We start from the raw sequence: 54,322 nt of genomic DNA, 5'->3' as shown, positions 1-54,322 counted from the left end.
CGCGCTCCGGGAGACGGGAGTTGCACGACCGCGATTTCCGAGCCGAGGCCCTGCACCTGTTTCTTCAATCGTGCCAGCTGCTCGAACCGGTGGGCAAGAGCAGGGTCCGTGGCCAGGCGGTCCCTCATCAGCCGTTGCGCATCCGGTGACAATTCGCCGTCCACATAGGCATTCAGTGCCTCAAGATCGCGATCGATATCGTTCATGCTTTTCTTGCGTTTCCTGAAAAGGGGACGACACGCGGCGCCTCATCGGCCAGCAGCTTTCCCAGCGCCTCGCGTGCGCGGCTGATCCGGCTCATCACCGTACCGCGCGGAACGTTCAGCAGGTCGGCGGCCTCCTGGTAGCTGAATCCGGAAATATCGACCAGCGCCAGCACTTCCCGATGGTCGTGCGAAAGGCGCTCGAATGCCTGCCGGAGCGCGAATGTTTCCACCGTCACGCTTTCGAGCGAAACGGGCATGCCCAACATCATGTCGCATAGTGTTTCATTGGCCTGCGAACGTCGCTGATCGGCGCGGATCTGGTCTATCCAGAGGTTGCGCATGATGGTGAAGAGCCAGGCACGGAAGGCGGGTTCCGCAACAGGACGATCACGGGCGCTGGCCGCGCGCACCAGGCAATCCTGCAGCAGATCCCGCGCACGGTCGTGGTCGCGGGCAATGGCGACCGCATAGCCGTAGAGCCGTTGCTGATGGCGCGTGATGCGCTCCTCAAAGCGTGCGCGCGTCAGCATCTTTCCTTTCCTGGCTTCCCGCTCGGACATCGCTCCATGGAAAAGGAAAGCGGCAGCCCCGGGGCGCTGGGTTACGGTGTTCGATCTTACAGCGTCCTTCTCAATAGGTCGCGGAAAGATAATCGGCGATGCCCTTCAGGTCTGCATCCTCAATAGGCGCACCATAGGTCTTCTTCATCTTCTTGACCTCCGCCTCCCAGAAGGAAGCCCCCATCCGGGGCGGCTGGGTGTTGATGTAGTCGGCGGAATGGCATGCCGTGCAGTTGGTCTGCGCCAGTTCGACACCCGGCCCCGGCCTGAACTCGGCGGTTTCGTCCGGCAATTCATAGCTATCGGCCAAGGCATAGCCGCCGGCCAGCATGGCGGCCGCGGCGACAACGAGGACCTTGATGGAAACGAGTTTCATGATCTTCCTCCTCAAGCCGCGACGACCCTGGTGGTTTCGATGACGTTGCGCATGTAGCCGGAAGGGTTCCAGGGCTGCTTCTCAGGTTGCGTCTTGCCCTCGTTGGAGGTGGCACGCACCCGCAACTCATGCTCGCCTTTGGCGAGCTTCACGGTGGCGGTCCATTCACGGAAGGAATATTTGCCAAGGTCCTCGCCCAGGGCGGTCGGCTGCCAGGTCTTGCCGCCGTCGCTCGAGACGGCCACCTCCTTGATGCCGGAGCCGCCGTCGAAGGCGATGCCGCGCAGCTTGAGCGCCGCTTCCGCCTGAACCTTGTCGCCCTCCATCACGCTGGTGATGAAGGAGCGCACCTTGAACCTGTTGATGGGAACCGTCTTTTCAGCCGGCTTGCCGGGTTCGGTGCAGGCGCAATCGTTGTCGGGGATGCGATAGGCGGTCTTCATCCAGAAATTGTCGAGCGGCTTGTCCAGCACCGTGATCTCGTTGAGGTGCTTGACCCAATAGGTGCCGTACCAGCCCGGCACGACCAGCCGCACGGGAAACCCGTTGAGCCAGGGAAGGTCCTCGCCGTTCATCGCGTAGGCGATCATCACCTCGCCGTCGCGGGCATGGTCGATGTCGAGCGCCTTGGCGAAATCCGGCGTTTCCGCCAGCGGTGGCCCATCCAGCCCGCCGAACGACACCTGCACGGCACCTGGCTTGACCCCTGCCTTGTCCAGCACGGCTTTCAGCGGCACGCCCTTCCAGCGCGCATTGCCCATGGCGCCATTGCCCAGCTGGCCACCGCCCATGCGCGGCTCGAAGAAACCGCGGCTGTTGCCCGAGCATTGATGGACGGCGACCATCTCGACCGGATCGTGCAGCGACTTCAACGCATCGAGGGAAAGTGACACGGGCTTGTCGACGAGGCCCTTGACCTCGATGCGATAGGCTGCGGGATCGATGTCGAGCGGAACATCGGACAGATGATAGCGCACGAAGAAAGCGTCGTTGGGTGTGATGAGGCCTTCGTTGAAGACGCTGAATGGTGTTTCGAGCTGCGGCGGCCGCGCGGTCTGCCCGATCAGCGCACGCTTGCCCGGATATTTCACCAGCGGGCGCTCGCCATTGGCAAACGGCAAGGTGGCGATTTCGGCAGCGCGTGCCGCCAATCCCGAAAAAGCAAGTCCGCCGGCAGCGCCAAGAGCAGCCGAACCCGCGGTCTTAAGCATCAGACGTCTGCTGATCATTCGTTCCTCCAGTTTTTGTGTCAGAGGAGACGAGTGCCGCAGTCAGAATATTCCATGCGCTGAGAAAAAAATTTGCGCGGGAGATCGGCCGGGACCCTCCAGGTCCTGCGACATCGTGCCTGTCGCATACCCCCACCCCTAACCCCTCCCCTCAAGGGGGAGGGGAACGATATGGTCGTCGCTTCGGCCATAACCGTAGAAGAAAGCGCTGCCGCGGAATCCCCCTCCCCTTGAGGGGAGGGTTAGGGGTGGGGGTTCCCTTCACCAGGCAATTGCCAAGCAGCGGGTGGCCGTTTCCGTGAAGCGGTGAAGTGACCTAGACAAAATCGGCGCGGTGCGGGGTGAAACTGTCGACGAGACGGCCGGCCTCGAGCGCACGCACGCCGTGGACGAGGTTCGACGGCACGATGAAGCTATCGCCCACACCCAGCGTCTCCACCTTGCCGTCGATGGTCACTTCGAAGCGTCCCTCGGCGACATAGCTCGCCTGCACATGGGGATGCGAATGCAGGGCGCCGACGCCGCCTTTCTCGAAGCCGAACTCGACCACCATCAGCTCGTCGGTATGGACCAGCACGCGGCGGCGGTTGCCGTCGGGCGTGGCGGTCCATTCGCGGTCGACCGCACGGGAAAACATCTCGGTCTCTTTCACAATCGACACTCCCTCACGTCGCAGGTCAACGCGCAAGCCAGCCGCCGTCCACCGGCACCACGGCGCCGTGCATGTATTTCGAAGCCGGCGCCAGCAGGAACACGGCGGCGTCGCCGATGTCGCCTGGTTCGCCCCAGCGGCCGGCCGGAATGCGGCCGAGGATGGCGGCATTGCGGTCGGGATCGTTGCGCAGCGCCTCCGTGTTGTTGGAGACGATATAGCCGGGCGCGATGGCGTTGACGTTGATGCCCCTGGCGGCCCATTCGCAGGCAAGCAGCCGGGTGATGCCGAGCACGCCGTGCTTGGAGGCGGTGTAGGACGCGACCCGGATGCCGCCCTGGAAGGACAGCATCGAGGCGATGTTGACGACGCGTCCCGTTCGGTTGGCGGCCAGCAGCTTGCGGGCGAAAGCCTGGGTGAGGAAGAACTGGGATTTCAGATTGACGTCCATGACGTCGTCCCAGTCCTCTTCGGTGAAGTCGATCGCGTCAGCGCGGCGGATGATGCCGGCATTGTTGACGATGCCGTCGATCGGCCCATGCTCTTCCCAGGCCGCGTCCAGCATCGCCGCCGCAGCCTGGTGATCGGCAAGGTCGCAGGTGGTGGGCGAAAAGGAAGCGCCGATTGCCGCGAGTTGAGCGGCGGTCTCATCCATGGCCGAGCGGCCGACACCCAGAACGGCACCGCCGGCCTTGCCGACAGAAATGGCGATGCCCTGGCCGATGCCGGTGTTAGCGCCGGTCACCAGGATGCGCTGGCCCTCCAGGCTGAAGGCGGAAAGATCGCTCACCGCAGTTCGCCGATATCGACCGGGTCGACGTCGGTGTAGTCGACATTGTCGCCCGCCATCGCCCAGATGAAGGCGTAGTTAGAGGTACCTGCTCCGGAATGGATCGACCAGCCCGGCGACAGCACCGCCTCCTCGTTCTTCATGACGATGTGGCGGGTCTCGTCGGGCTCGCCCATGAAGTGGAACACGCGCGCGCTGTCAGCGAGATCGAAATAGAGATAGGCCTCCATGCGCCGGTCATGGACGTGGCAAGGCATGGTGTTCCACACCGAGCCCGGCGCCAGCTGCGTCATGCCGACGACAAGCTGGCAGGTGCGCGCGCCTTCCGGATGGATGAACTGGAAGATCGAGCGTTCGTTCGAGGTCTGCTGGCTGCCGAGGTCGAGCCGCCTGGCATCGGCGATACGGATCAGCTTTGACGGAAGCTCCTGATGCGCTGGCGCGCTCAGCAGGTAGAACTTCGCCGGGTTCTGCGGATCGGCCGAAGCGAAAGAAACCGTTTCGGTGCCCTTGCCGACATAGACCATGTCGCGCGGGCCGGCCTGGAAGCTCTCGCTGCCGGCTTGCACGGTGCCGGCGCCGCCGATGTTGACGGCGATCAGTTCACGCCGGTCGAGGAAGTTCTTCGTTCCGGTCGGCTTGATCGCGTCCAGCACGAGCGGGCTTGCCAGCGGCACCGCACCGCCGACGACCATGCGGTCGTAATGGGTGTAGGTGAGATGGACCGCGCCGGCATGGAAGAGATCGCCGATATGGAAGTTGTGGCGCAACTCGTCCGTGCCCATGGCCGCCGCGGCATTGGGGTCGATGGCATAACGGGACGAATAGCTGGTGGCTGTCATGTCGGGATGCTCTTTCTGGATTGCGGTCAGGGCTTCTTTGGTGATTTCCCGGCGGCCAGATAGTCCGACTGCTGGGTGGTGAGGCGCTGGCGGTAGCGATCCTGCGCGGCGATCAGATGCGCGCGCATGGCTGCGCGGGCCGCATCCGCGTCTCCGGCGGAAATGGCCTGCAGGATCGAGAGATGCTCGCGCTGCAGGCCGGTCAGATATTCGTTCGACAGCACCTCGACCGAGTACCAGGGCGAGGCGCGGTCGCAGGGGATGGTGCGGTCGCCGAGCGCATCGAGGATCTCGACATAAAACGGATTGTTGGTGGCCGAGGCGATCTCGCGGTGGAAGGCGAAGTCGGCCTTGCCGGTGGGTTCGCCGAGATGCAGCAGGCGGTCGAATTCGAAGAAGGCTTCCTGGATCAGCGCCTCCTGCGCGGCGTTGCGGCGCATGGCGGCCAGCCCCGCGCTCTCGATCTCGATGCCCATGCGCACTTCCAGCACGTTGATCGCCTGGCTGACCTTCTTGATCTCCTGGCTGAAGGAGGAAAAGGTCAGCGCCGGATGCTCGAGCACGAAGACGCCGGCGCCCTGCCTGGATTCCACCAGCCCGTCGGCGGCAAGGCTTGCCATCGCCTCGCGGATCACGGTGCGCGAAACGCCGAAGGTCTCCGTCATCTGCCCTTCCGTCGGCAGCTTCTGGCCAGGCATGATCTGGCCGCCGACGATCTGGGCGCGCAAGGTCGCCACCACGCGCTCGGCGAGCTTGGGTTTGCGTTCGATGCGCAGGTCTTCGACGGTTTCTGATGCCATGATTTAAATGCCTATCTGAATACGCTCGGCAGCCAGAGCGAGAGCGCGGGTATGTAGGTGACCAGGCCTAATACCACGAGGCCGGCGGCATAGAAGGGCCAGATGGAGCGCATCGCCTCCCACACCGAGATCTTGCCGACCGCGCAGGCGACGAACTGCACTGCCCCCACCGGCGGCGTGTTCAGCCCGATGCCGAAGTTCAGGATCATGATGACGCCGAAATGCACCGGGTCGATGCCATAGGCTACCGCCACCGGCAGGAAGATCGGCGTGCAGATGATGATGGTCGGCCCCATGTCCATGAAGGTGCCCAGCACTAGCATCAGGACGTTGATCAGGAGCAGGATGACGATCGGGTTGTCGGAGATCGTGTTCATCCAGGCAATCAGCGATGCCGGCACGCGCATGAATGCCATCAGCCAGGAAAAGGCAGCCGCCATGCCGATGATCAGAAGCACCATCGCCGTGGTGCGCACCGCGCCGAAGGTGGCGTGCACGAAGTCGTTCCAGGTCATGCGGCGATAGACGAAGGTGGTGACCGCAAGCGCATAGAGCACGGCGATGCAGGAGCTTTCCGTGGCGGTGAACACGCCCGAACGCACGCCGCCGAAGATGATGCCGATCAGAAGCAGGCCGGGGATCGAGATCAGGAAATACTGGCCGACCTTGGCGAAGCCGGGAAACGGTTCGGTCGGATAGCCGCGCGAGCGCGCCACGAAATAGGCGGTCACCATCAAGGCGGCCGCGTAGAGCAGGCCGGGGATGACGCCGGCGGTGAACAGGTCGGCGATCGAGATCTTTCCGCCCGCCGAGATCGAATAGATGATCATGTTGTGCGAGGGCGGCAGCATCAGCGCGATCAGCGCCGCCATCGAGGTGACGTTGACGGCGTAGTCGGCGCCGTAGCCGCGCTGCTTCATCTGCGGGATCATGACGCCGCCGACAGCCGCTGCCTCGGCCACCGCGGAGCCGGAAATGCCACCGAACAGCGTCGCGGTGACGATGTTGACCTGGCCGAGGCCGCCGCGGATATGGCCGACCAGCGAGGCCGCGAAGGCGATGATCTTCTGCGCGATGCCGCCGCGCACCATCAGGTCGCCGGCATAGATGAAGAACGGGATGGCCAGCATCGAGAACACGCTCATGCCGGAGTTGAGCCGCTGGAAGACGACAAGCGGCGGCAGGCCCATATAGAGCACCGTGGCGAAGGAAGACACGCCGAGGCAGAAGGCGATCGGCGTGCCGATCAGCATCAACAGGGTGAAGACACCGAAGAGGATCAGGATTTCCATCGCGTCAGGCCTTCACTTTGGCGGTGTCGAGTTCGGCGGCGACTTCCGCCGGCGGCAATTCGTCGAGGATGTCGTCGATCGGCTGCCCCGCCAGCCTCAGCACCATGCGCTCCAGCGAAAACAGGCAGACCAGGGCACCGCCGACGACCAGCGGCACGTAGTCCCAGCCACCCGAGATGCGCAGCGACGGCAGCGTGGTGTTCCAGGTCAGCATGACGAGCTGTGACCCGTACCAGACCATGCCGACGCCGAAGGCGAAGGCGACGGTGTCGGAGATCATGCGCAGCCAGGCCTTGCCGCCGCTCGGCACGACATAGAGCAGGACATCGAAGCCCATATGATAGTTCTCGCGCACGCCGACGGCGGCGCCCAGGAAGATGAACCAGCTCATCAGCATGACGGCGCCGGGTTCGGTCCAGCTCGGCGAGTCGTTCAGCACGTAGCGGCAGAACACCTGCCAGGCGACGATCGCCGTCATCACCACCAGGCCGGCGCCGGCCAGCCAGAGCGACAGCGTACTCAGCCAGGACAGTGCCTTGGCCGTTCTTTCCAGTCTTGCAGGCATGGTCTCGCTTCCCTGGAAGGGATGAGCAGGCCGGGTCGCCGGCCCGCCCATCGGCTGCGTCACTGCACGGCCTGAACGTCTTCGACCAGCTTCTTCAGCACCGGATCGGTGATATGCTTTTCGTAGACGGGCTTCATGGCGTCGATGAAGCCCTGCTTGTCCGGAGAGGTGATCGCGGCCCCCGCCGCTTCCACCTTGGAGCGCGACTCGGCGGTCTTGGCGGCCCACAATTCGCGCTGCTTGGCGACGCTGTCCTTGGCTGCCTGTTTGAAGATCGCCTGGTCTTCCGGCGTCAGCTTGTCGAAGGCGGCCTTGTTCATCACGAACACTTCCGGAAGGATGGTGTGTTCATCGAGCGAGAAGTTCTTGGCCACCTCGAAATGCTTGGCGGTGTCGTAGCTCGGGAAGTTGTTCTCGGCACCGTCGATGACGCCGGTTTCGATCGCCGAATAGACTTCGCCATAAGGCATCGGCGTGGCGTTGGCGCCGAGGGCCGCCACCATGTCGACGAAGATGTCCGACTGGATGACGCGGAACTTCAGCCCCTTCATGTCGGCCACCGAATTGATCGGCTTGCTCTTGTTGTAGAAGGAGCGCGAACCGGCATCGTAGAAGGCCAGCGCCACCAGTCCGGCCGGCTCGAACGCCGCCTTGATCTGGTCGCCGATGGCGCCGTCCATCACCTTGTGCATGTGGTCTTCCGAGCGGAAGATGTAGGGCAGCGCCGGAACGATGGTTTCCTTCACCGTGCCGTTGAAGGGCGCCATGGAAACGCGGTTCAGCTCGATGACGCCCGAACGCACCTGCTCGATCGTGTCCTTCTCCTCGCCGAGCTGGGCCGAGTGGTAGACCTCGACCGCATAACGGCCGGCCGTGCGCTCTTTGACCAGCTCACCGAAATATTTGACGGCCTCGACGGTCGGATAGCCATCGGGATGCGTGTCGGACGATTTCAGCACCGTCTGGGCAAGTGCCGTTCCGGTCATCAGCGATGCGGCAAGCAGCGCGGCCCCGGCCAATTTGGAAAAATGCAGCATTGGTTCCTCCCATTTATTATTCGCTAGAGTCGGTACGCCCTCTTTGCCAGCGCATAGGCCAGCTCCGGCGCCAGCTCGCGCGCCTCGTCCTCCCTCAGGCGATGCTCTGAAACGAGGCGGGCGAGAAAGGCGCAGTCGACCCGGCGCGCCACGTCGTGGCGGGCCGGTATGGATGGAAAGGCGCGGGTGTCGTCGTTGAAGCCGACGGTGTTGTAGAAGCCCGCGCTTTCGGTGGTCATCTCGCGGAAGCGGCGCATGCCTTCCGGGCTGTCGTGGAACCACCAGGCGGGGCCGAGCCGCAGCGCCGGATAGACGCCGGCCAGCGGCGCCAGTTCGCGCGCGTAGCTCGTCTCGTCCAGCGTGAAGAGGATGACGGTGAGGTCGCGTTCGAGGCCGACCGCGTCGAGCAGCGGCTTCAGCGCCGCGACATAGTCGGTGCGGTTCGGGATGTCGAAGCCTTTGTCGCGGCCGAAGCGCTTGAGCATGGCGGGCGAATGGTTGCGCCAGGAACCCGGATGGATCTGCAGCACCAGCCCGTCGTCGAGGCTCATCTTCGCCATCTCGGTCAGCATCTGGGCGCGGAACAGCCGGCGCTCGCGCTCGTCGGTCGAACCGGCGCGGATGCGGTTGAACAGTTCCTGGGCGGCGGTCGCCGAAAGATTGGCGGTGTCGGCCGTGGCATGGCCGTGATCGGTCGAGGTGGCACCGTAGCTCTTGAAATAGCCGCGGCGCTGGCGGTGCGCATCGAGGTAGCCGGCCCAGCTGCCGGTATCGCAGCCGGTGATCTCGCCGAGGCGGTCGAGATTGCCGGCGAAGCCTTCGAAATCGGGATCCACCACCGCGTCCGGTCGGTAGGCGGATACGACACGGCCCTGCCAGCCGCTGTCGCGGATCTGCCGGTGCCAGGCAAGATCGTCCAGCGCGCCGTCGGTGGTGGCGATCACCTCGATGTTGAAACGCTCGAACAGCGCGCGCGGCCGGAACTCCTCGCGCTGCAGGCATTCGGCGATGGTGTCGTAGTGGCGGTCGGCATTCGCCGCGCTCAGCGGTTCGGTGATGCCGAAGAGATCGGTCAGCACATGGTCGAACCACAGCCGGGTCGGCGTGCCGCGGAACAGAAAATAGTTCTCGGCGAACAGGCGCCAGATCCTGCGGCCGTCGGTCTCCACCGGCGCGCCGTCGAGCGTCGGCACACCAAGGTCTTCCAGCCGGATGCCCTGGCTGAACAGCATGCGGAAAACATAGTGGTCCGGCACGATCAGAAGCTGCGCCGGGTCCGGGAACGGCTCGTTGAGCGCATACCAGCGCGGCTCGGTATGGCCGTGCGGGCTGACGATCGGAAGGGATTTGACGAGGCCGTAGAGGTCGCGCGCGATCCGGCGGACCGACGGCTCGGCCGGAAACAGCAAGTCCGGATCGACAAGTGAACTGGCAACGGGCGAGTTCATGGTGACCGTGCCGCTCCTCCTTCGGCGCTTTAATGGCTAGGATCAGCACGAAGTAATGTCAACATACAAAAACTGTCATGTTGTATGATAACTTTGTTGCACCTTTCCGGACCTCGGTGTACGCAACGGACATGACGTTGCGTATGGCCGGGTTTTCAGCGAAATCCGAAACAGCGGCTTCGGGGAGGAATGCCATGACAAAGCGAGCCGTCGCATGACGGGCCTGTCCAATGCATCGCTCGCTGCTTTGCCGGCGGATATCGGGCGCCCGCGCTACGATCGTTCGGCGGTAACGCCGGGCATCGTGCATCTCGGCGTCGGCGCCTTCCATCGCGCGCACCAGGCCGTCTATGTCGACGATTGCCTGGCCGCCGGCGAAACCGGCTGGGGCATCGTCGGCGCCTCGCTGCGCAGCACGGACACACGCGATGCGCTGGCGCCGCAGGACGGCCTCTATACACTGGCAGTGCGCGGTGGCGAGGGCGAGGAGTTGCGCGTCGTCGGCTCGATCCTGTCGCTGCTCGTCGCCCCTGAGGATCCGGCAAGGCTGCTGGAGGCGCTCTGCCTGCCGTCGGTGCGCATCGTCACGCTGACCGTCACCGAAAAGGCTTATCTGCGCAATGCGGCGGGAGACCTCGACTTCACCCATGCCGACATCGTGTGGGACCTCGCCCATCACGACCGCCCCAAGACCGTCTACGGCTTCCTCACCGAGGCCATCGCCCGCCGGCAGGGGACGGCGCCGTTCACCGTGCTGTGCTGCGACAACCTGCCGGCCAATGGCGAGACGGTGCGCCGCCTGCTGCTCGAATTCGCCGGGGCCCGCGACAAGAAGCTTGCCGTCCATATCGAACGGTCGATCGCCTTTCCGTCCAGCATGGTCGACCGTATCGTGCCGGCGACGACCGACGCCGACCGCGCCCATATCGCCGCCGCGCTCGGCGTGACGGATGCCTGGCCGGTGCGCACCGAGCCGTTCAGCCAATGGGTGGTCGAGGATCGCTTTCCGGCGGGCCGCCCGGCTTGGGAGCGCTTCGGGGTCACCATGGTGGACGACGTCCGCCCCTTCGAGGACATGAAGCTTCGCCTGCTCAACGGCTCGCATTCGGCGATTGCCTATCTCGGCCTGCTTTCCGGCCACGAGACGGTGGCGGATGCGTTCGGCGACCCGGCGATCCGGCGTTTCGTGCACGGCCTGTGGGCCGAGGCCATTCCCACCCTGCCGGGCAATGCCGGCCTCGACCCTCAGGCCTATGTCGGGAAGCTGACCGACCGCTACGACAATCCTGCCCTGCAGCACCGCACCGCGCAGATCGCCAATGACGGCAGCCAGAAACTGCCGCAACGCATCGTGGCGACGGCTGTCGAACAGCTTCGGCGCGGCGCACCGGTCGATCACCTGACGCTGGCCATCGCCGCCTGGATCGCGGCCTGCGAGGCGCGCGGCCGCACGCTCGACGCCAGCCTGTTCACCGATCCGCTCGACACGCAGCTCGCGATGATATTTGCCGGCTCCGCCGCCGACACGGTCTCGCAGGTGTTCGACCGCAGCGGTTTTGCTTCCGGGCAAGCGGAACGGCCCGCATTGCAAAGGGCGGTCAGCGCCCATCTCGACACCATCCGCGGCACCGGTATCGGTGCCGCAATCGCAACTGTAGCGGGGAAATAAATGGAACAGACCTGGCGCTGGTTCGGGCCCGACGATCCGGTCACTCTCGCACATGTCACACAGGCCGGCGCCACCGGCATCGTCAGCGCGCTGCACCACATGAACGATGGCCGCGTCTGGCCGGACGACGAGATCGCCAGACGCAAGCAGGAGATCGGACGGGCCGGCCTGACCTGGCCGGTGGTCGAGAGCATCGTCGTGCACGAAGAGATCAAGACCCGCACCGGCCGCTATCGCGACTGGATCGAAAACTACAAGCAGTCGATCCGCGCCGTCGCCAGGGCCGGCATCCGCACGATCTGCTACAACTTCATGGCCATCACCGACTGGACGCGCACCGACCTCGATTTCGCGATGCCGCATGGCGGCACGGCACTGCGCTTCGATGCGGTCGACTTCTGCGCCTATGACGTGCTGGTGCTGAAGCGCGCCGGCGCCGAGGCCGACCATTCGCCCGAGCGCATCGAGGCCGCGCGCAAACGCCTGGCCGGGATGAGCGAAAGCAAGCTCGCGACACTGGAGCAGAACCTGATCGGCTGGGTGCCGGCGCGGGAATTCATCTTCGACCGCGACAGCTTCCGGCGCGCGCTCGACGTCTATCGCGACATCTCGCTGGAGGGTTTCCGCGACAACCTCTTCGCCTTCCTGCGCGAGATCGTGCCGGTGGCGGAAGAGGCCGGCGTGCGCATGGCGATCCATCCCGACGATCCGCCGTTCCCGATCTTCGGTCTGCCGCGCGTCGTCTCGACGGCGGTCGACGCGCGCAAGCTGCTCGACGCCTGTCGCTCGCCGTCGAACGGGCTGACGCTGTGCGCCGGCTCCTACGGCGCCAACCCCGCCAACGATCTTGTCGCCATGGCCGGCGAGTTCGCCCCCGACATCCATTTCGCGCATCTGCGCAATGTGACGAAGGAGCCTGACGGCTCCTTCCACGAAGCCGAGCACCTGGAAGGCGACACCAACATGGTGCGCCTGGTGGCGGCGCTGATGCGGGAGGAAGTGCGGCGCAAGGCGGAAGGGCGCGCCGACTGGCAGATCCCGATGCGGCCCGACCACGGCCACGCCATCGTCGACGACATCGGCAAGAAGGTGAACCCCGGCTATTCCTGCATCGGCCGCCTGAAGGGCCTGGCCGAGCTGCGCGGCATCATGCGCAGCTTCGAGACCTTTGGTATTCCGGCCGAGGCTGGCCGATGAGCCGGATCGGCGTGATCGGCCTCGGCATGGCGGCAGCGCCGCATGCCAGAAGCCTGCTCGACCTTGCCGACCGCGTCGAGGTTGCCGCCGCCTACAGCCCGACACGAACGCGCCGCGAGGCTTTCGCGAAAAGCTACGGCCTGCCGACCTGCGATGACCCTGCCGCGATCTTCGACGACCGCGGCATCGATGCCGTGCTGCTGCTGACGCCGCCCAACACGCATCTCGACCTGGTGCGGCGCGCGGCCGCAAGCGGCAAGCACATCCTGCTGGAGAAGCCGCTGGAAATCAGCCTGGCGCGTGCTGAGGCGCTGGTGGCAGCGGCGGAGGAAGCCAGGGTGAGGCTCGGCATGGTGCTGCAGCACCGCTTCCGCCCGACCGGCGCCGCTTTGGCCGAGCTGGTCAGCGGTGGCCGGCTGGGCACGGTCGTCAGCGCCTCCGCGCGCCTGAACAACTGGCGCCCTCAAGACTACTACGACCAGCCCGGGCGCGGCACCAGGGCACGCGACGGCGGCGGCGTGCTCTTGACCCAGGCGATCCACACGCTTGACCTTTTGATCGCGGTGGCCGGCGCGCCGGAAGAGGTCACCGCCTACGCGGTGACGAGCCCGGTGCATCGCATGGAGACCGAGGACCTGGTGGCCGGCGCCATGCGCTTCGCAAACGGCGCCATCGGCTCCGTCACCGCCACCACCGCGGCCTATCCCGGCCACCCGGACGCCATCGACATCATCGGCACCAAGGGCATGGCACGGCTGGAAGGCACGAGGCTGTCGGCCGCTTTCCATGACGGCAGCGAATTCCAGCTCGAGGACGAAGCGCCCGGCGGCGGCACCGGCGCCGATCCGATGGCGTTTTCCCACCAGCACCACCGCGCGGTGCTGGGCGATTTCCTCGACGCCATGGCGACAGGCCGGGAACCGAAGGTCAGCGGCCGCGAGGCGCTGAAGGTGCATCGCCTGATCGAGGCGCTGCTGGCGTCTTCCGAAAGTGGGCGGCTGCGGAAGGTGCAGGGTTGAGAGGAACGCGGCGCTGATATCTCCCCCCTTGCGGGGGAGAAAGCGATTTCAGCATCTTAGCGAGCACGCCCGCAGGGCGGCGCAGTCTAAGTGCTAGAAATCGCAAGAGAGGGGATTTGCCGGCACAACGTCGGCGATCTGCTCTCAAAACGCCCGGCTTCGGAGAGCGGAAGAAAGGCACTCGCTTATGAAACCCTCAGCTGAAAATCCCCTCTCTTGGATTTTCTACGACTTAGACTGCGCCGCCCTGCGGGCGTGCTCGCTAAGATCGTGAAAATCCTTTCTCCCCCACAAGGGGGGAGATAGAGGCGCCCGGCCTCCGCGAGGGCGGATCACCGTCTACCGGCCTCACCCAAACAGCTCCGCCACCGTCTCTTCGCCCAGCGCGAAGCCGGTGCTGGCGCCGGTGCCGGAGGTGACCATGACCAGCCGCACATCCTCATGCGGGGCGTCGCGGAAGGCGGCGTGGGTGGCGGAGGAGTAGGTGCCGGTCCAGCGCGCGGTGACCACCGGCGCGGCTTGCGGAAACAGCCTGGCGTATTCACCGAGGATCAGCCGGTCGACCTCGTCGGAAGCGAAGGGATCGGGCGTCGGACCGTAGTGGTGGGAATCGCCGATGACCAGCGAGCCGTCGGCGCTCTGGGTGACGATGAGATGGACGCCGTTGGCCAGCTCGCCGGCCTGCTCGCCTTCGAGCCGGCGCCTGAGTGCCGCCGCCTCGGGCAGCGCCGCGTAGCCCTCATAGCGCAGCAGGCTGAGGTCGGAGACCAGCGCCGCGCCGAGCTGAAAGCCGGGATCGGCCAGGCGCAGCATCTGCAGCTTGCAGCGGCGCACGCCATATTGCCCGATCCGTTCCGGAAAGAGGCTGGTCAGATCGTCGCCCGGGCACACCGCCACCTTGGCGGCATGGACCGGTCCGGCGCTGGTCACCACCTTGCCGGGTTCGATCGCGCTGACCGCCACGCCGAAGCGGAATTCGACACCGAGCTGTTCGGCTAGGTATGCGGTCAGTTTCGGCAGCACCTCGCGGGACTCCACACGCAATTCAAACGGGCTGTAGAGGCCGCCGGCTATCTCGGCGCCGCGCAAGGCTGGCAGCCGGGCGACGACTTCCGCCGGGGACAGCAGCACGCATTCGGCGCCGTCCGGCGTTGCCGCGAAGGCCTGCAGAACGGCTAGCGCCTCGGGCCGGCGGGCGACGACCAGCTTGCCGCGATGCAGGACGTTGAGCCCGGCCTGCGCGGCGAGATCGAGCCAGATGGCGCGGCTGCGTTCGGCGCGCAAACGCGAGATGCCCGGCTCCTGCCCGCTGACCACGACCAGCCCGAAATTGCGGATCGAGGCGCCGTTGGCCTGGGCATCGCGGTCGATGACCACGACGCTGAGGCCACGCCTTGCCGCGGCGAGCGCATGGGCGAGCCCCACGATACCGGCCCCGACCACCGCCAAATCATACTGCGCCACTGTCGTCTCCCATGCTTGCTTTGTCTCACCCGGCCAGGATGGCGCGCTCGACGATGGCGAGCGCGCGGTCGAGATCCGCTCGGTCGATGACCAGCGGCGGCGACAGCGTCAGCACATTGCCGGCGCTGATCTTGAAGCTCAGCCCATCTTCCAGGCAGCGGTAGTAGACGCGCTCCGCGAGCTCCCGCGCCGGCCTGTAGCTGCCGCGCTCCTCGACCAGCTCGACGCCCATCATCAGGCCGCGGCCGCGCACCTCGCCGACATGCGGCGAACGGCCGATCCGTTCGGAAAGCCGGCCCATGGCGTAGGCGCCGAGTTCGGCGGCGCGCCCGGCCAGCCCCTCTTCCTCGATGATGGCGATGGTGGTGAGCGCGGCACGCGCCGTCACCGGGTTCTTCTCATGGGTGTAGTGGCCGATGGCGAAATCGCCGGCCACGTCGAGCGCCCGCCTTGCGATGACCGAAGCGATCGGCAGCACGCCGCCGCCCAGCGCCTTGCCCAGCACCACGATATCGGGTGTGACGTCGTCATGCTGGTGCGAGAAGAATTTGCCCGTCTTGGCCAACCCCGTCGGGATCTCGTCGAAGATCAGCAGCGTGCCGTGGCGATTGCAGGCCTCGCGCACCGCCTTCCAGAAACCGGGCGCCGGCACCAGCGGCGTCGCGCGCATGGGCTCGGCGATGACGGCGGCGAAGTCGCCCTCGCGGCCGAGCACATAAGAGATCATGCCGGCGCAGGCCTTGGCCGAAGCCTCCAGGCTGTCATGGCCGTAGGCGCAGTTGCGGCTGGCCCAGGGCGCGACATGCTCGGCGCCCGTCATCAACGGCCCGGCGATCTGCGAACGGAACGTCGCCTCGCCGCCGACGGAAGCCGCGCCGAAACCGGCGCCGTGGAAAGCATCCCAGAAGGATAGCGTCTTGAAGCGGCCGGTGGCGGCGCGCGCGATCTTCAGCGCCACCTCGATGGCGTCCGAGCCGCCGGTGGTGAACAGCACTTTCGAGAGGTCCGCCGGGGCGAGCTGGCCGAGCTTCTCGGCAAGCTCGACAGCCGGCTCGTTGGCGAAACGGCGCGGCGCGAAGGAGAGATCGTCGAGTTGCCGTTTGATCGCTTCAATCAGGCGCGGATGCGCATAGCCGATATGGTGGACGCTGTTGCCATGGAAATCCATGTAGCGCCGGCCGGCCAGGTCCTCGATCCAGATGCCTTCGGCTTTGGCAATGGTCGACACGCAGGGGCTGGACAGCGACTGGTGCAGGAAGGCATCGGCGTCGCGCTGCAGCAGGTCGCGCGACGGGGCATGATCCTGGCGCGCGTCCCACTCCCTGCGGGCGGGCGCCTTGTTGGACTCCCCTTCGGTGTGCACGATCGCCATGGCAGCCTTCTTCGATTGCATCGTGGAGCGGCGGCACGTGCCGCCGCTCGGATCCCGATTACCAGGGGAGCGAGAAGGTCTTGACGTTGGTGAAGGATTTCATCGCTTCGATGACGCCTTCCTTGTAGCCGTTGCCGCTGTCTTTGATGCCGCCGAACGGACTCATCTCGATGCGGTAGCCGGGCACTTCCCAGATGTTGACGGTGCCGACCTGCAGGCCGGAAATGTATTTCTGCATGCGGCGGAAATCGTTGGTGCACACGCCTGACGAGAGCCCGAACGCCGTCGAGTTGGACAGCGCGATCAGGGCGTCATCGTCATCGGGCGCGCGGATGATCGGCACGATCGGGCCGAAGGTCTCTTCCATCACCAGTTCGGATTGATGCGGCACACGGTCGACGACGATCGGCGGCAACAGCGCACCCTTGCGGCCGGGATTGTAGAGCACCTCGGCGCCTTGCTCGGCCGCCATGTGAACCCGCTTCTCGAAGAGTGCTGCGGCCTTCTCGTGCACGACGGTGCCGAGCTGTGTGGCAAGGTCCATCGGATCGCCGAACACGATCTTCCTGGCGCGTTCCAGCACCATGGGCACGAAACGGTCGGCCATCTTCTCCTGGACCAGGATGCGCTTCACCGCCGTGCAGCGCTGGCCGGAATTCTTGGTGGCGCCGGCGACGGCCAGGTCGGCCGCCTTGGCGAGATCGTCGTCGGAAAGATCGTTGAGGATGATCAGCGGATCGTTGCCGCCGAGCTCCAGCACCTGGCGCCGGTAACCGGCCTTCGCGGCGATCATCTTGCCGACCGGCACGCCGCCGGTGAAGGTGATCAGCTCGATGTTCGGATTGGTGATCATCTCGTCGCCGATGTCCTTCGGCCAGCCGGTGACGACCGACAGCATCTGCGGCGGCAGGCCGGCCTCATAGAGGATGTCGGCCAGCACCAGCGCCGTCATCGGCGTGAGTTCGGTCGGCTTGACGACGACGCAGTTGTTGGTGGCGATCGCCGGCGCCACCTTGTGCGCCACCATGTTGAGCGGGTGGTTGAACGGCGTGATCGCCGAGATCGCCTTCAGCGGCTCGCGCAGGGTGAAGATCTTGCGCTGCTTGCCGTGCGGGGTGAGATCGCAGGAGAAGATCTGGCCGTCATCCTGGATGGCCATCTGGCCGGCCAGCGTGAACACGTCATAGGCGCGGCCGACCTCGTAGAGCGAATCCTGCTTGGAGATGCCGAGCTCCAGCGTGACCAGGTCGGAAATCTCCTCCTTGCGGGCGTTGAGCAGCTCGGCGGTCTTCAGCAGGATCTTCTGGCGCTCGTATCGCGTCAGCTTGGAGGTGTAGCCGGCGGCGATCTCGAAGGCCTGCCTGGCATGCTTGGCATTGCCGGCCGGAACCGTGCCGGCCACCGTGTCATCCCAGGGGTAACGCACCTCGACGACATCGTCGGCATCGACCTTTTTGCCGGCGATGCGCATCGGCTCGTGGCGGACTTTGATCGAGGTTTCAGCCTTGGTCATGGAAGGGCTCCTTGCCGCTCATGGAGCGGGAAAACACGTATGGGGTTTGGCTTACTGGCGTTCCGGAATGAGAAGGGCAGGCGCTATAGCCCCCTCTCCGTCTCGGGCTTTGCCCGAGCCACCTCTCCCCCGCTTTGCGGGGGCGAGGAACCCAAGCTGGAAAAGCGCCGACGTCGCCACTGCGGTTCCTCGCCCCTGCCGAAGGCGGGGGAGAGGTGGCTCACCCGCAGGGTGAGACGGAGAGGGGGTTCTTGCCATATGCGACTGCTTCACTTCCCCTGCCCGTTCACCCCGGCAACGCGGCTGCCATCACCGCGTAGTAGAAGGCGTCGAAATTGCGCAGCGTGGGCGCCTCGGGCTGGTTGGGAAGCACCCGGTTGGTGATGAAGGGAACCGCCTGCTCGGTGAGGCCGCCATGCGAGCGCAGGGGCTCGTCGAGCGCCGCCAGGTCATGGCGGTGTTCGCTCGTGCCGATGGTCTTGTTTTCGCCGGAGACCATGATGATGTCGCCCATGCGGTCTTCGGGCAGTTCAAACCGGACGCAGCCTTCCTCGCGGCCGAGCACCACGGTGATGCCCTCGACCCTGGCAAGCCGCGCCATGATGTCGGCGCGGTCCGCCCCCTTCGGCAGGTAGGCGGTGGCGAAGGAACCCAGCGCGCCGTGGTGCACCACATAAGGATCGGTGATCGGCAGGATGACGCGGGCGGCGTCCTTGCCCAGCCATTCGTCGAGCAGGTCCTGGACATAGACGACATTGGGCGTGCCGTCGGCATGATGCTTCGGCTTCATGCCATGGTCGGCGGTGACGACGATGGCCGCACCCAGCGCGTCGAGTTCGGCGAGATAGCGGTCGAACATGGCGTAGAAGTCGTTGGCCTGCTTCACGCCCGGCGCATATTTGTGCTGCACGTAGTCGGTGGTGGTCAGGTACATGACGTCCGGCCGGAACTCCTTGAGCAGCTTGACGCCGGCGGCGAAGACGAATTCGGACAGCTCGGCGGAATAGACTTCCGGCACCGGACGGCCGAGCCAGGCCGACGCATTGTCGATGCCGTTGGCGGCCTTGGTGGTGGTGTCCGACTTCTCGGAGGAGAAGCAGATCGCGCGGTTGTCACCATAGGCCAGGCCATGGCCGAGCAGCGCGCGCAGCTTGTCCTTGGCCGTCACCACCGCCACCTTGGCGCCGGCATCGTAGAAGGCCTTGAAGACGGTCGGAGCGCGCAGGAACTTCGGATCGTTCATCATCACCTCCTCGCCCGTCTCAGGATTGTAGAGGTAGTTGCCGCAGATGCCGTGCACGGCAGGCGGACGGCCGGTGGCGATGGACAGGTTGTTGGGGTTGGTGAAAGACGGGATCACGGAATGGGCGGTGCGCACGGTGCCTTTCGCCTTGATGCGCTCCAGCGCCGGCATCAGCCCGGCCTTGATCGCCTCGTCGAGATAGGCGGGCTCGCAGCCGTCCAGGCAGATCGCGATGGCCGGCACCCGCGGCCAGGCATAGTCGCGGCCATTGGCCGACACGGTGACGGGGGACATCTGGTTCATCGGGGGGTTCCTTTTGATCAGGTTCAGGCGGCGAGCTTGGCGCGTTCGGCCAAGGCTGCCTGGGGTGGTGCCGCGCTCGCGACGCCCATTTCGGCCAACGACTGGCGGGCGGCCTCGACGACGCGGCGCATGACATGTTCATCCATGCGGCCGATGCAGCCGACCCGGAAGGAATCGACCACCGTCAGCTTGCCGGGATAGATGATGAAGCCCTTGTCCTTCATCAGTTCGTAGAAACGCTCGAAGACGAAATTGCCGTCGGCCGGGCAGAAGAAGGTGACGATGATCGGCGACAGCCAGCGGTCGGAGAGCAAGGTTTCGAAGCCGAGGTTGCGCATGCCTTCGACCATGACGTTGCGGTTCTGCATGTAGCGCGCGCCGCGGGCAGCGACACCGCCTTCCGCCTCATGCATGCGCAGGGCCTCGAGGAAAGCGGCCACGACATGGGTGGGCGGGGTGAAGCGCCATTGGCCGGTCTTTTCCATCGCCGCCCATTGCGCGTGGATGTCCAGCGACAACGAGTGGCTGTTGCCCTTGGCCTTTTCCAGTTCGCTCTTTTTGGCGATGACGAAACCGAAGCCCGGCACGCCCTCGATGCATTTGTTGGCCGAGGAGACCATCGCCTCGTAGCGGATCCTGCCGACCTCGAGCGGAATGGCGCCGAAAGCGCTCATGGAATCGATCAGCAGCTTGCGGCCCCTGGCGTAGGTCGCCTCGGAGATCTCCGCGACCGGGTTGAGGATGCCGGAACTCGTCTCGCAATGGATGGCAAGGACATGGGTGATGGCGGGATCGGCATCGAGGGCAGCACCCACCTCGTCGCCGCGCGGCGGCAGGTAGTCGCCCTTGTCGATCAGCGTGAAGGCGCGGCCGAGATATTGCATGGTCTGCGCGGCGCGCAGGCCGTAGGCGCCGTTGGCCAGCACCAGCACCTTGCCGTCCTTCGGCACGAAGGAGCCGAGCATGGCCTCGACGCAGAAGGAACCGGAGCCCTGGATCGGCACGCAGTCATACTCGGATTTCGTGTCGCCGATCAGCGCCAGCAGGCGCCGGCGCAGCTCCGCCGTCATCGCCCGAAAATCGCCGTCCCACGACCCCCAGTCGCGCAGCATGGCCTGCTTGACGGCGTAGGAGGTGGTGAGCGGTCCCGGCGTCAGCAGGTAAGGCTCGCCCAGGGCCGGCGGATCGAAACCTTCCACGGGTGAAACTCGCATCGACTGTCCTCCAAGGCGCTCATGCTATTGCGCTTCCATGTGAGGATTGTTGCAGAGATGGAGCTATCTGAAAAATCGTTATTTTGTATTCGAGTATAAGTTGGGTTTATGGATTTCCGCTTTCGTAGCTCTATGCACGCTCATCATGGAATCTGCAGCAACGCGCTTGACGAGATACCCACCCTCCCCCGGAGAGGCTAAGGACCCAACGCAGAAAGCGCAGGCGCCTCTATCTCCCCCCCTTGCGGGGGAGAAAGCGATTTCAGCATCTTAGACGAGCACGCCCTTTAGGGCGGCGCAGGCTAAGTGCTAGAAATCGCAAGAGAGGGGATTTTCAGCCGCAGCGGCTCGCCGACTTGGGCTTCCAAGCAAGCGCGAAACCCCTCAGCTGAAGATCCCCTCTCTTGGATTTTCTACGACTTAGACTGCGCCGCCCTGCGGGCGTGCTCGCTAAGATCGTGAAAATCCTTTCTCCCCCGCAAGGGGGGAGATACCAGCGTCGCGCGCTTCTCCAGCTCTGACAACCAAAGCCGCCAAGCACGCGCCCCCCTCACCCCACCCGCACCAGACGGCTGCTGGCGAGGTCGCCGGTGCGGGTCAGCAGCGGGTAGGCGGTGGCGACCAGCAGCGAGTTGATCTCCTTGAAGGCGCGCACGGCTTCGAGGTGAATGTCGCTGGTTTCGATGCTTTCGATCTTGCCCGACTGCAGCCGGCTGAGGTGACGCTCGTGGCTCGCGCGCTGCATGGCGCGGATGCGTTCCTTCTCGGCGACAAGCTGGCGCGCCGAGGCGACGTCGTTGGAGATCAGCACATTCAGCGCAAGCTGCATGTTCTCCACCACGCGCGCGTGCAATTCATCGAGCTCGCGCAAGCCGTCGGCGGAAAACTGCAGCGCCTTCTCGGCCCGCTCGGCGGCCAGCACCAAAAGGTTCTTGGCGACGATGTCGCCGGCATATTCGAAATTGATGGCGACGTCGGTGAGCTCGATGCCGCGGCGCGCTTCGTCGGCCGTCAGCTGACCGCGATTGACCTCGGCGATGTAGAGCTTGATGCCGGTGTGGGTGTCGTTGATTTCCTCGTCGAGGCCGCGCAGGCCGGCGATCTGATCGGACGTTCCTGAGCGGAACATGTCCATGACCGGCCGGAACATCTGCTCGACAAGCTCGCCCATGCGCAGAAGTTCGCGCGTGGCGCTGGCCAGCGCCAGCGTCGGGGTCGCGATGACCGAACGGTCGAGCGCGCTGAGCCGCTGGCGGGCAGCCTCCCCCTCGCCTTCCGGCTCCTGCGTGATGCGTGTCGCCAGCCGGGCCACCGGCTTGACGAAAGGCAGGCAGGCCAGGGCCAGCACGGCATTGAAGGCCAGATGGAAATCGACCAGTGCCGTCGCCGGATCCAGCCCGCGCAGGATGACGGGCACACCGAGGGTTTCGATCACGATCAGCACAATCACGGCCGCTCCCACACGAAACAGCAGATTGCCGAGCGGCAGACGCTGCGCCGCCTTGTCCATCGAGCGCGACAGCCAGAAGGCGATCAGCCCGCTGCCCATATTGGCCCCGAGGATCAGCGGCAGGCCGGCTTCCAGCGGAATGACGCCCTGGGCGGCGAAGGCCGAGATCATCAGGATGGCCGCCACGCTGGAGTGGATCAGCCAGGTGAAGAGCGCGCCGAGCAGAACGGCCATCATGGCGTCGCCGGCGAGATAGCCCGAGATCGCCGGCAGCAGGGCGGCGTGGCGCAGCGGACCCGTCGCCTCGCCGATGAACCGCAGCGACAGAAGGATGAAGCCGATGCCCAGCACCATGCGCCCGGTTTCGCGCAGCCTCTGGCCGGAGAGCTTCAGATGCATGATGCCGCCGACGGCCAGGCAGACCGGGACCAGCCAGCCGAGGTCGAAGGACAGGATGCGCACGACCAGCGCCGAACCGAAATCGGCGCCGAGCAGCAGCGCCAGCCCGACCGGCACGGCGAGCAGGCCACTGGCGACGAAGCCGCAGGCGATCATCGCCACCGCCGTCGAACTCTGCAGCATCACCGCCATCGCCGCACCGCCGGCAACGGCGCGGATGGTGCCGCCTTTCGCCTCGCCGAACAGCCGCCGCAGCAGCCCCGCATAGGCGCGCTCCATGCCGGTGCGCACCATGTGCACCGCATAGAGCAGCAGCAGGGTCGCGCCGGCGAGATGAAGCAGGAGAAGTGAAAAATGCATGGCCGGCATCCCGTGGCTCAAAAAAGATCGGCCGGGCCTTTACATAAGTCAATTCGTTAGTTTCTATGGTTGCATCGTCTCTATTTATGGAAAGATGCCATGCGATACGTGCAGTTGCGGGCCTTCCACTATGTCGCCGTCTGCGGCGGTTTCTCGCGCGCCGCCGAGACCCTGTTCCTGACCCAGCCGGCGATTTCCGACCAGGTGCGCAAGCTGGAGGAAGAGTATGACGTGCTGCTCTTCAACCGCCACAAGAAGCAGGTGACGCTGACCGCGCAGGGCGAGCGGCTGCTGGAAATCACGCACCGCATGTTCGACAACGAGCAGCAGGCCAGCGACCTGCTTTCAGAATCGCGCGCGCTGCGCGCCGGCACGCTGCGCATCATCGCGGATGCCGCGCACCACCTGCTGCATGTGCTGGCGGCTTTCCGGGCGAAATATCCGGGCGTGCAGGTGTCGCTGCGGGCCGGCAACACCGAAACGGTGATCGCCGGGCTCTACGCCTATGAGGCGGATATGGGCGTGCTGGGCGAAATCCCGGAAAGCTCCGACTTCCAGATCCTGAAGCTCAATTCATCGCCGATCATCGCCTTCGTCGCCCACAACCACCCGCTGGCCAGCGCCAAGCGGCTGTCCCTGGCCGATATCGTCACGCACCCTTTGGTGCTGCGCGAACGCGGTTCGAAAACCCGCTTCAAGCTGGAGGCCATGGCCGCCGAGATGCGCGTCGACATCAAACCCGCGATCGAGGCCGAAGGCCGCGAGGCCGTGCGCGAGATCGTGGCCTCCGGCGCCGGCGTCGGTTTCGTCACCCGCGCCGAGTTCGGCTATGACGGCCGGCTGAAGCCGATCCAGATCGACGCGCCCGAAGTGCTGATGGACGAAGCCCTGATCTGCCTGCGCGAACGTTCCAGCGGCAAGCTGGTCAAGGCGTTCTGGGATCTGGCGATGAGCTTGCCGAGTTGAGGGGGACGGGGCGGCGTTCCCATCGGCGAAGAAATGGAACGAGATGCGCAGGCAGCGCGAAGCAAGGCGGAAGGCGGCGTGATCGCCATGGATGTTATCGAGGCCCATAAGCACAGCATCCGTCATCGACAGGAGATCGAAGCCAGCCAAAAATGCGGCTGCTTCTACTGTATGGAGATATACGGCCCTGACGCTATCACCGAGTGGGTTGATGGTGCCAATACTGCACTTTGCCCGAAGTGCAGTATCGATTCAGTCATCGGCGATGCGTCCGGGTATCCGATAGACACCGATTTCTTGAAGCGGATGAACCAACATTGGTTTTGATCCCTGCGGGTCAAAACGGCCACCCAAGGCAAGAGAGTTTCCTTCCACTTCCTTTCAACTATAGTCGCTGGTTGATAGGAGATTCCGATGGTCCTTTTCTGGTTTGATCAACAAGAACGCCTGAAAACGGCAAAGGGCAAGGAACTGCTCTCCTCCGACCGGAGAGGAGAGATCGCGCCCACCAACGTCGCCGCAGCGCCAAAGCCTGTTGAGGGCAAGATCGCAGTCAGGATTGGATCTGACGGCAGGCCGGTGGTTGTCATCAAGGACGGACCTGCAAGCTGATAGTGCTTCGTCGTCGATGGCGGCAACGGCATGCGAAGCTCAGGGCTAACTGGCGTCGGTGAAAGGCCGGCCCGTTGCAGCAAGCCGTAAGATCCAGCGCCTGTTCGTCACGCTTCGAAAGGCAAGCGCAAGAAACAGGCAGCACAGTCGGAGCTATCCAGCTATTTCCGCTGGACCATGAACCCACCGGCTGCGCCAATCGCGATCCCGATGGCGATTCCAAGGGGGAGGTTCTCCATGGCCGTGCCGATTACGGCACCGACGCCGACCCCGATTGCAATACCAAGTGCCATGGTGCCCATCTTCGTTTGCCACCATGTCCTTTTTGCGGGCAAGGCTTCCAACAACAGAGTGGCGAAACTCGTCTCGCGGCAGCGCTGGCGGCTCAGGCCACCGAAATGCGCGTTGATCTGATCCTGCGATCGAAGCCGAAGGGTGGGGCCGCGCGCGAGATCGTGGCCTCAAGCGCCAGCGTCGGTTTCTTCGCCTGGGCCGAGTTCGGCTCTGACGGCCGGCTGGTGCCGCTAAGCGACAACAAGGACAATGCCTCAGCCGCCGAGTGGCGGACCGGTGAAACGCAGGCCGCGGCGGGCGGCGGAAGCGGCGATCTGGTCCATGTCCTGCGGGATGCGGAAACGACCCTTTGCCATATCCGCGAAGAAGGCCTCGAACCCGCCGGGGCTTAGTATGACGAAATGGCGGCAGGGTTCGTCGCCCAGGACACGGAAGGTGTGCTCGCGACCGCGCGGCATGAATGCAGTCTCGCCCGCCTTCTTCGTGAAGCTCTGCCCTTCCAGCCAGAATTCGCACGCGCCGCTCATCAGGATGAAGGTCTCGTCCTCGCGTTCATGCACATGGCGGGGAGGTCCGCTGCCGGCGGGACTGAGACTGTCGACAATGGAGACGGCACCTGCCGTTTCGGAAACGGGCAGGATCACCCTGTACCGAACGCCAAGCCATTCCATGACATCAGGGCCGGAAAGCTCCTGCATCGATGCCCCCTCGCTTCGCCCGAGTGCTCTCAGCAAACCACAGATGGGGTTGGCCGACAAGCAAGACACGGGGTGTTGCGTGGATGCGTCACACGATGCATCCAGCCAATCGCATCAAGCCTCCTGGGGACGAACGCCGGGCGAAGAAACACCGGAAGTAGAAAGGCGTCCGGCGGCTTGTCAGAAACGAGTGCCGAGGTGAATCCTGTTCAACATCGCGCATGCTGCTTCGGCGCGAAACAGGGACAGGTTGACCAGCTTGCGTCCGTCCAGCTCTGCCGCCTGGTCGAGAGCGTTGTCCCAGACTTTCCAGGTGCCGGCAGGCTCCTGAATGCATTCATACCGGGATCGGCTGGCGGAGCCTCGCCGTCCAAGCTTCCCAGTTTTGCGTTGAAGCGGGCGCAACAGTACAACTCGCCTTGTCGACAGAGGCTCCGCCGGCGCTGCTCGCATCGTTCGGATGATGGAGGCGGCGGAGTGCCCCTTAATCCGCATTACAGATCAGGCGGACAACCATTCCTCGGCAGCCTTTGCCGCTGCAAGTTCCAGCGCTTCAGGGGCAAGGATGCCCGCTCTCCTGGCAAAGGCTTCGAACGAAATCCGTGCCACGGACACACTGCCGCCGTTGAGAGCCGCGCCAACCGCGGCAAAAGCCTGGGCGTGGGTAGGGCTTCGCGAACCGACCCATTCGTTGAGAATTTCATAGGCCTCTTCGACGGATTCCACATCCATGGGAAATCCAAGGCCGACAAAAATGGAAACAGGCTTCGCGAAAGATTTCATGGGGCTACCTCGTTTCTGAGCGATACCGAGATTACCCAGCTTGCCGAGAACGAGCGATCCAACACTTCGTTGCAGGAATGTCATCCCTTCGGAGGAAGGGCATGAACGCGCACTTCCGCAACTCGCTTTGCCGGCAAAGGCTTCGCCGGCTCGCCCGTTTGGGTGATGGACGCGGCAGAGTGAATTCAGGCCGGGTTTCGTCCCATTTTCGAGCGCGTCCGTGAAGTTCGGCGGATGTACAAATTCGAGCCCGTGACCCGGCGCCGGTCGCATCTCAAGCGTGCCGAGGAAGAGGCGAAGCTGGCGGCCGCGGTTGAGGCTCGATTGGCCAGGAAGCGCCAGAAGCAGGCGGCTTAGAATTTCCGCGAGAGCGGATAGAGCATAACCCCCGAGCGAGTAGACCGCGGGGCGGGGTGGGCAATACGGCTCATCCCGCCTGCGAGTGCTTTCGGGAGATCAATTGCCCGCCAGCGCACCTTCACCCCAAGAGCCCAGTGCCAGCGGTTGCCAGTGCGGGCGAGCCTATCAGGATTGCGGATTTGCTTGGGCTGCAATCAACGTTTTCATCGCGTCTATCGCGCTCGCAAAATCGGAAAACTCCGACAGTTCCAGAGGGTAATACTGGTAGTTGCCCGATGCGATACCAGCGAGGACGACATAGTGTTTGTCCTGCCCGTCGCGTTTCAGGCGCAACGACAACGTACAGCGCCCGCCTACAATCGGCGTGTCAATCTGGCGGATGATTTTCCCGGTGGTCGCCATCTTAGCAACGCGAAACATTGTAGAAAGAAATCCCACTTGCCCATTCTCCCCAATGCCCGTCATGAGAGCTTCGCCCAGGCGCTGGCACTGTCAATAGCGGCTTGCCGAAAGCTGCACTGATGATGGCGGAGGAGTAAGCCCAACCCTTTCAGGGTCGGGGATTTGCTCCCAGGCTTGCCGTAGTGCGGTGTCAGCGTCATTCCATGCGCTCAGGACGTCTTTAACTGATCAGCCGACGGCCATTTATCGAGATCAACCTGCGATTTGGGGTCGAACCGGCCTTGCCGTCGATTAATGTCCATATTGAATTGCCAGCCCATAAAAGATCGCAGGCTATTCGAGATCGCGTTGGAGATGTTGTAGATCTCTTGAACCGCGTCACTGGCAGCCTTTTGCGCTGCAGCGTGTATTCGGAATGCCTCTTGGTAGGCTTGAACCTTGCTCATCGAGCCCTCCCGCTTTGAAAACAATCAAAGGTAATCAAACGTGGCTCGCAGTGGCAAGAGAATAGGGGCTGGGTGTAAGGCCTGCGCTGCAAAGCAAACGCGCGTGATTGGAGAAACGTCACCAAGGCTTGGCGAGAGCTGACAACTATCGCTCGAGCTTCCCACCCAGGCTCGTCTGATGTCGAAATTGACAGTCAAACGGCGGCGCCCACCGCTCATCATGTCATTTTGCGGGTCCACTGAAGCGGCGAACCAGTTAGCCGTCGCGAACGCGCGGCAGAGAGCACTCGGGTCATTTTGGGTTTGCCGTCATCTGGCGCTCCAGATTGCGCAGTAGAACCATTCTTTCTGAACAGTATGATAGAAGCGATCCGATGAGATCTTCTTCAGCCCCTTCGATTTTGCCAGCGCTTCCGCTTCGGCAAAACGTGGATTTGGCGCGGTAACAAACATCCAGTACGGAGGAGGAGACGATTTGGATTTCGCCCATGTTAACTTCGTACCGCTGACATCCTTGAGGTTGGCACCGGGGCCCCAACGCCATTGAATGCATTGGATCCGCTTGGGCACCAAGCCGCTTGCCACCTTTTGGTCGATGCGCAAGCTTGTCGCGTCGGAACCATAATATGGCTTGCCGTCGACAGCGATATGAGGCGTTGACGAAACGCATCCCGACAAAATGGCGATGGCCAGAATGCACAGCCCCAATGTCAGTTGCGATGCCCTGTTGCCGGTCTTGCCCGTGACCATGCCAATTCCCCCCGATGCCCACCATGCGAGCTTCGCCCAGGCGCCGGCAAAGAGCAAGATCATCGCCCTGATGGTAAACCGGTGATCTGGGGATTTGGCGTGCATCCGCAGAGGCTTGGGCGGCCTGTCAGAGACGAGCGCCGAGGTGGATCCTGTTCAGGATCGAGCATGCCGCTTCGGCGCGAAACAGGGATCGGTTGACCAGTTTCTGTCCGTCCAGCTCCGCCGCCCGGTCGAGGGCGTTGTCCCAGACCTTCCAGGTGCCGTCAGGCTCCTGAATGCATTCGTATCGGGGTCGGTCCATCCTTGCGAAGCCTCGCTGTCCAAACCTCCCAGTTTTGCGGTGAAGCGGGCGCACATAATGCAACTTGCAGCTGCTGTCAGGTCTCGAATTGCCTGTTGGTACGAAAGTACGAGGTGTCCGGCGGGCGGCCGCCGAGGAGGCAGTCACAAACACAAAGCCCGCCCTGGGCGGACTCAGGGCCTGTGGACTTCCCCCTCTCAGTCACCGCATGGCGGCCATCTTCCGTGCAGTTTTCTCCTCTCCGTGATGTCTCAGAGACCTTCGTCCCGATAGCCGGGTTGACTGCCGGCCTGCCCGTCGCTGCTCTCCTGCATTTTGGGCAGCACCAGAAGCAGCGCGACCGACAGGAGGTGGATCGCGCTGACCACCAGAGCGAGTGCCGGCAGGCCCCTGGCGATGAACGGGGCCGCGGCGACGGTGCCGAGCGTGGTCATCATGAAGATGAAAAAGACGATCAGCGCCGATCCGCGCGCGTTGTTGCTGCCCGAGGCGACGATGCCGCGATAGAAGCCGAGCGGGCCGCGCAGGCCGAGGCCGATCGCCATCGGCATGAACAGCAGCGCAAGCATCAGCGTGTTGGTGCCGCCGGCGAGACCGTAGGCGAGCAGGGCCAAGGCGCTGACCGCACCCAGCGCCGTGCCGAACAGGATGACGGTCTCGGTGCCGAAGCGCTCGGAGATCCGCGCGGTGAGATTGGCAGCAATGATGAAGCCGGTAACGTTGATGACCTGCATGACGATGAAGTCGTTCAACGTTCCGCCCATCGTGCCGACGATCACGACCGGGGCACCGAACACGAAAGCGATGAGGCCGCCGAGCGTCATCGCCTGGCTCAGCGCGTAGCGCATGAAGACACGATCCGTCAGCAATTGGGTGTAGCTGCCGCGCGCGCCGGATGCGCGCGGCTCGGCCGGCAAGCCGGTGACCGCGATCAGCAGCGCGGCAAGCGCGGTCAGCAAGGCAAGCAGCCCGAAGGACGACTGCCATCCGAAATGGACCAGCAGGGCCACGCCGACAATGGGCGCCAGGGCAGGAACCAGAGACTCGACGCTACCGATGAAACCGATTGCCCGTACGGCGCCCCGGTCGTCGAACAGCTGGCGGATGATGCCCGGGGCGAAGACGGGCGCGGCGGCGGCTGCCACCCCTTGCACGAAACGCAGCCCGATCAGGATTGCGATGGTCGGCGACAGCGAACAGGCGACGGAGGCGGCCGCAAAGCCGGCGAGTGCCGACACGAGCAGGGGCTTGCGTCTGAAATGATCCGCCAGCCAGCCGAACAGCAGCAAGCCGACGCCGCTGCCCGCGACATAGGCGGCGAGCACCAGCTGCGCGGTCGCCTCGCTGGTGGCGAAGATGGCCGGCAATTGCGGCACGGCGGGCAGGACGAGGTCGGTTCCGGCGAGTGAAAGCGCCGTGCACAGGATCAGGACCGCGAAGGTGACAAGGCGGTATGTCATGGCCGGCGCTCCCGCCAGCTCGAAATAAGCGTGATCATGACTTGGTCTTCAGTTGTTCGGGTGGCCTGTCTCTTTCGCCTCCGGGCGGGAGGCCGGCCAAACCGAACCCGCTGCTATCCGAAGACGCAAATGGCGGCGTTGGCCGCCGGGCGAGCGGCGGTCGGAACGGTGTGCGCAGCAATGTTCCGGTTCGAAGACATGCGGCACCACCTACCCAAAAACGCGATGCCGGGCAAGGCGGCTGATGCTCGCCGGCTCGCCATCCTGTGGTGCTGCGCGAACGCGGCTCGAAAGACCCGCTTCAAATTCAAGCTGTGGTGGGAAGCTGGCGATCGGGCCAACCTATTTTTGCGGGTTACCTGATCTCATGATCTGGACGAGCCCTTCAGGCTCACTGGAAAATTCGCCCTGCCTGGCCTGGCCAATGGGCGACATGTGAATGCTGATTTGGTGGATCGAGGAATCTTCTTCAATGAACGCCCAGACCAGCACCGAACCACGTTCCAGAAGGTTGACGTAACTTCCGAACTCTTTTTCAGGTACCACGATGTAGATGCAACCGTTGTCGGACGCGAAGGACTTTTCGTCCGATCCCTCGCTTGCGAACAAAATGACAACCCGGTTTTGTTGCGCATTGTGCACATCGGTGGGCTTAAAATCTTCCGATATGGCCCCCCAATGAGTGCGACTGATGGGGTCGGCGATGATCCCCCAACTTGTGACGCGGCCCTGAAAATTTTTCATCCGGCTACCGCTCCTCGCCCGTAAGTCTCAGCGAGTAGTTGGTCACGCCGATAAGTGAGCAATGCACAACAGCCTTATATTGCGGGGCGATGCGGATTTGACCAGGCTGGGTCTGCGGTTCGTTGCGGTCATTCCTCCAACTGATCTGATAATAGGCCGTCATTGGAAAGCTGGCGGAGTTGTAGATACACAATTCAGTCCCCCCGTAGAGACAAGGACCACCTAACTCTTCACGACAAAACATATGAGCCTCCCCCAAAAGATAGACGTAAAGTAGAGCAAGTAGCAGGCAGTAGGCAAGAAGAATGGCGAGCGCAAAAAGGCACTCCAAACAGAGCAACGGCGCGCAGACATCTTGAAATCGTCAAGGTAGGCCGATACCACTCGAGTATATGTTGCAGGTGATGCACGACAACCGGGCGAGCGGAGACAGACGAGGCAAGTTAGCGATTGCCGCCACCCTAAGCCCGCCGACGTGCAGCATACCGGCCGTATTGGCGACCTGACGCAATCGAGTGGCAGCGCCCGCTGCAGGCCGGCTCAGGCGGAATGATCGCGCCCGCAGCGCGAACATATCCTGTTGGGCCAGGGGTGATGGGCGCGGAAGAACGACCCCTCGGTCCTGAACAGCGAACACCGGCAATCCGGGCAGGTGAACAGGACGACGGCGGCGATGCCGTGCGCCACCCAGAACATCAGCGCAAGCTGTATCCCGCCCGATGAAAGACCCGCAATGAGCGGTTCCCATACCGGGAGGGTGATAAGGACCAGGAAGGTCCAGCCCATGAACAGCCATGCTTTCAGGTAGAGTGACATGGCGATGAGCCTAAGCCGATTCTCGCCGGTCGATCCAATGCGCCGGCCCATGCTTTGCCATGCGCCCGAATAGCGCCTGCATGTCGCCGATCACGCGCCGGGCGCGATGATCCGGGCTGCACGCGCGGCCTTGACGAAGGCGCGGCGGCAGCTGTTGCCGCTCTGCCAGCCATCGAGCGCATCCCGGCAGGTGCGGAGCGCCCTGCGGTAGGCCTGGCCGGAGCCTGGATGGTCCGGCCAGGCGTCCTGCATCGCTTCGATGGCCTGCCAGGCGCTTTCGACCTTCCTGTGCCCGGTCGGTTGCAGGTCGAGGACGACGGGGTGAGAGAACAGAACGTCTTGCAAAATTCCCTCCTGGGCATGGTTTCGGGAACGAGGGCAGCGGGCCGGAGCCCACCGCCCTCGTCTCGAGCCGCTACAGTTTCGCCTGATGGATCCGGTCGGAGAGCTTTTGCCGGTCCTCCGCGGACTTCAGCCGGATGGTCATCGCCTCGCTCTTGACGGGAACCTGGGGCGGCAGGCTGACGGGCATCCCGGGAACATTCTGCTCGGCCCATTGCTTGAAGCGGGGCAATTTGTTCGGGCCGGCGATCGGGAACGTGAAGCTGTATTTGAAGGTCATCGTGACAGTCCAAAGCATGCGCGCGCGGAAACGGGCGCATGGTTTGGCGCCGCGATCCTGGACACGCAGAAATCAAAGGGTTGGGGATTACGCTCGTGATCCTGGCGCCGCTCTTGCTCTCGCAGGTAGCGACGCCAGGCGATCAGCCTATTTGCAGGCAGCCGTTGAACAGTGTGGAGCGCTTTCGCATGACACCTGTGTCGGCCAGGGCGCCGGAAAAGTCAAACCGGCGGCCGCCTTCCTGTCACGCGCGGCATCGCAAGTGCGATGGGAACAGCGCCGGCGCCACGCGACGGTGCCGGCATGGAGACCTACCGCTTTTCGATCGGCAGGATGAATTCGACGCGCCGGTTCAAGGCGCGCCCGTCCGGATTGTCGCTGCCGTCGTCGCGCGTGTTCGGGGCGACCGGCCGGGTGTCGCCAAGGGCTTTCACCGCAAGGCGCTGCTTGTCGGCACCATGGGCTACCAGCCAGTCCGCGACCGTGGTGGCCCGCTGGAGCGACAGGGTCTTGTTGTACCGGGCCGACCCCTTGGAGTCGGTGTGGCCCTCGACGCCGATCGTACCTTTCGGAACGGAGGCGATGAGACGCGCGATGTCGGCAAGCGTCGGTTCGGCGGCCGGCTGGATGTCGGCCTTGTCGAAGTCGAACAGGACATCGCCGGTCATGGCGATCCTGACGGAGGTGCCGTCCTTCTTCACGGAAAGTCCGCTGTGCTGCGCGGCGAGGTCGTCTGCCTTGCCCGACAAGTCCGACACGGCGCCGCTCAGATCGGATGGCAGGCCCGTCAGGTCCAGCACCGTGGCCTTGAGGTCGAGAACCGTGGGCTCGAGGTCGCGGATGTCGCGTTTGTAGTCCTCGGCGAAGGAGCCAACCGTGCCGGCCACGACCATGGCCAGCACAAGAATGCATCTGTTTGCCCAGGCCATGTTATCGGTCGGTGATCTTGATGGCCTCGAGCGTCTCGACCCCCGGGATCGTCAGCGACACTTCGGTGACGTCCTTTGGCGGAGCGGGGAACCGGCCGTGCCAGGAACCCGCGGTGGGGGAATCCTTCGTGGTCTTGAGCACCAGGTTGGGGTTGGTGAGCGGCTGGTCGTTGCTGTCCTTCAGAAGAAGGTGCTTCTTGTTGCCGGCAAGCACATAGAAGCTGTTCTGGTAATCGGTCTCGCTGATCGAATCGTAGATCCGTTCCAGCTTGTTCGTGATCATCGGCTTGAAGCGCAGCTTGATCGTCAGGATATCGTCGCGCCGCACCGCCTCGACCACCTGGGCTTCCGCCGCGCCGCCATTGGTCAGCCCGACCGCCAGGGGCGCTGTCGAGGCATTCTGCGTCTCGTTCTGCGCGAATGCGGTGTGGGAAAATCCGGCGATCGCCAGCGAGCAAACAAGCGCGGTTGTAATCGGCTTCAACATATCCATCCCTTTTCCGAAAGAGGGCTAGGTAGCCCAGTACCGATCCGGATTGGAAATCTCGTTTGCCTGCAGGCTGTTACACGGATTGATCGCTGGCGCAAAGATCGGCGGGGACCTGGCCTTGACGGACAGTCGGCCAGGAACGGAGAGCCGTCCCCGGAGCGATCGAACCGGCATTGTATCGAGAGCCGTCGGAGCATGGCGCCAGACGGGCTTCTCCAACGTTCCGGAATGGATCTATCGGATAGAACGTCTGTTCAGATGTGAGGCGACATGGCTGTCGCCCCACGACGCCAGCTCAGGCAACCATTCCACCGCCTCGGCCGGAATTCGGACCGGTCATCCAAGGCAAGGGGATTTCCACCTCCTCGAGGATTTTCGCGGAGCGCGCGAAGCCTTCGAAAGCAGATCTCGCATAGGAGAGAGGATAGTCGCTCTGAAAGGCCTGCTGGCAGGCCCGAACAGCGGTCTGGTAGATGGGCGTGCGGCGGCCTTTGGGCCATTCATAGAGAAATTCCAGGGCGTCTTCGAGGCACGCAATCTCCTGGATGAGGCTGTTTCCGTTCTTGACGAATACGGGGCTGTCAAACATCCGATCGTTCATCAGATCCTCCAAATCGAACGACAAAAGGGGTGTCAGGACAGGTCACCACCGACAGCGGCGGTAACCTGAGATCGATATGTGAATGGTCGTTGCGAGCGTCAATGCTCGCCGTCAAAACATTCGGTTGGGGAGCTATGAGGGAGAACCGGCCCTCAGGCGTTTTGCGCTCAGATACATGAGCGCCGAAGCTGCCTTGGAACGATCCCAGCCCGCGGCTTCGGTATCGTCGAGCAACTTGTCGATGCGGTCGGCCAGAGCCTCCTGGCAGTCGGCATCATAAGCGACTTCATTGGGCTGGTATTGCGGTTTCCTGATCAGTGGTTCCTTCGCCATATGTGTAACCCATGCACGTTTCTTACGGCATGCGTTTTACCGCATTCCTCAACGTCGTCAACGGGTTACGCCGACAGTTCCGGCGGCGGGCGCTGCCGACCGCAGCCTGTCCCGGCGCGCCCGGGCGCCGGGGACATTCCTCACGCCTACAGCCCAAGCGCCTCAGCCAGCTCGTCGAGCAGCTGGAACTGCAAGGCGTCGAAACGCGCGCTCGGCTGCCACAGCTCGGCCATCTCCATGAGCGGATCGACGACGTCGCTTGTCTCGCCGGAGAGGGCTTCCATCAGAGCGTGGCCGCAGAACGGCACGTAGGTTTCCGAATAGCCACCCTCATGGACCACGACCAGCCGTCCCTGACAGAGGCGTTCGGCGGCGTCGCGGATGCTCAGCGTCATGGCGCGGTAACTGTCGCTGTGCAGGTTCATGCGCGCCAGCGGGTCGACGGCGGATGCGTCGAGACCGCTTGCGACCACGATCAGCTCCGGCCTGAAGGCTTCAAGTGCCGGAATGACGATGCGCTCGAAGGCGCGCATATAGGCAGCATGGCCGCCGCCCGGCAGCAGCGGAATGTTGATGTTGGCGCCCACTCCCTTGCCGGCGCCGCGATCCTCTCCGCCGCTGTATCCGGGCGGGAAACACCCTTCCTGGTGCAGCGAAATGGTCAGCGTGTCGGGATCTTCATAATAGATGGTCTGCGTGCCGTTGCCGTGATGGACGTCCCAGTCCACGACCGCGACACGCCCGACCTGGTGCTTCGCCCGCGCCGCTTCGATGGCGATCGGAATGTTGGCCAGCAGGCAGAAGCCCATCGGCGTGTCGGGCAGGCAGTGATGTCCCGGCGGGCGCGACAGCGCATAGGCGTTCCGCAGCGCCCCGGACAGCACGGCGTCGACGGCAGCACTTGCCAGCCCCGCCGACAGCGCCGCGATCTCATAGCTGCCGACGCCGAAAGGCGCGCTCACCCCGAGGTCTCCGCCGGTCGTGTCGCTGACGCGCTTGAACTCGTCCAGGTAGCTGGCGGGATGGATGCGCAGCAGATCCTGGCGGGCCGCAGGTGCTGCGGAACGCATGTCCAGTTTCGCGGCGAGGCCGGAAACCTGGAGCAGGGACAGGAAACGCCGTTTGGAATCGGGCGACTCCGCAAAGCCGGCGGCTGACGGCGGCTGCACCCAGCCGCCCACCGGCAGGACGAGCGACTGGATGCCGCCCGTGTGCCAGAAGGTTCGTTCGTCGGTGAAGAAACCCGTCTTCTTCATGTCTTGATTCCTGGCTTGTTCATGGATTGGCTCGCGGCGACAGCAGCAGGCAGGCGAAGGACAGGAGCCCGCAGGCGGCGGCCGCGATGAACACGGATTGCAGGCTCCAGGCCGCCTCGAGCATGGTTCCGGCAAACAACGGCCCCAGCGACAGCCCCGTGCCGATGATCATCGTGGTCGAGGCGACGAGCCGGCCGGACGGGTCGCGGCTGGCCACCTCGGCGATGATGAAGGGCAGCACGAAGGTCCAGGCGAATTTGAAGGCGCAGATCGCCGCGATGTAGGCGGGGCCACCCTCAAGCATCGCCAGCGCGACGACCGACAGGACAAGGATGGCATAGCCGAGCAGCAGCATGAGCCGGCGAACGACCCGACCGCCCAGGAAAGAGGCGATCATTGCGCCGGCAATGCCGAACAGCGTGGCGATGGCGAGGATGTTGCCGATATGGGCGGCCTGAAAGCCTGCCTGCTCCGCCGCCATGCTGGCGAAGGTCCAGACCCCGCCGATGGCGATGTAGAAGGCAAGGATGGCGGCGACAGCCAGCACGGCGAGCAGGACGAACCGGCTGCCGGTCGCGGACCGCGTGCCCGCCGCTTTCGACGCCGCGGGTGCCCGGAAGCCCTTGTACAGCGGGGCGAGCAGCAGCGTGAGGATGGCCAGCACGAGGTAGAAGGACTTCAGCCCGAAGCCGGCGAACAGATGCGGCAGCAAAGCGAGGCCGATCGCGCCGGCGACGAGCTGGCCGACGACCCAATAGCCGAATACCCGCTCGGGATTGTCGGCGTCCTGCGCGCTGACCATCGACAGGACCATGAGGGTTCCGCCGCCGAAGCCGGTGAAAGCGCGCAGGAGCAGAAGGGTCGCATAGTCCGACAGCAGCAGCGCGGTGGCCAGGTTGCCGATGACGAACACGGCCAATGCGATCATGCCGACGACATGGACGTTGACGCGGCCGAGCCAGAACAGCCCCAGCAGGGATGCGGCGCTGAAGGCGCCGTTCTCGACGAAGAAATAGGTGCCGATCTGCGATGGACCGACGGCCAGTTCCGCGCCGAGCTGCGCGGCCAGCGCCGGCGCCACCAGCAGCGCCATCGGCGTGATCGCGGCAAAGGCCACGAGCGCGACGATGGTCAGGCGCGAGGCCGTCGCGGAGGCGATGGAGGATGTGCTCATGATACTACCTCGCGCCGATTGCCGTCTGTCATCCGATCCCCCTGAAGATGATCCTTGTGCGGCGAGCAGCTGTGCTCGCCGTCTATGCGCGGATGCGTTTCGGGAGATGGATCGGTTGCGGCAGGGCGGCGAGCCGCCTTGCGCCCGACCTCCAGGCGCGCCGGTCAAACCGTTCGATGCGCTGATGCGGCATCGCAACCTCCCATTTGGTATTTCGCGGTTTTCCGCGATTTCTTTACTTGTGAGTTAAGTTTCCTGAAGACGACATGCTTGTCAATGGAATTTTCGAAAATCGGGAATCGTTCGACAATCCTACCAGAGCTTCACATGCCGTTGCCGCCAATGGTCTGGATCGTTGCGCCTTCCTCGGCGTTCCGGAATGGATCCCCGACACTCTTTGGTCGCTTCGCTCCCGACGAGGTCGAGGATGACGGTTGTGAGGGGGCGTTCCGGTCAATCGCCGATGCTGGTCATGACGCCGCCCTTTGTCATTTGCGCACGGCATGGCAAGGTCGTCATCCTCGACCTCGCGAGCGACCGCAGGGAGCGGCGAGTGTCGGGGATCCATTCCGGAACGGTGGAGAACGGATCTCGGTCGGTCGCCCCAAAATCGCCGCCGTGTGCGGTCAGCAGCCGACCAGTCTCCCCTCAAGACCCACCCCAAAACTTGATTTCCCGGTCATGCTCGTCAACTTGATGAACCTCCGGCCACCAGCCGGAGGTGATTCCCGGAGTTCCGATGCGTCGTGCCGGCCTTGTTATCCTGATCGCCGTCCTCTTCCTCACGGTTGCGCTGACAAGCGCATGGACCGCTCTGGCCTTCTTCTACCGGCTGCCCTTGCCGGAAACCGGCCGCATCGTGGTCGCAGCGCTTTTTGCCCTGTTCGGCCTGGCGACACTCGCCGCCCTGTTCACCCGCCGCCGCTGGCCTGCCTTAGGCGCTTTTGTCGTCTTGTTTGCCGGCGTGCTTGTCTGGTGGGCGAGCATCGTCCCGCCGACCGATGCCGACTTCGTGCCGGAGGATGCGCGCCAGGTCACCGGCAGGATCGAGGGTGACCGGCTGACCTTGACCGACATGCGCAACTTCACCTGGCGATCCAAGACCGACTTCACCGAAAGCTGGGAAACGCGGACCTACGACCTGACGAAGCTCAGAACCGTCGATCTGTTCATGTCCTACTGGGCCGGCCCCGAAATGGCGCACACGATCGTGAGCTTCGGCTTCGAGGGCGGCGAGCGGATCGCCTGGTCGATCGAGGCGCGCTACCTAGTGGGCGGGGAGTATTCGCCGATCGCCGACGCCTTCAAGACCGATACGCTGATCGTGATCGCGGCCGACGAACGCGACCTGATCGGCCTGCGCACCAATGTGCGCGGCGAGGATGTGCATCTCTACCGGCTGGCCGTGCCGGCCGACCATGCGCGGGTCTTCCTGGCCGGCTATGTCGAGGACGCCAATGCGCTGGCCGCCAAGCCGCAGTTCTACAACTCGATCACAACCAATTGCACGACCGCGATAGTGCGCATCCTGCGGCTGGTCGGCGCCAGCGTGCCCACCGACTGGCGCCTGCTCGTCAACGGCTACCTGCCGGGCTACCTCTACGACCAGAAACGCGTCGACACCAAGCTGCCGCTCGAGGAGCTGATCGAGCGCTCCCGCGTCAGCGACCGCGCAAAGGCCTTCGGCGTCGGGCCGGGCTTTTCCGAAGAGATCCGGCGCGGCGTGCCGGATCCGAACGGGTAAGCGGCCCCCATGGATCGCCGCACCTTCTTCCACGTTCCGGAATGGATCCCCGACACTCTCCAGTCGCTTCGCTTCTTACGAGGTCGAGGATGACGGAGCTTGGGGAAGCGCTTCAGCCAATCTCCAACGTTGGCACCATCGTCATCTCTGGAGATGAGCCGCGACATCGCAAGCTGCGTCATCCTCGACCTCGTGAGCGACCGCAGGGAGCGGCGAGCGTCGGGGATCCATTCCGGAACGCCGAGGGAATGGCCCCCGGCAAAAGCACCGCCATATGCAATTGCCCTGTCCGCAAAGGGGAGAAAGAGGCGCCTGCCTCCGACCGGTCGGTGTGTGACCGTGCAACAACGGTGTGGATGATTTGGTTACCCTGTCGGGAGAATCGATTGCGCCGGCCCAAAGCGAGTGCTAGTGCATGACTGTTGTTGAGTGGTGTTGGGGAGTACCGCTTATGTATGCCAAAGAGCATGAGTACCAGTCGCCATATCGGCCGTACTATAAACTTGCCCTGTTGCTGATCTCCGCCATTGGAATTGCAGAAGCCTATATTTGGCTAACGTCTCACTAGACATTCAAGACAGCTCCGGCGCCTCCGAACGGAACAGCGGCTTGGCCGCTGAAAGCATAGCGGTCTTGGGCCACATATTTGGCCTCACCTTTTTGGCTTCACATTTTGGAACGGCAAAGTCCGGCGATCGTTTTATCCGAGCTGACGGTTTTCCCTCGGACCGTCGGCATACCCCGCCGGTCCGATATGCCGCCAACCTCGTATCGGGCCGGCTCTAGAGCGTTTTCCGTTTTTCACGGAAACGCACTTTCCCTGGAGTTGCTCTGCCGTGCGAAGCCCGGCGAGATGGCCGTCCCCCAAACCAGTGATGTTTGGCCCGACCCGGGGTGATATCCTGTTTCAGGTGCCGGAGTGCCCCCCACTTTCCGGCGCTTAGGCCGGCGCTTCCCCGGTCCCTCTGGCGCGCGCCGGCCGCCCCTTGCAAGGACGAGTCCCAAACGGGTGATGCTCTCCCGCGTCAAAAGGATTAAGCTGGCGCGCCGAACGGCCTGTCCTGCGCCTTGACCGTTGCAATCTTCGTCCAGCCTGCTTTGTCCGAACCGCGGAGGCGTATTTGCGCAATCTGGATTTCAGCTCCTGGCAAAGCGTTCTTGTCACGCTCATCGGCCTGGCGCTGTTCACGCTCATCAGCATGGGAATTCGCCTGCTGATGATGATGACGATCCAGCAGCGCCGGGAGCGCATGAACAGGCAGATCAACGAGCGCCTGCGGGTCCTGATCGCGGCTTACAAGACGCTGGGCGGGTCTTTTACAGGTGATCTTTCCGTCGACCCTACCCATCTGCGCGATCTGAAGCGGCGTCCCCCGCCCGCTCAGGAAACCGAAAACGGGCTGGAGCCGGCGGAACCCGGCATCACCGGATCGGAGCGGACCAGACGGATCCGGGATGCCGTCGAAGCGGCTCTGTCGGACATTCTCCTCCTCGGAACCGAGAGCCAGGTCCGGTTGGCCGAACGGGCAATACGGGAGCTTGCCGCCGGTCATCCGGTCCACACCCACGAGCTCGTCGTCTCGCTGCGCGACTTCATTCGCGAGGCTCTTGGCCTCGACCCTGTTCCGCCCGATCTCCAGATACCGATGCAGGGGCCCACCCGGCCCTCGACGAGCAGCAGCCGAGGCAAAGGCGACCGGGATAGCGGAGCTGGCCGCGGTGCCGGAGGTGGTGGAATGGGCGGCGGCGGAATGGGCATGGGCGGAGGCGGCATGGGCAGCGGCGCGCTCGACACCGACGACCCTCATCGCCAATCCTGACGAACGGAAGCCGGCTTACGGCAGCGTCGCGGACCCACCGCGACAGTTAACACCAGCCCAAATGCAGGCCGTCATCCTCGACCTCGGAAGGAGCGCAGCGACTGGAGAGTGTCGGGGATGACGACCCGCGTTGGCGGTCGCCGGTTCGGTGAACGGTGAATTGCCCTAGGCCATGCGGGTGATCACGCCCAGTTCAAATGCATCCGGCAACGCGTCGTCGCCCTTGAGCGCAACGTACAGGGTCAAGATCGCCAGCATCATCGTCAGCGCAAGCAAGGCCAGAACGATGCGCCCCAGGCGCGTTGTCACGCGGTCGGCATCGCCGGATCTGTTTCCCGGATCAATCGACATGCGGCAAGCATAAGCGATGTCGATCGCGCGAAAAAGCCCGCCCAGCCCGGCTGGGCGAAGCCCCGCGAGATGGCGGCCGGCCCGTTTCACATTTTTGGAACAGCCGTCGCCAAAGCCGGTTGTAAATGAGCTGATGGCTCCCGTCCCTTCCCCATTGGCGACCCGGCCGGTCCGACGTGGTCCACACTCCGTCGGGCCGGTTCCGCTCTAACTCTTTGTTTTTACGCAATTCCGGGCGGAAAACCGTTATACACTCTTCCTGGAATTAGCGTCCTAAAGGCCGCCGCGAGAGTTCGATCAGTTCCGCCTCGTCCGTGATGCCAAGCTGATAGTTCGCGATGATCCGCGAAGCACGCTGCTCCCTGTCGCTCACGTTTTCGAATTTCCGGCAGGTTGCCTCAAATACCCTGGTCAGCAGGGCAACCTCCTCGGGCTGAAACACTCCTGCAACATCAAGCATTTGGCGCATCGGCATGGTATGTCTCCCTCACCGGACAATATACGTCCACATACCCTGTGGCCTCAAACGCAAAATAGCCCGCAAGCGCAGGTAGCCGGCAAAGCAGGAGGATTTTTGAACCCGCCCCCCGGCGGCTCGTTAATTGAGTGTCTGACTAGACACCCAACTGCGCCGCTTGTGGTTCACTCCCTCCACGGCGGCGTTTTTTTGTCGCCTCCCGCATTTTTGGAACGCCGGCTCCCAGCAAGTGTTTTCTTGACGCTGGCCGGCTTCCCTCCGCATGCGCCAGCATTGGCCCGATACGCCCCCTCATTTTTGCGTATCGGGCCGCCTCGGATTTGCCCCGAGCGTAGGAAAAAGCCCGCTCCAGCGAACCGGAGCGGGCCTTGATGCCATGTCGAGCCGTTTCGTTCAGGCGTGCCTGCTGCGGGATGCGGTGTTCGCGATCGAACGGCGGCTTCGCTGCCTCGTTGTTGAAGACGGCGGATTGAAATTCCCGGGCTCGATGGCTGCCATCTCATCGAGAACGCGGTCATGCAGTTTCCGTGGCGCAACGATCCGGCCCTGTTCCCGCGCCGCTGCGACAAACGCATCGTATGCCGCCCTCGGAGTGCACCAGCCCTGCTCCGCGCGTTCGGCAAGACGGGCCGCGGTCCGGTAGAGCTCGCAATCCTTGTTCGGCCAGGCCATGGCCATGGCTCTGACGACCTGATGCAGCGATGCGACTTGAAGTTCGAACCCTCGCGCGGTGCGGAAAGTCACCGGTGTAAACGGGGCCATCATTGCCCCCCATGCAACATCTTCGCAGCCGGTGATGTGCGGCCAAGGTAAATCGCGATGCTTTTCCGGATTTCGCTTTCGTCGAAGACACCCTGCGAAAACAAGTCCATCGTTGCCTTGGCCAGATCTTCCGCTGCCGGGCTACCCTGGAAAAACCCCCGTTCGCTGCAGAGATCGTCGTAGATACGTCTAAGCGCCTCCATATCGCCGGGATAAGCGATGCCGCTGATGGCGGAATGGTGGGTGGCCATCCTTGCCTCCATGAGTATCCGTGGACTCCAGGACGAAGTGGCGTCTCCAACTCCGCCTCAGTCACAAAGTCAAACAACGCCGGCGGGTTCCAAAATTGTGAGACTTCAAATGCGAAAAGCCCGCCCCGGCGAACCGAGGCGCAGATGCCGTCTAGACGTGCGGTTTGTTCGCTCTGACGGACTTTCGAACCGAGCGCGTGCGAAGCCCGGCGAGAGGCCCGGCCGGCAGCCACGTCTGCGAACCCACCGCCGCGGGTTCCCGGGCGGCGCGTGGGCTGCGGTGTCGGACGATCCGCCCCTGCTCGCGTGCCGCGACAAGGAAGGCGTCATAGGCCGCCCTTGGCGTGCACCAGCCTTCCCTGGCGCGTTCGGCCAGGCGGGCGGCGTTCCGGTAGAGTTCGCATTCCTTGTCCGGCCAGGCCATGGCGATGGCCTTCGCCACATCCGGCAGGGACGATACGCTGAATTCGTAGCCGCGCGCGGTGCGAAACATCACAGGATCGAACGGGGTCATCGTCCGCTCCCGCGTTCGCGCAGCATTTCGCTGGCTGCCGACCTTCGGCCCAGATACGTCTCCAGATTGTCGCGGATCTCGTTCTCGTCGACCTCGCCTTGCGCAAAGAGGTCCATCGCCGCCCTGGCAAGATCCTCGGCTGCCGGGCTTCCGCAGTGGAACCCCCGCTTCTCACAGAGGTCGTCGTAGATTTCCTTCAGCAGTTCGATATCGTCCGGATAGGCGACGCCGCTGATGGATGAATGGAGAACTGTCATAGCTCCCACTCCCTTGATCGGGGCGGGAGCACGATGGGCGCTCACAGCCGGCGATGCCCTTGCCAAAAATCGCCGATGGCAGGAGTCTACGCTCATTGCGGTTCCGCAGCCATGCCCCGCGCGATCACGTTGAAAGACGGCCCGATTCGTGCGTTCGCAACGGCTTATGACCTCGACCTACCGGAGCGGTCGTTCGCCGGACCTGTGCTCCATCCCCTGCTGAATTTTGTCGGCAGCCGGACGTAGGTCCCTCGATCAGCAGCTTCGTCGAGAACCGGCATGAGACGGGTATTCATGCCCTTGCCACAATTTGGTTTAAACGGACGGCGGGCTTTTGCCGCGCGCGGGGTTTATAAAACATCATGAATGAGGCCGACGCTCAGGCCGACGGGCAGAATATCGGCAGCGGTCTTTCACGCGTGATCGACCGCATCGTGGAGCCGCGCGTTCTCGGGCCGATCGTCGGCGCGGTCGCGGTGGCCATCGCATTCCTGGTCATCCACCAGATCAGCGGCAAGATCCACCTGCACCAGATCCGCGAGGCCGTGGCCTCCACCGCGCTTTCAGCGGTTGCCCCGGCGCTTGGCTTCACGATCGTCAGCCTGATGGCAATGGCCTTGTACGACGTCATGGCCATCCGGCACGTCGCGCCGGACAAGGTGCCGGTCCGGCTTGCCCTGTTCGCGGGGTTTGTCGGCTATGGCTTTTCGAATGCGATCGGCTTCCACGTCTTCGTGGGCGGCCCCGTCCGCTACCGCATCTATCAGTCGGTCGGCATCGACGCCGCCGATGTCGGCAGGATCGTCGGCATCTCCTTCCTGACCTTCTGGGGCGGCCTGCTCACCATCATCGGCCTGGCGATGCTGTTCGATCCGGTCGGCATTCCAGCGCTCAACCTGGTGTCTCCGCTCTACGACCGCATCATCGGCGGCGCCATCCTCGCCGGCCTTGCCCTCGTACTTGCGTGGCTTTCGCGCGGCCAGCGGCAGGTCTCGGTGCTCGGGTGGACATTCCCCTTCCCGTCGGCGCGCAGCGCGATGGTGCAGATCCTCATCGGCGCCGTGGATATCGGCGCGGCAGCGGCGGCGCTCTACGTGCTTCTGCCGGCGGACGTCGCACCGGCCTTCACCGTCTTCCTCGCGCTGTTCGTCCTCGCCATCATCGCCACCGTGATCAGCCATGCCCCGGGCGGGCTGGGCGTCCTGGAAGCGACGATCCTGTTCGGGCTCGGCGTCGGCGCCCGGCCAGACGTCATTGCCGCGCTGGTCGTCTTCCGCGTCGTCTATTACCTGTTCCCGCTCGCGCTGGCGGCCTCGGCCCTGCTTGTCTTCGAAATCTACCGCGTGCGCTCCACGGTCTCGAACGTGGCGGGCCGAACGCTTGCGCTGACCCGGAGCATCGTGCCTCCGATCAGCGCCACGCTGGTCTTCGCCGGCGGGCTGGTGCTGCTGCTCTCCGGCTCGGTGCCCGCCGTCGGCGATCGCACCGACTGGCTGAGCGACATCCTGCCCCTGCCCTTTGCCGAAGCCTCGCATCTTCTGGCCAGCGTCACCGGCCTGCTCCTGGTCATCATCGCGCGCGGCCTTTACCGCCGCATCGCGCTCGCGCGCTTCGCCGCAATCGTCCTGCTCCTGACCGGCGCCGTCTTTTCCCTGCTGAAGGGGCTGGACTGGGAGGAAGCGATCGTGCTCGTGGCCGTCGCCGCCGCGCTGTTCATCTATAAGGACGCCTTCTACCGCAAGGGCGACTGGCGCTCCTTCCGGCTCGACACGACCTGGATCGGCCTGTCGGCCATCGTCGTCATCGCCAGCACCATCGTCGGGCTGCTCGCCTATCGCCATGTCGAATATCAGTCGAGCCTGTGGTGGGAATTCGCCTGGGACGGCGACGCGCCGCGTTTCCTGCGCGCCACCATGGCGCTCGCCATCGTTGCCGCCGCACTCGCCGTCGACACGGTCATCAACCGTCCGGTCCATCGCAAGGCCTCCGGCCGCACGGCGGTGCCGGACGCGGTGCGCCGCATCCTCGAGACATCGGCCGGCACGGAACCCTGCGTGGCCCTGCTGGGGGACAAATCCTTCATGATTTCTCCCTGCGAAAAAGCCTTCCTGATGTATGCGACGTCGGGCAACAGCTGGATCACCATGGGCGATCCGGTCGGCGATGCGCAGGCCGGCCGGACGCTGATCTGGCGTTTCGCGGAGGCAGCCGACCAGGCCGGCGCACGCGCGGTCTTCTACTCCATCCAGCCGGAGTTCCTGACCCACTATCTCGACATGAACCTGGCCATCCTCAAGATCGGCGAGGTCGCCCGCGTCGGGCTGGCCGACTTTTCGCTCGACGGCGCCGTCCGGCAGCCGCTGCGCTACGCGCACGGCAAGGCCGGGCGCGAAGGGCTCGCCTTCTCCGTCATCCCCAAAGCGGAAGTCTTCGATTTCCTGCCTGAATTGCGGTCGGTCTCGGACGAATGGCTCGGCAAGAAACACGGCACGGAAAAGGGCTTCTCGCTCGGCTATTTCGACGACGACTACATGTGCGCTTTCGATTGCGCCGTGCTGCGCAAGGACGACGAGATCGTTGCCTTCGCCAATCTGTGGCGCAGCGGCGACGGCGAGGAACTGTCGGTCGATCTCATGCGCTACAGGCGCGGCGTGTCCAAGGTGATGATGGACGCGCTGTTCGCCCACATCCTGCTGCTCGGCAAGGCCGAAGGCTACAAGTGGTTCAACCTGGGGGCGGCACCGCTTTCAGGGCTGGCCGATCACCCGCTTGCCTCGACCTGGAACCGGATCGGCACCTTCATCTACAAGCGCGGCGACGAGATCTACAATTTCGAGGGGTTGCGCGCCTTCAAGCAGAAGTTCGACCCGGTCTGGACGCCGCAATATCTGGCCTGCCCCGGCGGCCTCGCCATGCCGCAGATCCTGCTCGACATCACGACCTTGATTTCGGGAAGCCCGATCCGGATCTTCAAACGATGAAAACCCTCTTCCTCTCCCTGCTGGTCTCCCTCTGCTGCGCCGGTCTTGCCCACGCGCAATCCGGTGCTCCGCCTTCGACGCTTTCCGTCGAGCGGCTGCAGAATGTGCGGCTTCTGCCTTCCAAAGGCGATGCCAAGGCCATGGTGGTCTACTTCTCCGACCGCGGCGGATGGACCCCGAAGGACGACACGACCGCGAGCGCGCTCGCCGAAGATGGAAACGTCGTGCTGGGCGTCGACCTCGCGGCCTATGCCGGGGAACTCGACAAGGCCGATGGGGTCTGCCTCTACGTTGTCGGCGAGATCACCGACCTTGCCCAGACCGCGCAGCGGCAGCTCAACATCCAGACCTACCTGCCGCCGATCGTCGCCGGGACGGGTGAAGGCGCCACCTTCGCCTATGCGGCGCTCGCCGACGCGCCGGCCAACACGCTGGGCGGGGCGGTCGCCTCCGGCTTTGCCGATCGGCTGACGCTGCGCCTGCCGTTCTGTCCCGGCTCGACGGCGAGCAAAACCGCCGACGGCAAGGCCTGGAGCTATGCGTTCGACAAGGCGATGCCCGAAGCGGCCACATTGTTCGTGGCCGCCGACACGCTCGACACGATCCGCAGCCAGGCTTCGCAGCAGCCTGATATCACGGTCGCGGCGCTCGATGACGACAATGCCGCCACCCAGATCGTCGGCGCCGTCTCGTCACTGGTCGACGCGATCGAGCCGTTCGGCAAGCTGCCCGCCGTCGACCTGCCGTCGACGACGACGCCGCCGAAAGCCGTCGCCATCTTCATTTCGGGCGATGGCGGCTGGCGCGACATCGACAAGACCATGGGCGAATGGCTGTCGACGCAAGGCGTCCATGTCGTCGGGCTCGACGCACTGCACTATTTCTGGTCCAGGCGCAGGCCGGAGGAGCTGGCCGCCGACATCACCACGCTCGTCAAGGACGCCGACCCGCAGGCGACGCTGCCGGTGATGCTGATCGGCTATTCCTTCGGCGCGGACACGCTGCCGCTCGCCTACCCGCTGCTGTCGAAGGACCTGCAGGGCCGGACCAAGGTCATCGCCCTGATGGCGCCCAGCCTCTCCACGTCGCTGCAGGTCACCATCACCGGCTGGCTCGGCATCGACGACAGCGGCTATCCGGTGCCGCCCGCGATCGCGGCCCTGCCGAAGGACAAGGTGCTCTGCATCTACGGCAAGGAAGAGGACGACAGCGGCTGTGAAGACCCGGCCGTCAAGGACATCACCAAAATCGAGACCGATGGCGGCCATCATTTCGACGGCGACTATCAGGGCATCGCGCGGCGTTTCCTCGACAAGCTTTGACGGTGCCTGCCGACGACGGGCGGAGGAGCCGCGTGTTGCTGGGTCAATCCATCCTTCACTGTTCCGGAATGGATCCCCGACACTCTCCAGTCGCTTCGCTCCCTACGAGGTCGAGGATGACGGAGGTAAAGAGCGCCTCGCCAATCTCCAGCGTCGGTTACGACGTCGACGGTCTTGGTTTGGTGGTGGCGCCGACGTTCGAGATTTGCGCAAGGCATAGGAACTTCGTCATCCTCGACCTCGCAGGGAGCGAAGCGACCGGAGAGTGTCGGGGATCCATTCCGGAACGGCGGAGATTCGACGCGGTCCAGAACCGGCTTCAGTCCACTTTCCTGCACCGGCCGACGTGACCGGCAGGGCCAGCGAGGGCGATCCCACTGGCGGGCGGCTCGTCCCAGGTTCGCGCCGACTGACGCGAACTGGCCCAAATGCGGAGCGGGTCAGGCCGTTGAATGCCGGTCTCGCGTCACGATAATCCCGGGCAAGATCGATGGAGATGCATGTGAACTGGAATGAATTCGCCGAACGCTGGTGCGCCGACTGGAATTCGCACGATCTCGAGCGGGTGCTGGCGCATTTTGCCGACGACGTGGTGTTCACCTCGCCGATCGCCGCAAGCCTCCTGCCCGAAACAGGCGGCAGGCTGGTGGGGAAAGCGGCGCTGCGCGCCTATTGGGAAGAGGGCCTGCGCCGGATACCGGACCTTCATTTCACCATCGAGCGCGTCTTCGGCGGCATCGACACGCTCGTCATCCAATACCGCAACCAGAAAGGCTCGAGCGTGAGCGAAGTGCTGCGCTTCGAAAACGGCAAGGTGGTGCGCGGCGACGGAACCTATGCAGTGGGCGCCGACAATCCCGCCGGCATCCGCGGCTAGCCCTTGTTTTGCCGACAGCCGGCAAACCAATCGCATTTGCCTCTCCCGCCGGCGGACCGGTGCGGGCCACGATCAAGGACGGAGCCGCCAGCCGGCGGCCATGACTTCCTTGAACCCGGGACGATTCCTGACCCCGCCATGCCATCGGTGCGCGCCTCGCCGGTTAAGGCTATCGCCAACAGAGACTATGCACATGGCCCGGCTGGAGGCATAGTCAGCGGACGTGCCCAATTCGGACACGACAGATGGACTTTGCAACGGCTCGCGAGCCTGCCACACGGTTGTCAGCCCTTACCGGCATCCTGATGGGGTAACCTGCCGTTGCTTGCGAGGGGTCCGATGCTGCTTGAGAGGGAAAAGCCGCTTGAGGCGATGCGGTCGATCGGCGCTCTTGCCGAGGCCGGACATGGCCGCGTGGTTGTCGTCGAAGGCGAAGCAGGCATCGGCAAGACCACCCTCATCCGCATGTTCGCGGAGCAGGCGGCGGTAGAGAGCCGCATCTTCTGGGGCTGGTGCGAAGCGCTGTTCACGCCACGCCCGCTCGGACCCGTCCACGACATGGCGGCGGCGTTCCCGCCGGGCATATCCGCGTTGATCGAGGAATCTGCCGCCCAGGACAGGCTGTTTCCCGCCCTGCTGCAGATGCTCCAGCGTGCCGACAGCGCCGCCATACTCATTTTCGAGGACATGCATTGGGCCGACAACGCGACGCTCGACCTCGTCAGATATCTCGGCCGCCGCATCGCGCTGCTGCCGGCGATGCTGGTGCTCAGCGTGCGCAGCGACGAGGTCGGCATCGACCACGCCTTGCGCGATGTGCTCGGCGACCTGCCGGCTTCGGTCGTCACCCGCATCAATCTCCAGCCGCTTTCGGTGGAAAGCGTCAACCGGCTGGCCGAGGAAGCCGGACGCTCGCCGCAAGACCTTCACCGCATCACGGAAGGCAACCCCTTCTTCGTCTCGGAGCTTCTGTCCGACGGGGCACAGGACGGCAGGCGCCTGCCGGGCTCGATCCGTGACGCGGTGTGGGCAAGGTTGTCGCGGCTCAGCGCGGACGTGCGCGCCCTGCTCGACACGGTGAGCATCACCCCCGGCGGCATCGAACCCTGGCTGATCAAACATCTCATAGGCGACGATGCCAACCATATTATTGACCAGTGCCTGGCCCGAGGCCTGTTGCGGCTGGACGAAAGCGGCATGCTGACCTTCCGCCATGAACTGGCGCGCGAGGCGACCCTGGAACGCATAGCGCCATCCGCGCAGAGGCTGCTGCATGCCCGCATAGAGGCCGCACTGGCCGAGCTTCCCACGTCGCAGGACGCAGCAATGCTGTCCCGGCGGGTCCATCATGCGGATGGCGCCGGCAATGGCGAGCGGGTCCTGGAGCTTGCCCCACACGCCGCCAGGCAGGCGGCGCGCCTGGGCTCACATCGGGAAGCCGCCGCGCATCACGCGACGGCGCTGCGTTATGTCGGGCTGGCCGCGCCGGAACTCGCGGCCCAGCTCCACGACAACTGGGCCTATGAGGCGGGCCTCAGCCTGCGCGACTATCCCGGCATCATCGAGGCAAGACACAGGGCCATCGCCATCTGGCGGCAGCTTGGCCGGCACGAGAAGATCAGCGCCAACATGCGGATGCTTTCGCGCCTGTATTGGCGGCAGGGCGAGGGCCGCCTGGCGGAAGATTTCGCCGATGAAGCGGTGCGCGAAGTCGAGGCCCTGCCGCCGGGGCCGGAACTGGCGCTGGCCTACAGCACGCGGTCGCAGCTTCACATGCTGCACTACCGTTTCGACCAGGCCGTCGAATGGGGCGAGCGCGCGATTTCGCTTTCGCATCGATTTGGAGAGATAGGCACCAGGGTCCATGCCCTGAACAATGTCGGCACCGCGCTGATGTTCGCCAACCGGCCCGGTGGAAAGGAACGCCTGCAGGAAAGCCTCGACCTGTCTCTCCAGCACGCCCTTCATGACGATGCGGCCCGCGCCTATACGAACTTCTCGGAATGCGTGGCCCTGGAGAAGGATTTCGACCTTGCGGAGCGCCTGCTGTCCGACGGGATCGCTTACTGCGCCCGCTACGACCTCGACCTGCCCGCACAGTATCTGATCGGCCGCCAGGCCCAGCTTCGGCTCGAGCAGGGCCGGTTCCGGGAGGCTGAATCGATCGCCGACGGCGTCATGAAGCAGGAAGAGGTGCCCATGGTCATGCACCTTCCCGCCATGACGGTGCTGGCAATCGTCCGCATGCGGCTGGGCGACAGGTCGGCCCCCGATCTGCTCGAACGCACCTTGAAGGAAGGCCTTCAGACGGAAGAACCGCAGCGCATCGTGCCCGTGCGCCTGGCCATGGTCGAGGCGGCGTGGCTGGCCGGGGATGGTGAAGCAGCCGCCGAAAACCTTGCCGCCTTGACCGCGATGGACCTTGCCAATTTCAGGCCATGGGACCTGGGTGAGCTCGCGGTATGGGGTCGTCGCTGCGGCATCGCGGTGCCGGTATCGGACTCCCTGCCGTTGCCGCGTGCGCGCGAACTTGCCGGCGATCCGCTGGCGGCATGCGAGGAATGGACACGGCTTGGGCTGCCCTATGAGGCGGCCTTGTCCGCGCTTCAAGCCACAGGCTCGCAGGCCGAACAGGCGATTGTGGGCGCGGTCGCGACACTGGACCGGCTGGAGGCCAAGCCTGCCGCCCAGCTTGGGCGCAGGATCGCTCAACGCCTGGGCATCGCCGACAGGATGCCGAAGACACGCAGAGGCCCTTATTCGGCGGCCCGCCACCATCCGCTGGGCCTGACCCGGCACGAGCAGCAGGTTCTCGAACTGATCGCCCAGGGCATCGGTAACAAGGAGATCGCACGCCGCATGTCGCGTTCGCCACGCACGATCGAGCATCATGTCTCCGCCGTGCTCGGCAAGTTCAGCGCCGCCAACCGCATGGAGGTGCTTCTGCGGCTGCGCGGCGAACCATGGCTGCTGTCCGATCGCGACCCCTCGCAGGTGACCCGCTGACTGCGCGGCTCATCCTCTCACGCCTGTCGGCGCCATTCCTCCAGCGTTCCGGAATGGATCCCCGACACTCTCCAGTCGCTTCGCTCCCTGCGAGGTCGAGGATGACGGACTGCATTTGATGCCACCGCCAATTGCCAGCGTTGGGTGCTTCACACGCTACCAGTACTTTTGCCTCCCCACATTCGCGCTCACTCGCATAGCGCGATATCGGCTCGTCCCGCGGATTTCATGATCGGAACACGCGCTGGTGATGAGCGAAGGCGAATAGGGGACTCCGTCATCCCTCGACCTCGGAGCGACCGAAGGGAGTGGAGAGTGTGGGGGATCCATTGCGGAACGTTGACGAGGTTTCAGCGGTCCAGACCCGGCTCAACCGCTGCGCGCCTTCCCGGAATTGCTTCCAAACCCCTGATATTCCTCAAAACCGGGGGTTCGGCCGCCTGAAATCTAGGTAGCCTCCCCGATGTGCGGGTTTCCTTCGCTGCGTACCATTTTCACAAGGTGATGCCCAAACTGCGGGGGGCAGGCCGACATATTCTTTTCAGGAACGGGCGGACTGAACGGAACAAATGGTCAAAGGAGAGGAGCATGACCACGCTGGTGGAGGGGCTTAGGCGCCGTTCTCGACATATCGACACGATCGGATCGCCGGGGCGGGTTTGCGTCTTCGGCGGATCGAAGCAGGCAGACGAAGGGGAAATCGCCGACGCGGCTGTCGAACTCGGCCGCCTGCTTGCCCTCGAAGGCATAGGTCTGGTCTATGGCGGAGAGGAAGGCGACCTGACCGGCTCGGTGGCCCGGGCTGCCGCCGAAAACGGCGGCATGGTCACCGCCGTCGTGCAGCAATCCTCCACCTACCCGCGCAACAGCGGGCATTTCGCGGACGAAGTCGTGGTGGTGCCCGGTTTCCAGGCCCGCAAGAGAGCCATGTTCGACCGGGCCGACGTTCTCATCGCATTGCCGGGCGGGGTCGGCGCCATCGAGGAACTCAGCGAGGTCATCGCGCTGCACAAGGACGAACCCGGCAGCAAGCCGCTGCTCATCGCCAATTTCGGCAGGTGCTGGTCGCCGCTGTTCGACCTGTTCATGTATCTGCGCTGCTCCGGCTACATATGCGGCGAAGGGCTGGAGAAATGCCTGCTGATCGAACGTCCGCAGGCCGTGCTTTCCACCTTGCACACCCTGCTGGCCCCTCGGGCGGACATGCAGGTCGAGGCGCGCATGGCGGCTTTCGCTTGAGCGAAACGACACGACCCCGGCGTCAATCACCAGCGTATGGCAAGGGTGGGTGGTCCGGACCGCGATGGCCTTCTCTGCTGTTCCGGAATGGATCCCCGACACTCTCCAGTCGCTTCGCGCCTTGCGAGGTCGAGGATGACGGCCTTCATGTGCCGCCGGCGCCAATCACCAGCGGCCTGGCACGGCCTACCGCCTCGCCAAAGTGTCGCGCAGGCTGGTGCGCACGGCATCCAGGCTCCAGCGTCCCGCTCCGGCCGTGACCAGATACATGCACACGACGCTCGCCAGCGTGAAGCCGGTTGCCTCGACGGAGGGCCAGTTGAGCCCGGGCTGGTACCAGTAGGGATACATGACGAAGAAGTTGATGGAGAGGAAAAGCGCGGCAAGGCGCGTGAACAGGCCGACGACGATCAGCGAGCCGGCCAGGATCTGCACCCAGCGCGAGACCCAGTAAAGCAGCATGTGCGTCGGATGGTCCAGGCTCGGCGGCTGCATCAGCGCCGGCAGGCTGCAATAGAGATAGGCTAGGCCGCATACGATGCGCATGACACTCAGCATCTGCGGGGAATAGCGGTCGAGATCCATGGTGCGAAATCCAGCAGCGAGGCAACGAGCAAGCGCATAAAACAGCGCGCTCCACTACAAAAAAGCGCGCGTTCCTCCGCCGTTCGGCCAGCCTTGCTCGATTTCTCCCGACAGCCGTGTTCGGCAGGACACGCCGTTGGAAGTCAATCGCGGCTGGCCGGTGCGGACGATGGATATGGGCAGGACAGAGGGTAGGGCGAGGCTCGACCTGGGAGAATGCCGAAGCAAAATCGAGCCTCAAGCCCACTGACTTACTCCTCGTCAGCATGCCGAAGTTTGCCAGCAAACACTGAGTCGGGCAATTGTGTACTTTAGAACACCCTTATGGACGCGTGGTGCGCCTTTCAGGATGCCCTGCCCCTTGCCCGACCCGGCGCTCTTACCAGCCGCGGCGCCAGCCACGCTCACGCCAGCAGCGCACGCGCCAACTGCCGCGACGCCAGACACGGCGGCAGACGCGGCGCCATCTCGGGCGGCCGTAACGCGGGCCGTCGTCGTACCATGGGCGACGCCAGGGGCGATCGTCCCATCCGCGGCGCCAGCCACGGCGATGCCAGCGGCGATGGTCGACAGGCTCTGCCTCGACATCGACGTCGCCGTCGAGAACCGCCGGCTGGGCCTGATCCAGTTCGTCCAGAATGCCCGGGCCGGGCACACCGGCGAGCGCCTGACCAGGCCGGATTGCCGAAACCATCACCGCGGCTCCGGCGAGACCCAGGGCCGACATCAGAAACTGCCGTCGTTCCATTTCATCCTCCAATGAATGCGTCCCTAGCCCACTCAACAGCGGGAAGGCTGAATGGTTCCTGAACGACGGCGGCGCGCGTTTACTTCCCTTCCGCGCCGAGTTGCCTGAGGAAGCTGCGATAATCGGTGGGCACGAACTCCTCGATCAGGCGTCCTTCATCGGCCTGTCTCCTCTCCCTGGATCTGCCAACCGGCGCGACTGCGGTCTGGATCGTCGCGCCTTCGTCCGCGTTCCGGAATGGCGCAAGCGCCGGCGCCCTATCTCCCCCCTTGTGGGGGAGAAAGCGATTTCAGCATCTTAGCGAGCACGCCCGTAGGGCGGCGCAGTCTAAGTGCTAGAAATCGCAA

The 54,322-nt window shown here is 64.2% G+C and carries 59 protein-coding genes (1 of these 59 cut by a window edge); 16 read left to right on the top strand and 43 right to left on the bottom strand.

The annotated features are described in order from the left end of the window. From ACFWXH_RS30365 to uxaC, 12 genes are all read right to left on the bottom strand, one after another. Window positions 1-206, bottom strand: the beginning of a protein-coding gene (locus tag ACFWXH_RS30365) for an anti-sigma factor family protein (protein WP_379125150.1). Its footprint begins 559 nt before the window's first position; only the first 206 of its 765 coding nucleotides appear in the window; it begins with the start codon at window positions 204-206; its stop codon lies beyond the left edge, outside the window. Further along, a complete protein-coding gene (locus tag ACFWXH_RS30360) occupies window positions 203-736 on the bottom strand; it encodes an RNA polymerase sigma factor (RefSeq protein WP_379125149.1) in 534 nt (177 codons plus the stop codon). Before ACFWXH_RS30360 ends, ACFWXH_RS30365 begins: the two co-directional genes overlap by 4 nt. Before the next feature lie 100 nt (window positions 737-836). Then, window positions 837-1,142 (bottom strand): cytochrome c, encoded by a 306-nt coding sequence (locus ACFWXH_RS30355; protein WP_379125148.1) that lies wholly within the window; start codon window positions 1,140-1,142, stop codon window positions 837-839. Window positions 1,143-1,153: 11 nt separating this feature from the next. Continuing rightward, complete coding sequence (locus ACFWXH_RS30350; RefSeq protein ID WP_379125147.1) at window positions 1,154-2,371, bottom strand: molybdopterin-dependent oxidoreductase; 1,218 nt, start codon at window positions 2,369-2,371, stop codon at window positions 1,154-1,156. Between the two features lie 316 nt (window positions 2,372-2,687). After that, window positions 2,688-3,008, bottom strand: coding sequence for a cupin domain-containing protein (locus tag ACFWXH_RS30345; RefSeq protein WP_379125176.1), 321 nt, complete (start codon window positions 3,006-3,008; stop codon window positions 2,688-2,690). A gap of 40 nt (window positions 3,009-3,048) precedes the next feature. Beyond that, window positions 3,049-3,813, bottom strand: coding sequence for a 2-dehydro-3-deoxy-D-gluconate 5-dehydrogenase KduD (gene kduD / locus ACFWXH_RS30340; protein WP_379125145.1), 765 nt, complete (start codon window positions 3,811-3,813; stop codon window positions 3,049-3,051). Further along, entirely contained in the window at window positions 3,810-4,655 is an 846-nt protein-coding gene (gene kduI / locus ACFWXH_RS30335; protein WP_379125143.1) for a 5-dehydro-4-deoxy-D-glucuronate isomerase, read from the bottom strand. The genes kduD and kduI overlap by 4 nt, the downstream gene beginning before the upstream one ends. Window positions 4,656-4,681: 26 nt before the next feature. Next, the gene (locus ACFWXH_RS30330; protein WP_379125142.1) at window positions 4,682-5,455 is read right to left on the bottom strand and encodes a FadR/GntR family transcriptional regulator; all 774 of its coding nucleotides are present in this window, start codon (window positions 5,453-5,455) and stop codon (window positions 4,682-4,684) included. An 11-nt stretch (window positions 5,456-5,466) separates the two neighbouring features. Next, a complete protein-coding gene (locus ACFWXH_RS30325; protein ID WP_379125141.1) occupies window positions 5,467-6,747 on the bottom strand; it encodes a TRAP transporter large permease in 1,281 nt (426 codons plus the stop codon). Between the two features lie 4 nt (window positions 6,748-6,751). Beyond that, a complete protein-coding gene (locus ACFWXH_RS30320) occupies window positions 6,752-7,312 on the bottom strand; it encodes a TRAP transporter small permease (protein WP_054312053.1) in 561 nt (186 codons plus the stop codon). A 59-nt stretch (window positions 7,313-7,371) separates the two neighbouring features. Then, window positions 7,372-8,349, bottom strand: coding sequence for a TRAP transporter substrate-binding protein (locus ACFWXH_RS30315; protein WP_379125140.1), 978 nt, complete (start codon window positions 8,347-8,349; stop codon window positions 7,372-7,374). A 23-nt stretch (window positions 8,350-8,372) separates the two neighbouring features. Then, window positions 8,373-9,797 carry a glucuronate isomerase gene (gene uxaC / locus ACFWXH_RS30310; RefSeq protein ID WP_379125138.1) on the bottom strand — a complete coding sequence of 475 codons (1,425 nt, stop codon included), beginning with the start codon at window positions 9,795-9,797 and terminating at the stop codon, window positions 8,373-8,375. Between the two features lie 214 nt (window positions 9,798-10,011). On the opposite strand from uxaC, the gene ACFWXH_RS30305 reads away from it, so the two are divergent. The 3 genes from ACFWXH_RS30305 to ACFWXH_RS30295 are packed head-to-tail and all read left to right on the top strand — an operon-like array spanning window position 10,012 to window position 13,682. Beyond that, entirely contained in the window at window positions 10,012-11,466 is a 1,455-nt protein-coding gene (locus ACFWXH_RS30305) for a mannitol dehydrogenase family protein (protein WP_379125136.1), read from the top strand. Beyond that, window positions 11,467-12,663, top strand: coding sequence for a mannonate dehydratase (gene uxuA, locus ACFWXH_RS30300; protein WP_379125134.1), 1,197 nt, complete (start codon window positions 11,467-11,469; stop codon window positions 12,661-12,663). After that, the gene (locus ACFWXH_RS30295) at window positions 12,660-13,682 is read left to right on the top strand and encodes a Gfo/Idh/MocA family protein (protein WP_379125132.1); all 1,023 of its coding nucleotides are present in this window, start codon (window positions 12,660-12,662) and stop codon (window positions 13,680-13,682) included. The genes uxuA and ACFWXH_RS30295 overlap by 4 nt, the downstream gene beginning before the upstream one ends. 348 nt (window positions 13,683-14,030) lie before the next feature. On the opposite strand, the gene ACFWXH_RS30290 is transcribed toward ACFWXH_RS30295, so the two are convergent. The 6 genes from ACFWXH_RS30290 to ACFWXH_RS30265 all read right to left on the bottom strand — a co-directional run bounded on the left by ACFWXH_RS30290 (window position 14,031) and on the right by ACFWXH_RS30265 (window position 23,000). After that, window positions 14,031-15,146, bottom strand: a complete 1,116-nt coding sequence (locus ACFWXH_RS30290) for a TIGR03364 family FAD-dependent oxidoreductase (RefSeq protein WP_379125130.1) — start codon at window positions 15,144-15,146, stop codon at window positions 14,031-14,033. A gap of 25 nt (window positions 15,147-15,171) precedes the next feature. Beyond that, complete coding sequence (locus ACFWXH_RS30285; RefSeq protein ID WP_379125129.1) at window positions 15,172-16,518, bottom strand: aspartate aminotransferase family protein; 1,347 nt, start codon at window positions 16,516-16,518, stop codon at window positions 15,172-15,174. 58 nt (window positions 16,519-16,576) lie between these two features. Then, entirely contained in the window at window positions 16,577-18,031 is a 1,455-nt protein-coding gene (gene phnY, locus ACFWXH_RS30280; protein ID WP_379125128.1) for a phosphonoacetaldehyde dehydrogenase, read from the bottom strand. 286 nt (window positions 18,032-18,317) lie between these two features. Further along, a complete protein-coding gene (gene phnA / locus ACFWXH_RS30275) occupies window positions 18,318-19,577 on the bottom strand; it encodes a phosphonoacetate hydrolase (RefSeq protein ID WP_379125127.1) in 1,260 nt (419 codons plus the stop codon). A 23-nt stretch (window positions 19,578-19,600) separates the two neighbouring features. Then, window positions 19,601-20,791, bottom strand: coding sequence for a 2-aminoethylphosphonate--pyruvate transaminase (locus ACFWXH_RS30270; RefSeq protein ID WP_379125126.1), 1,191 nt, complete (start codon window positions 20,789-20,791; stop codon window positions 19,601-19,603). A 550-nt stretch (window positions 20,792-21,341) separates the two neighbouring features. Next, window positions 21,342-23,000 (bottom strand): Na/Pi cotransporter family protein, encoded by a 1,659-nt coding sequence (locus ACFWXH_RS30265; RefSeq protein ID WP_379125125.1) that lies wholly within the window; start codon window positions 22,998-23,000, stop codon window positions 21,342-21,344. A 99-nt stretch (window positions 23,001-23,099) separates the two neighbouring features. On the opposite strand from ACFWXH_RS30265, the gene ACFWXH_RS30260 reads away from it, so the two are divergent. The 4 genes from ACFWXH_RS30260 (at window position 23,100) to ACFWXH_RS30245 (ending at window position 24,992) form a co-directional block, all read left to right on the top strand. Then, the gene (locus ACFWXH_RS30260; RefSeq protein WP_379125124.1) at window positions 23,100-23,966 is read left to right on the top strand and encodes a LysR substrate-binding domain-containing protein; all 867 of its coding nucleotides are present in this window, start codon (window positions 23,100-23,102) and stop codon (window positions 23,964-23,966) included. Between the two features lie 33 nt (window positions 23,967-23,999). Further along, window positions 24,000-24,293 carry a cytoplasmic protein gene (locus tag ACFWXH_RS30255; RefSeq protein ID WP_379125122.1) on the top strand — a complete coding sequence of 98 codons (294 nt, stop codon included), beginning with the start codon at window positions 24,000-24,002 and terminating at the stop codon, window positions 24,291-24,293. An 87-nt stretch (window positions 24,294-24,380) separates the two neighbouring features. Beyond that, window positions 24,381-24,578 (top strand): hypothetical protein, encoded by a 198-nt coding sequence (locus tag ACFWXH_RS30250; protein ID WP_054312066.1) that lies wholly within the window; start codon window positions 24,381-24,383, stop codon window positions 24,576-24,578. Window positions 24,579-24,815: 237 nt separating this feature from the next. Continuing rightward, window positions 24,816-24,992, top strand: coding sequence for a hypothetical protein (locus ACFWXH_RS30245; protein WP_379125121.1), 177 nt, complete (start codon window positions 24,816-24,818; stop codon window positions 24,990-24,992). A gap of 134 nt (window positions 24,993-25,126) precedes the next feature. On the opposite strand, the gene ACFWXH_RS30240 is transcribed toward ACFWXH_RS30245, so the two are convergent. After that, entirely contained in the window at window positions 25,127-25,570 is a 444-nt protein-coding gene (locus ACFWXH_RS30240; RefSeq protein ID WP_379125120.1) for a cupin domain-containing protein, read from the bottom strand. 501 nt (window positions 25,571-26,071) lie between these two features. Next, on the bottom strand, window positions 26,072-26,437 hold the full coding sequence (locus ACFWXH_RS30235) for a DUF982 domain-containing protein (protein WP_379125119.1): 366 nt from the start codon (window positions 26,435-26,437) through the stop codon (window positions 26,072-26,074). Between the two features lie 150 nt (window positions 26,438-26,587). Between ACFWXH_RS30235 and ACFWXH_RS30230 the strand changes: the two genes are divergently transcribed. Next, window positions 26,588-26,710, top strand: a complete 123-nt coding sequence (locus tag ACFWXH_RS30230) for a hypothetical protein (RefSeq protein ID WP_379125118.1) — start codon at window positions 26,588-26,590, stop codon at window positions 26,708-26,710. Between the two features lie 168 nt (window positions 26,711-26,878). Here ACFWXH_RS30230 and ACFWXH_RS30225 read toward each other — a convergent pair whose 3' ends face one another. The 5 genes from ACFWXH_RS30225 to ACFWXH_RS30205 all read right to left on the bottom strand — a co-directional run bounded on the left by ACFWXH_RS30225 (window position 26,879) and on the right by ACFWXH_RS30205 (window position 30,075). Further along, complete coding sequence (locus ACFWXH_RS30225; protein WP_379125117.1) at window positions 26,879-27,178, bottom strand: hypothetical protein; 300 nt, start codon at window positions 27,176-27,178, stop codon at window positions 26,879-26,881. Window positions 27,179-27,324: 146 nt separating this feature from the next. Then, window positions 27,325-27,561: a hypothetical protein gene (locus tag ACFWXH_RS30220; RefSeq protein ID WP_379125116.1), complete on the bottom strand. Its 237-nt coding sequence runs from the start codon at window positions 27,559-27,561 to the stop codon at window positions 27,325-27,327. Between the two features lie 309 nt (window positions 27,562-27,870). Next, complete coding sequence (locus ACFWXH_RS30215; protein ID WP_379125115.1) at window positions 27,871-28,416, bottom strand: hypothetical protein; 546 nt, start codon at window positions 28,414-28,416, stop codon at window positions 27,871-27,873. A gap of 22 nt (window positions 28,417-28,438) precedes the next feature. Beyond that, a complete protein-coding gene (locus ACFWXH_RS30210) occupies window positions 28,439-28,615 on the bottom strand; it encodes a hypothetical protein (RefSeq protein ID WP_379125114.1) in 177 nt (58 codons plus the stop codon). 251 nt (window positions 28,616-28,866) lie between these two features. Next, window positions 28,867-30,075, bottom strand: a complete 1,209-nt coding sequence (locus ACFWXH_RS30205) for an MFS transporter (protein WP_379125113.1) — start codon at window positions 30,073-30,075, stop codon at window positions 28,867-28,869. Between the two features lie 129 nt (window positions 30,076-30,204). Here ACFWXH_RS30205 and ACFWXH_RS30200 point away from each other — a divergent pair, with 129 nt between their 5' ends. Then, window positions 30,205-30,438 (top strand): hypothetical protein, encoded by a 234-nt coding sequence (locus ACFWXH_RS30200; protein WP_379125112.1) that lies wholly within the window; start codon window positions 30,205-30,207, stop codon window positions 30,436-30,438. Here the strand turns inward: ACFWXH_RS30200 and ACFWXH_RS30195 are convergent. The 10 genes from ACFWXH_RS30195 to ACFWXH_RS30150 form a co-directional block, all read right to left on the bottom strand. Next, window positions 30,418-30,819 (bottom strand): hypothetical protein, encoded by a 402-nt coding sequence (locus ACFWXH_RS30195; protein WP_379125111.1) that lies wholly within the window; start codon window positions 30,817-30,819, stop codon window positions 30,418-30,420. The two genes, ACFWXH_RS30200 and ACFWXH_RS30195, sit on opposite strands and share 21 nt — an antisense overlap. 540 nt (window positions 30,820-31,359) lie before the next feature. Next, entirely contained in the window at window positions 31,360-31,686 is a 327-nt protein-coding gene (locus ACFWXH_RS30190; RefSeq protein WP_379125110.1) for a hypothetical protein, read from the bottom strand. Window positions 31,687-31,725: 39 nt separating this feature from the next. Further along, window positions 31,726-31,980, bottom strand: coding sequence for a DUF982 domain-containing protein (locus ACFWXH_RS30185; RefSeq protein WP_054312078.1), 255 nt, complete (start codon window positions 31,978-31,980; stop codon window positions 31,726-31,728). A 70-nt stretch (window positions 31,981-32,050) separates the two neighbouring features. Next, on the bottom strand, window positions 32,051-32,257 hold the full coding sequence (locus tag ACFWXH_RS30180; RefSeq protein WP_054312414.1) for a hypothetical protein: 207 nt from the start codon (window positions 32,255-32,257) through the stop codon (window positions 32,051-32,053). Window positions 32,258-32,568: 311 nt separating this feature from the next. Beyond that, the gene (locus tag ACFWXH_RS30175) at window positions 32,569-33,186 is read right to left on the bottom strand and encodes an OmpA family protein (RefSeq protein ID WP_379125109.1); all 618 of its coding nucleotides are present in this window, start codon (window positions 33,184-33,186) and stop codon (window positions 32,569-32,571) included. Window position 33,187: 1 nt separating this feature from the next. After that, window positions 33,188-33,679, bottom strand: a complete 492-nt coding sequence (locus ACFWXH_RS30170) for a hypothetical protein (protein WP_244483438.1) — start codon at window positions 33,677-33,679, stop codon at window positions 33,188-33,190. A gap of 292 nt (window positions 33,680-33,971) precedes the next feature. Beyond that, window positions 33,972-34,277: a DUF982 domain-containing protein gene (locus tag ACFWXH_RS30165; protein ID WP_054312080.1), complete on the bottom strand. Its 306-nt coding sequence runs from the start codon at window positions 34,275-34,277 to the stop codon at window positions 33,972-33,974. Between the two features lie 132 nt (window positions 34,278-34,409). Then, a complete protein-coding gene (locus ACFWXH_RS30160) occupies window positions 34,410-34,610 on the bottom strand; it encodes a hypothetical protein (protein WP_054312081.1) in 201 nt (66 codons plus the stop codon). A 146-nt stretch (window positions 34,611-34,756) separates the two neighbouring features. Continuing rightward, entirely contained in the window at window positions 34,757-35,866 is a 1,110-nt protein-coding gene (locus tag ACFWXH_RS30155) for a class II histone deacetylase (RefSeq protein ID WP_379125107.1), read from the bottom strand. 19 nt (window positions 35,867-35,885) lie between these two features. Further along, window positions 35,886-37,040, bottom strand: coding sequence for an MFS transporter (locus ACFWXH_RS30150; protein WP_379125106.1), 1,155 nt, complete (start codon window positions 37,038-37,040; stop codon window positions 35,886-35,888). Between the two features lie 739 nt (window positions 37,041-37,779). Between ACFWXH_RS30150 and ACFWXH_RS30145 the strand changes: the two genes are divergently transcribed. Next, window positions 37,780-38,784 carry a DUF4105 domain-containing protein gene (locus ACFWXH_RS30145; protein ID WP_379125105.1) on the top strand — a complete coding sequence of 335 codons (1,005 nt, stop codon included), beginning with the start codon at window positions 37,780-37,782 and terminating at the stop codon, window positions 38,782-38,784. Window positions 38,785-39,905: 1,121 nt separating this feature from the next. Next, window positions 39,906-40,604, top strand: coding sequence for a hypothetical protein (locus tag ACFWXH_RS30140; RefSeq protein WP_379125104.1), 699 nt, complete (start codon window positions 39,906-39,908; stop codon window positions 40,602-40,604). 165 nt (window positions 40,605-40,769) lie between these two features. On the opposite strand, the gene ACFWXH_RS30135 is transcribed toward ACFWXH_RS30140, so the two are convergent. The 6 genes from ACFWXH_RS30135 to ACFWXH_RS30110 all read right to left on the bottom strand — a co-directional run bounded on the left by ACFWXH_RS30135 (window position 40,770) and on the right by ACFWXH_RS30110 (window position 43,217). Further along, on the bottom strand, window positions 40,770-41,045 hold the full coding sequence (locus ACFWXH_RS30135) for a hypothetical protein (protein ID WP_379125103.1): 276 nt from the start codon (window positions 41,043-41,045) through the stop codon (window positions 40,770-40,772). A gap of 175 nt (window positions 41,046-41,220) precedes the next feature. Then, a complete protein-coding gene (locus ACFWXH_RS30130; protein WP_054312087.1) occupies window positions 41,221-41,430 on the bottom strand; it encodes a hypothetical protein in 210 nt (69 codons plus the stop codon). Between the two features lie 396 nt (window positions 41,431-41,826). Next, window positions 41,827-42,195 carry a DUF982 domain-containing protein gene (locus ACFWXH_RS30125; RefSeq protein ID WP_161808101.1) on the bottom strand — a complete coding sequence of 123 codons (369 nt, stop codon included), beginning with the start codon at window positions 42,193-42,195 and terminating at the stop codon, window positions 41,827-41,829. Beyond that, the gene (locus ACFWXH_RS30120) at window positions 42,195-42,446 is read right to left on the bottom strand and encodes a hypothetical protein (RefSeq protein ID WP_379125102.1); all 252 of its coding nucleotides are present in this window, start codon (window positions 42,444-42,446) and stop codon (window positions 42,195-42,197) included. Before ACFWXH_RS30120 ends, ACFWXH_RS30125 begins: the two co-directional genes overlap by 1 nt. Window positions 42,447-42,597: 151 nt before the next feature. Then, entirely contained in the window at window positions 42,598-42,960 is a 363-nt protein-coding gene (locus tag ACFWXH_RS30115) for a DUF982 domain-containing protein (protein WP_379125101.1), read from the bottom strand. After that, window positions 42,957-43,217 carry a hypothetical protein gene (locus tag ACFWXH_RS30110; RefSeq protein WP_379125100.1) on the bottom strand — a complete coding sequence of 87 codons (261 nt, stop codon included), beginning with the start codon at window positions 43,215-43,217 and terminating at the stop codon, window positions 42,957-42,959. The genes ACFWXH_RS30115 and ACFWXH_RS30110 overlap by 4 nt, the downstream gene beginning before the upstream one ends. A gap of 362 nt (window positions 43,218-43,579) precedes the next feature. On the opposite strand from ACFWXH_RS30110, the gene mprF reads away from it, so the two are divergent. The 5 genes from mprF (at window position 43,580) to ACFWXH_RS30085 (ending at window position 52,642) form a co-directional block, all read left to right on the top strand. After that, window positions 43,580-46,198: a bifunctional lysylphosphatidylglycerol flippase/synthetase MprF gene (gene mprF / locus ACFWXH_RS30105; RefSeq protein ID WP_379125099.1), complete on the top strand. Its 2,619-nt coding sequence runs from the start codon at window positions 43,580-43,582 to the stop codon at window positions 46,196-46,198. Beyond that, the gene (locus ACFWXH_RS30100; RefSeq protein WP_379125098.1) at window positions 46,195-47,520 is read left to right on the top strand and encodes an AcvB/VirJ family lysyl-phosphatidylglycerol hydrolase; all 1,326 of its coding nucleotides are present in this window, start codon (window positions 46,195-46,197) and stop codon (window positions 47,518-47,520) included. Before mprF ends, ACFWXH_RS30100 begins: the two co-directional genes overlap by 4 nt. 502 nt (window positions 47,521-48,022) lie before the next feature. Further along, window positions 48,023-48,397: a nuclear transport factor 2 family protein gene (locus ACFWXH_RS30095; protein WP_379125097.1), complete on the top strand. Its 375-nt coding sequence runs from the start codon at window positions 48,023-48,025 to the stop codon at window positions 48,395-48,397. A gap of 339 nt (window positions 48,398-48,736) precedes the next feature. Beyond that, window positions 48,737-51,403 (top strand): ATP-binding protein, encoded by a 2,667-nt coding sequence (locus tag ACFWXH_RS30090; protein WP_379125096.1) that lies wholly within the window; start codon window positions 48,737-48,739, stop codon window positions 51,401-51,403. 588 nt (window positions 51,404-51,991) lie between these two features. Next, window positions 51,992-52,642 (top strand): TIGR00730 family Rossman fold protein, encoded by a 651-nt coding sequence (locus ACFWXH_RS30085; protein WP_379125095.1) that lies wholly within the window; start codon window positions 51,992-51,994, stop codon window positions 52,640-52,642. A gap of 186 nt (window positions 52,643-52,828) precedes the next feature. On the opposite strand, the gene ACFWXH_RS30080 is transcribed toward ACFWXH_RS30085, so the two are convergent. After that, the gene (locus ACFWXH_RS30080; RefSeq protein ID WP_379125094.1) at window positions 52,829-53,227 is read right to left on the bottom strand and encodes a DoxX family protein; all 399 of its coding nucleotides are present in this window, start codon (window positions 53,225-53,227) and stop codon (window positions 52,829-52,831) included. Window positions 53,228-53,606: 379 nt separating this feature from the next. After that, a complete protein-coding gene (locus ACFWXH_RS30075; RefSeq protein WP_379125093.1) occupies window positions 53,607-53,975 on the bottom strand; it encodes a protamine-2 (modular protein) in 369 nt (122 codons plus the stop codon). Window positions 53,976-54,322: the final 347 nt, after the last annotated feature.

The organism is Mesorhizobium sp. NPDC059054 (assembly GCF_042739215.1).
Lineage (GTDB): Bacteria > Pseudomonadota > Alphaproteobacteria > Rhizobiales > Rhizobiaceae > Mesorhizobium.
This window is presented reverse-complemented; position numbering and strand designations above follow the sequence as displayed.

What these genes read in the sequence shown, in the direction of transcription:
- ACFWXH_RS30360 (WP_379125149.1), bottom strand. Translation starts at nt 736, where the DNA reads ATGCTGACGCGCGCACGCTTTGAGGAGCGCATCACGCGCCATCAGCAA.
- ACFWXH_RS30355 (WP_379125148.1), bottom strand. Translation starts at nt 1,142, where the DNA reads ATGAAACTCGTTTCCATCAAGGTCCTCGTTGTCGCCGCGGCCGCCATG.
- ACFWXH_RS30350 (WP_379125147.1), bottom strand. Translation starts at nt 2,371, where the DNA reads ATGATCAGCAGACGTCTGATGCTTAAGACCGCGGGTTCGGCTGCTCTT.
- ACFWXH_RS30345 (WP_379125176.1), bottom strand. Translation starts at nt 3,008, where the DNA reads ATGTTTTCCCGTGCGGTCGACCGCGAATGGACCGCCACGCCCGACGGC.
- kduI (WP_379125143.1), bottom strand. Translation starts at nt 4,655, where the DNA reads ATGACAGCCACCAGCTATTCGTCCCGTTATGCCATCGACCCCAATGCC.
- ACFWXH_RS30330 (WP_379125142.1), bottom strand. Translation starts at nt 5,455, where the DNA reads ATGGCATCAGAAACCGTCGAAGACCTGCGCATCGAACGCAAACCCAAG.
- ACFWXH_RS30325 (WP_379125141.1), bottom strand. Translation starts at nt 6,747, where the DNA reads ATGGAAATCCTGATCCTCTTCGGTGTCTTCACCCTGTTGATGCTGATC.
- ACFWXH_RS30320 (WP_054312053.1), bottom strand. Translation starts at nt 7,312, where the DNA reads ATGCCTGCAAGACTGGAAAGAACGGCCAAGGCACTGTCCTGGCTGAGT.
- ACFWXH_RS30315 (WP_379125140.1), bottom strand. Translation starts at nt 8,349, where the DNA reads ATGCTGCATTTTTCCAAATTGGCCGGGGCCGCGCTGCTTGCCGCATCG.
- uxaC (WP_379125138.1), bottom strand. Translation starts at nt 9,797, where the DNA reads ATGAACTCGCCCGTTGCCAGTTCACTTGTCGATCCGGACTTGCTGTTT.
- ACFWXH_RS30305 (WP_379125136.1), top strand. Translation starts at nt 10,012, where the DNA reads ATGACGGGCCTGTCCAATGCATCGCTCGCTGCTTTGCCGGCGGATATC.
- uxuA (WP_379125134.1), top strand. Translation starts at nt 11,467, where the DNA reads ATGGAACAGACCTGGCGCTGGTTCGGGCCCGACGATCCGGTCACTCTC.
- ACFWXH_RS30295 (WP_379125132.1), top strand. Translation starts at nt 12,660, where the DNA reads ATGAGCCGGATCGGCGTGATCGGCCTCGGCATGGCGGCAGCGCCGCAT.
- ACFWXH_RS30285 (WP_379125129.1), bottom strand. Translation starts at nt 16,518, where the DNA reads ATGGCGATCGTGCACACCGAAGGGGAGTCCAACAAGGCGCCCGCCCGC.
- phnY (WP_379125128.1), bottom strand. Translation starts at nt 18,031, where the DNA reads ATGACCAAGGCTGAAACCTCGATCAAAGTCCGCCACGAGCCGATGCGC.
- phnA (WP_379125127.1), bottom strand. Translation starts at nt 19,577, where the DNA reads ATGAACCAGATGTCCCCCGTCACCGTGTCGGCCAATGGCCGCGACTAT.
- ACFWXH_RS30270 (WP_379125126.1), bottom strand. Translation starts at nt 20,791, where the DNA reads ATGCGAGTTTCACCCGTGGAAGGTTTCGATCCGCCGGCCCTGGGCGAG.
- ACFWXH_RS30265 (WP_379125125.1), bottom strand. Translation starts at nt 23,000, where the DNA reads ATGCATTTTTCACTTCTCCTGCTTCATCTCGCCGGCGCGACCCTGCTG.
- ACFWXH_RS30260 (WP_379125124.1), top strand. Translation starts at nt 23,100, where the DNA reads ATGCGATACGTGCAGTTGCGGGCCTTCCACTATGTCGCCGTCTGCGGC.
- ACFWXH_RS30255 (WP_379125122.1), top strand. Translation starts at nt 24,000, where the DNA reads ATGGAACGAGATGCGCAGGCAGCGCGAAGCAAGGCGGAAGGCGGCGTG.
- ACFWXH_RS30250 (WP_054312066.1), top strand. Translation starts at nt 24,381, where the DNA reads ATGGTCCTTTTCTGGTTTGATCAACAAGAACGCCTGAAAACGGCAAAG.
- ACFWXH_RS30245 (WP_379125121.1), top strand. Translation starts at nt 24,816, where the DNA reads ATGGCCGTGCCGATTACGGCACCGACGCCGACCCCGATTGCAATACCA.
- ACFWXH_RS30240 (WP_379125120.1), bottom strand. Translation starts at nt 25,570, where the DNA reads ATGCAGGAGCTTTCCGGCCCTGATGTCATGGAATGGCTTGGCGTTCGG.
- ACFWXH_RS30235 (WP_379125119.1), bottom strand. Translation starts at nt 26,437, where the DNA reads ATGACATTCCTGCAACGAAGTGTTGGATCGCTCGTTCTCGGCAAGCTG.
- ACFWXH_RS30230 (WP_379125118.1), top strand. Translation starts at nt 26,588, where the DNA reads ATGTACAAATTCGAGCCCGTGACCCGGCGCCGGTCGCATCTCAAGCGT.
- ACFWXH_RS30225 (WP_379125117.1), bottom strand. Translation starts at nt 27,178, where the DNA reads ATGACGGGCATTGGGGAGAATGGGCAAGTGGGATTTCTTTCTACAATG.
- ACFWXH_RS30220 (WP_379125116.1), bottom strand. Translation starts at nt 27,561, where the DNA reads ATGAGCAAGGTTCAAGCCTACCAAGAGGCATTCCGAATACACGCTGCA.
- ACFWXH_RS30215 (WP_379125115.1), bottom strand. Translation starts at nt 28,416, where the DNA reads ATGCACGCCAAATCCCCAGATCACCGGTTTACCATCAGGGCGATGATC.
- ACFWXH_RS30210 (WP_379125114.1), bottom strand. Translation starts at nt 28,615, where the DNA reads ATGGACCGACCCCGATACGAATGCATTCAGGAGCCTGACGGCACCTGG.
- ACFWXH_RS30205 (WP_379125113.1), bottom strand. Translation starts at nt 30,075, where the DNA reads ATGACATACCGCCTTGTCACCTTCGCGGTCCTGATCCTGTGCACGGCG.
- ACFWXH_RS30200 (WP_379125112.1), top strand. Translation starts at nt 30,205, where the DNA reads ATGGCGGCGTTGGCCGCCGGGCGAGCGGCGGTCGGAACGGTGTGCGCA.
- ACFWXH_RS30195 (WP_379125111.1), bottom strand. Translation starts at nt 30,819, where the DNA reads ATGAAAAATTTTCAGGGCCGCGTCACAAGTTGGGGGATCATCGCCGAC.
- ACFWXH_RS30190 (WP_379125110.1), bottom strand. Translation starts at nt 31,686, where the DNA reads ATGGGCCGGCGCATTGGATCGACCGGCGAGAATCGGCTTAGGCTCATC.
- ACFWXH_RS30180 (WP_054312414.1), bottom strand. Translation starts at nt 32,257, where the DNA reads ATGACCTTCAAATACAGCTTCACGTTCCCGATCGCCGGCCCGAACAAA.
- ACFWXH_RS30175 (WP_379125109.1), bottom strand. Translation starts at nt 33,186, where the DNA reads ATGGCCTGGGCAAACAGATGCATTCTTGTGCTGGCCATGGTCGTGGCC.
- ACFWXH_RS30170 (WP_244483438.1), bottom strand. Translation starts at nt 33,679, where the DNA reads ATGGATATGTTGAAGCCGATTACAACCGCGCTTGTTTGCTCGCTGGCG.
- ACFWXH_RS30165 (WP_054312080.1), bottom strand. Translation starts at nt 34,277, where the DNA reads ATGAACGATCGGATGTTTGACAGCCCCGTATTCGTCAAGAACGGAAAC.
- ACFWXH_RS30160 (WP_054312081.1), bottom strand. Translation starts at nt 34,610, where the DNA reads ATGGCGAAGGAACCACTGATCAGGAAACCGCAATACCAGCCCAATGAA.
- ACFWXH_RS30155 (WP_379125107.1), bottom strand. Translation starts at nt 35,866, where the DNA reads ATGAAGAAGACGGGTTTCTTCACCGACGAACGAACCTTCTGGCACACG.
- ACFWXH_RS30150 (WP_379125106.1), bottom strand. Translation starts at nt 37,040, where the DNA reads ATGAGCACATCCTCCATCGCCTCCGCGACGGCCTCGCGCCTGACCATC.
- ACFWXH_RS30145 (WP_379125105.1), top strand. Translation starts at nt 37,780, where the DNA reads ATGCGTCGTGCCGGCCTTGTTATCCTGATCGCCGTCCTCTTCCTCACG.
- ACFWXH_RS30130 (WP_054312087.1), bottom strand. Translation starts at nt 41,430, where the DNA reads ATGCCGATGCGCCAAATGCTTGATGTTGCAGGAGTGTTTCAGCCCGAG.
- ACFWXH_RS30125 (WP_161808101.1), bottom strand. Translation starts at nt 42,195, where the DNA reads ATGGCCCCGTTTACACCGGTGACTTTCCGCACCGCGCGAGGGTTCGAA.
- ACFWXH_RS30120 (WP_379125102.1), bottom strand. Translation starts at nt 42,446, where the DNA reads ATGGCCACCCACCATTCCGCCATCAGCGGCATCGCTTATCCCGGCGAT.
- ACFWXH_RS30115 (WP_379125101.1), bottom strand. Translation starts at nt 42,960, where the DNA reads ATGACCCCGTTCGATCCTGTGATGTTTCGCACCGCGCGCGGCTACGAA.
- ACFWXH_RS30110 (WP_379125100.1), bottom strand. Translation starts at nt 43,217, where the DNA reads ATGACAGTTCTCCATTCATCCATCAGCGGCGTCGCCTATCCGGACGAT.
- mprF (WP_379125099.1), top strand. Translation starts at nt 43,580, where the DNA reads ATGAATGAGGCCGACGCTCAGGCCGACGGGCAGAATATCGGCAGCGGT.
- ACFWXH_RS30100 (WP_379125098.1), top strand. Translation starts at nt 46,195, where the DNA reads ATGAAAACCCTCTTCCTCTCCCTGCTGGTCTCCCTCTGCTGCGCCGGT.
- ACFWXH_RS30090 (WP_379125096.1), top strand. Translation starts at nt 48,737, where the DNA reads ATGCTGCTTGAGAGGGAAAAGCCGCTTGAGGCGATGCGGTCGATCGGC.
- ACFWXH_RS30085 (WP_379125095.1), top strand. Translation starts at nt 51,992, where the DNA reads ATGACCACGCTGGTGGAGGGGCTTAGGCGCCGTTCTCGACATATCGAC.
- ACFWXH_RS30080 (WP_379125094.1), bottom strand. Translation starts at nt 53,227, where the DNA reads ATGGATCTCGACCGCTATTCCCCGCAGATGCTGAGTGTCATGCGCATC.
- ACFWXH_RS30075 (WP_379125093.1), bottom strand. Translation starts at nt 53,975, where the DNA reads ATGGAACGACGGCAGTTTCTGATGTCGGCCCTGGGTCTCGCCGGAGCC.